The organism is Kitasatospora sp. NPDC001603, from assembly GCF_040298365.1.
Lineage (GTDB): Bacteria > Actinomycetota > Actinomycetes > Streptomycetales > Streptomycetaceae > Kitasatospora.
The window spans coordinates 1-56814 of sequence record NZ_JBEPAA010000034.1 but is presented as its reverse complement, the minus strand read 5'-3'; the positions used below and the strand labels follow the sequence as shown (position 1 = coordinate 56814).

Annotated in this window: 48 protein-coding genes (1 of these 48 only partly in view); 23 read left to right on the top strand and 25 right to left on the bottom strand. The window is 76.1% G+C overall.

Features of this window, described 5'->3' with window-relative positions; genetic code table 11:
• The 5 genes from ABT263_RS21740 to ABT263_RS21720 all read left to right on the top strand — a co-directional run.
• On the top strand, nt 1-1512 hold the 3' portion of the coding sequence (locus ABT263_RS21740) for an acetyl/propionyl/methylcrotonyl-CoA carboxylase subunit alpha (RefSeq protein WP_352292346.1). It extends 426 nt beyond the left edge of the window; only the last 1512 of its 1938 coding nucleotides appear in the window; its start codon lies off the left edge, out of view; the stop codon is at nt 1510-1512.
• A 110-nt stretch (nt 1513-1622) separates the two neighbouring features.
• Entirely contained in the window at nt 1623-2810 is a 1188-nt protein-coding gene (locus ABT263_RS21735; protein ID WP_352292344.1) for an acyl-CoA dehydrogenase family protein, read from the top strand.
• Nucleotides 2811-3165: 355 nt separating this feature from the next.
• Complete coding sequence (locus ABT263_RS21730; protein WP_352292342.1) at nt 3166-4752, top strand: 4-coumarate--CoA ligase family protein; 1587 nt, start codon at nt 3166-3168, stop codon at nt 4750-4752.
• 65 nt (nt 4753-4817) lie between these two features.
• Nucleotides 4818-5441: a TetR/AcrR family transcriptional regulator gene (locus ABT263_RS21725; protein WP_352292340.1), complete on the top strand. Its 624-nt coding sequence runs from the start codon at nt 4818-4820 to the stop codon at nt 5439-5441.
• Nucleotides 5442-5591: 150 nt separating this feature from the next.
• Entirely contained in the window at nt 5592-8057 is a 2466-nt protein-coding gene (locus ABT263_RS21720) for a SpoIIE family protein phosphatase (RefSeq protein ID WP_352292338.1), read from the top strand.
• Between the two features lie 75 nt (nt 8058-8132).
• Here ABT263_RS21720 and ABT263_RS21715 read toward each other — a convergent pair whose 3' ends face one another.
• The 10 genes from ABT263_RS21715 to ABT263_RS21670 form a co-directional block, all read right to left on the bottom strand.
• Complete coding sequence (locus ABT263_RS21715) at nt 8133-9704, bottom strand: MFS transporter (RefSeq protein ID WP_352292336.1); 1572 nt, start codon at nt 9702-9704, stop codon at nt 8133-8135.
• Nucleotides 9705-9769: 65 nt separating this feature from the next.
• Entirely contained in the window at nt 9770-10324 is a 555-nt protein-coding gene (locus tag ABT263_RS21710; RefSeq protein ID WP_352292334.1) for a TetR/AcrR family transcriptional regulator, read from the bottom strand.
• A gap of 254 nt (nt 10325-10578) precedes the next feature.
• Nucleotides 10579-10971, bottom strand: a complete 393-nt coding sequence (locus tag ABT263_RS21705) for a cell division protein SepF (protein ID WP_329486140.1) — start codon at nt 10969-10971, stop codon at nt 10579-10581.
• Between the two features lie 268 nt (nt 10972-11239).
• Nucleotides 11240-11770 carry a DinB family protein gene (locus tag ABT263_RS21700; protein WP_352292332.1) on the bottom strand — a complete coding sequence of 177 codons (531 nt, stop codon included), beginning with the start codon at nt 11768-11770 and terminating at the stop codon, nt 11240-11242.
• Between the two features lie 101 nt (nt 11771-11871).
• Entirely contained in the window at nt 11872-12612 is a 741-nt protein-coding gene (locus ABT263_RS21695; RefSeq protein ID WP_352292330.1) for a TVP38/TMEM64 family protein, read from the bottom strand.
• Between the two features lie 141 nt (nt 12613-12753).
• The gene (locus tag ABT263_RS21690; RefSeq protein ID WP_352292328.1) at nt 12754-13338 is read right to left on the bottom strand and encodes an RICIN domain-containing protein; all 585 of its coding nucleotides are present in this window, start codon (nt 13336-13338) and stop codon (nt 12754-12756) included.
• A 44-nt stretch (nt 13339-13382) separates the two neighbouring features.
• Nucleotides 13383-13925: an RICIN domain-containing protein gene (locus ABT263_RS21685; protein WP_352292326.1), complete on the bottom strand. Its 543-nt coding sequence runs from the start codon at nt 13923-13925 to the stop codon at nt 13383-13385.
• Nucleotides 13926-14010: 85 nt separating this feature from the next.
• Nucleotides 14011-14559 (bottom strand): RICIN domain-containing protein, encoded by a 549-nt coding sequence (locus ABT263_RS21680; protein ID WP_352292324.1) that lies wholly within the window; start codon nt 14557-14559, stop codon nt 14011-14013.
• A 40-nt stretch (nt 14560-14599) separates the two neighbouring features.
• Nucleotides 14600-15382 (bottom strand): dienelactone hydrolase family protein, encoded by a 783-nt coding sequence (locus ABT263_RS21675; RefSeq protein ID WP_352292322.1) that lies wholly within the window; start codon nt 15380-15382, stop codon nt 14600-14602.
• A gap of 124 nt (nt 15383-15506) precedes the next feature.
• On the bottom strand, nt 15507-16781 hold the full coding sequence (locus ABT263_RS21670; protein WP_352292320.1) for an MFS transporter: 1275 nt from the start codon (nt 16779-16781) through the stop codon (nt 15507-15509).
• A gap of 157 nt (nt 16782-16938) precedes the next feature.
• Here ABT263_RS21670 and ABT263_RS21665 point away from each other — a divergent pair, with 157 nt between their 5' ends.
• From ABT263_RS21665 to ABT263_RS21640, 6 genes are all read left to right on the top strand, one after another.
• The gene (locus ABT263_RS21665; protein ID WP_352292318.1) at nt 16939-18132 is read left to right on the top strand and encodes an ROK family transcriptional regulator; all 1194 of its coding nucleotides are present in this window, start codon (nt 16939-16941) and stop codon (nt 18130-18132) included.
• A 196-nt stretch (nt 18133-18328) separates the two neighbouring features.
• Complete coding sequence (locus tag ABT263_RS21660) at nt 18329-18745, top strand: TOBE domain-containing protein (RefSeq protein WP_352292316.1); 417 nt, start codon at nt 18329-18331, stop codon at nt 18743-18745.
• Between the two features lie 66 nt (nt 18746-18811).
• Nucleotides 18812-19258 (top strand): hypothetical protein, encoded by a 447-nt coding sequence (locus tag ABT263_RS21655; protein ID WP_352292314.1) that lies wholly within the window; start codon nt 18812-18814, stop codon nt 19256-19258.
• An 8-nt stretch (nt 19259-19266) separates the two neighbouring features.
• Nucleotides 19267-19992, top strand: a complete 726-nt coding sequence (locus ABT263_RS21650; RefSeq protein ID WP_352292313.1) for a glycerophosphodiester phosphodiesterase — start codon at nt 19267-19269, stop codon at nt 19990-19992.
• Nucleotides 19989-21095, top strand: coding sequence for a winged helix DNA-binding domain-containing protein (locus tag ABT263_RS21645; protein WP_352292311.1), 1107 nt, complete (start codon nt 19989-19991; stop codon nt 21093-21095). The genes ABT263_RS21650 and ABT263_RS21645 overlap by 4 nt, the downstream gene beginning before the upstream one ends.
• Before the next feature lie 326 nt (nt 21096-21421).
• Nucleotides 21422-22534: an AI-2E family transporter gene (locus tag ABT263_RS21640; RefSeq protein WP_502885842.1), complete on the top strand. Its 1113-nt coding sequence runs from the start codon at nt 21422-21424 to the stop codon at nt 22532-22534.
• Here the strand turns inward: ABT263_RS21640 and ABT263_RS21635 are convergent.
• Nucleotides 22525-23097 (bottom strand): hypothetical protein, encoded by a 573-nt coding sequence (locus tag ABT263_RS21635; RefSeq protein ID WP_352292307.1) that lies wholly within the window; start codon nt 23095-23097, stop codon nt 22525-22527. The genes ABT263_RS21640 and ABT263_RS21635 overlap by 10 nt on opposite strands.
• Before the next feature lie 90 nt (nt 23098-23187).
• Between ABT263_RS21635 and ABT263_RS21630 the strand changes: the two genes are divergently transcribed.
• Entirely contained in the window at nt 23188-24072 is an 885-nt protein-coding gene (locus ABT263_RS21630; RefSeq protein WP_352292305.1) for a Vgb family protein, read from the top strand.
• 94 nt (nt 24073-24166) lie between these two features.
• Here ABT263_RS21630 and ABT263_RS21625 read toward each other — a convergent pair whose 3' ends face one another.
• The 3 genes from ABT263_RS21625 to ABT263_RS21615 form a co-directional block, all read right to left on the bottom strand.
• The gene (locus ABT263_RS21625; RefSeq protein WP_352292303.1) at nt 24167-27193 is read right to left on the bottom strand and encodes a helix-turn-helix transcriptional regulator; all 3027 of its coding nucleotides are present in this window, start codon (nt 27191-27193) and stop codon (nt 24167-24169) included.
• 311 nt (nt 27194-27504) lie between these two features.
• The gene (locus tag ABT263_RS21620) at nt 27505-27696 is read right to left on the bottom strand and encodes a hypothetical protein (protein ID WP_352292301.1); all 192 of its coding nucleotides are present in this window, start codon (nt 27694-27696) and stop codon (nt 27505-27507) included.
• A 113-nt stretch (nt 27697-27809) separates the two neighbouring features.
• On the bottom strand, nt 27810-30923 hold the full coding sequence (locus ABT263_RS21615; RefSeq protein ID WP_352292299.1) for a type 2 lanthipeptide synthetase LanM family protein: 3114 nt from the start codon (nt 30921-30923) through the stop codon (nt 27810-27812).
• Nucleotides 30924-31279: 356 nt separating this feature from the next.
• Here ABT263_RS21615 and ABT263_RS21610 point away from each other — a divergent pair, with 356 nt between their 5' ends.
• The 6 genes from ABT263_RS21610 (at nt 31280) to ABT263_RS21585 (ending at nt 36943) form a co-directional block, all read left to right on the top strand.
• Nucleotides 31280-32131: a sigma 54 modulation/S30EA ribosomal C-terminal domain-containing protein gene (locus tag ABT263_RS21610; RefSeq protein WP_352292297.1), complete on the top strand. Its 852-nt coding sequence runs from the start codon at nt 31280-31282 to the stop codon at nt 32129-32131.
• A 32-nt stretch (nt 32132-32163) separates the two neighbouring features.
• Nucleotides 32164-32649, top strand: a complete 486-nt coding sequence (locus tag ABT263_RS21605) for a pyridoxamine 5'-phosphate oxidase family protein (protein WP_502885841.1) — start codon at nt 32164-32166, stop codon at nt 32647-32649.
• 270 nt (nt 32650-32919) lie between these two features.
• Nucleotides 32920-34773 carry an aa3-type cytochrome oxidase subunit I gene (gene ctaD, locus ABT263_RS21600; RefSeq protein WP_502885836.1) on the top strand — a complete coding sequence of 618 codons (1854 nt, stop codon included), beginning with the start codon at nt 32920-32922 and terminating at the stop codon, nt 34771-34773.
• A 187-nt stretch (nt 34774-34960) separates the two neighbouring features.
• Complete coding sequence (locus ABT263_RS21595) at nt 34961-35494, top strand: hypothetical protein (protein ID WP_352292293.1); 534 nt, start codon at nt 34961-34963, stop codon at nt 35492-35494.
• A gap of 184 nt (nt 35495-35678) precedes the next feature.
• Nucleotides 35679-36401 (top strand): response regulator, encoded by a 723-nt coding sequence (locus ABT263_RS21590; protein ID WP_352292291.1) that lies wholly within the window; start codon nt 35679-35681, stop codon nt 36399-36401.
• A gap of 80 nt (nt 36402-36481) precedes the next feature.
• Nucleotides 36482-36943 (top strand): pyridoxamine 5'-phosphate oxidase family protein, encoded by a 462-nt coding sequence (locus tag ABT263_RS21585; protein WP_352292289.1) that lies wholly within the window; start codon nt 36482-36484, stop codon nt 36941-36943.
• A gap of 34 nt (nt 36944-36977) precedes the next feature.
• Here ABT263_RS21585 and ABT263_RS21580 read toward each other — a convergent pair whose 3' ends face one another.
• The gene (locus ABT263_RS21580) at nt 36978-38675 is read right to left on the bottom strand and encodes a sensor histidine kinase (RefSeq protein WP_352292287.1); all 1698 of its coding nucleotides are present in this window, start codon (nt 38673-38675) and stop codon (nt 36978-36980) included.
• Nucleotides 38676-39020: 345 nt separating this feature from the next.
• Here ABT263_RS21580 and ABT263_RS21575 point away from each other — a divergent pair, with 345 nt between their 5' ends.
• Complete coding sequence (locus ABT263_RS21575; protein WP_352292285.1) at nt 39021-39884, top strand: universal stress protein; 864 nt, start codon at nt 39021-39023, stop codon at nt 39882-39884.
• 103 nt (nt 39885-39987) lie between these two features.
• Here ABT263_RS21575 and ABT263_RS21570 read toward each other — a convergent pair whose 3' ends face one another.
• The 3 genes from ABT263_RS21570 to ABT263_RS21560 are packed head-to-tail and all read right to left on the bottom strand — an operon-like array spanning nt 39988 to nt 42970.
• Nucleotides 39988-40494, bottom strand: coding sequence for a copper chaperone PCu(A)C (locus tag ABT263_RS21570; RefSeq protein ID WP_352292283.1), 507 nt, complete (start codon nt 40492-40494; stop codon nt 39988-39990).
• Nucleotides 40491-42779 (bottom strand): heavy metal translocating P-type ATPase, encoded by a 2289-nt coding sequence (locus ABT263_RS21565; RefSeq protein ID WP_352292281.1) that lies wholly within the window; start codon nt 42777-42779, stop codon nt 40491-40493. The genes ABT263_RS21570 and ABT263_RS21565 overlap by 4 nt, the downstream gene beginning before the upstream one ends.
• Entirely contained in the window at nt 42776-42970 is a 195-nt protein-coding gene (locus ABT263_RS21560) for a hypothetical protein (RefSeq protein WP_329486113.1), read from the bottom strand. The genes ABT263_RS21565 and ABT263_RS21560 overlap by 4 nt, the downstream gene beginning before the upstream one ends.
• 267 nt (nt 42971-43237) lie before the next feature.
• Between ABT263_RS21560 and ABT263_RS21555 the strand changes: the two genes are divergently transcribed.
• Both ABT263_RS21555 and ABT263_RS21550 read left to right on the top strand, forming a co-directional pair.
• Nucleotides 43238-43885: a hypothetical protein gene (locus tag ABT263_RS21555; RefSeq protein WP_352292279.1), complete on the top strand. Its 648-nt coding sequence runs from the start codon at nt 43238-43240 to the stop codon at nt 43883-43885.
• Nucleotides 43886-43966: 81 nt separating this feature from the next.
• Nucleotides 43967-44845, top strand: coding sequence for an alpha/beta fold hydrolase (locus ABT263_RS21550; RefSeq protein WP_352292277.1), 879 nt, complete (start codon nt 43967-43969; stop codon nt 44843-44845).
• On the opposite strand, the gene ABT263_RS21545 is transcribed toward ABT263_RS21550, so the two are convergent.
• The 5 genes from ABT263_RS21545 to ABT263_RS21525 form a co-directional block, all read right to left on the bottom strand.
• Complete coding sequence (locus tag ABT263_RS21545) at nt 44829-45248, bottom strand: PPOX class F420-dependent oxidoreductase (protein ID WP_352292275.1); 420 nt, start codon at nt 45246-45248, stop codon at nt 44829-44831. The genes ABT263_RS21550 and ABT263_RS21545 overlap by 17 nt on opposite strands.
• A gap of 44 nt (nt 45249-45292) precedes the next feature.
• Nucleotides 45293-47116: an alkyl/aryl-sulfatase gene (locus ABT263_RS21540; protein WP_352292273.1), complete on the bottom strand. Its 1824-nt coding sequence runs from the start codon at nt 47114-47116 to the stop codon at nt 45293-45295.
• A 125-nt stretch (nt 47117-47241) separates the two neighbouring features.
• Nucleotides 47242-48555: a D-alanyl-D-alanine carboxypeptidase family protein gene (locus ABT263_RS21535; protein WP_502885835.1), complete on the bottom strand. Its 1314-nt coding sequence runs from the start codon at nt 48553-48555 to the stop codon at nt 47242-47244.
• 143 nt (nt 48556-48698) lie between these two features.
• Nucleotides 48699-50819 (bottom strand): choice-of-anchor A family protein, encoded by a 2121-nt coding sequence (locus ABT263_RS21530; protein ID WP_352292271.1) that lies wholly within the window; start codon nt 50817-50819, stop codon nt 48699-48701.
• A gap of 134 nt (nt 50820-50953) precedes the next feature.
• Entirely contained in the window at nt 50954-51742 is a 789-nt protein-coding gene (locus tag ABT263_RS21525; protein WP_352292269.1) for a TetR/AcrR family transcriptional regulator, read from the bottom strand.
• Nucleotides 51743-51835: 93 nt separating this feature from the next.
• Between ABT263_RS21525 and ABT263_RS21520 the strand changes: the two genes are divergently transcribed.
• A complete protein-coding gene (locus ABT263_RS21520; RefSeq protein WP_352292267.1) occupies nt 51836-52690 on the top strand; it encodes a siderophore-interacting protein in 855 nt (284 codons plus the stop codon).
• Between the two features lie 274 nt (nt 52691-52964).
• Complete coding sequence (locus ABT263_RS21515) at nt 52965-53936, top strand: alpha/beta fold hydrolase (RefSeq protein ID WP_352292397.1); 972 nt, start codon at nt 52965-52967, stop codon at nt 53934-53936.
• 87 nt (nt 53937-54023) lie between these two features.
• Here the strand turns inward: ABT263_RS21515 and ABT263_RS21510 are convergent, their stop codons facing one another.
• The gene (locus tag ABT263_RS21510; RefSeq protein WP_352292265.1) at nt 54024-55499 is read right to left on the bottom strand and encodes a VWA domain-containing protein; all 1476 of its coding nucleotides are present in this window, start codon (nt 55497-55499) and stop codon (nt 54024-54026) included.
• Entirely contained in the window at nt 55496-56368 is an 873-nt protein-coding gene (locus tag ABT263_RS21505) for an AAA family ATPase (protein ID WP_329486104.1), read from the bottom strand. Before ABT263_RS21505 ends, ABT263_RS21510 begins: the two co-directional genes overlap by 4 nt.
• Between the last annotated feature and the right edge of the window lie 446 nt (nt 56369-56814).

The window sequence follows — 56814 nt, the reverse complement described above, 5'->3', positions numbered from 1 at the left end:
CCGCTGCTGGTGAAGGCGGCCGCGGGCGGCGGCGGGCGCGGCATGCGGGTGGTCCACCGGCTGGACGAACTCGCGCCCCGGCTGGCCGAGGCCCGCGCCGAGGCGGCCAGGAGCTTCGGCTCGGACGAGGTGTTCTGCGAGCGCTACCTGCCCACCGGGCGGCACGTCGAGGTCCAGCTGCTCGCCGACACGCACGGCACGGTGTGGGCGGTCGGCGAACGCGACTGCTCGCTGCAGCGCCGCCACCAGAAGGTCATCGAGGAGGCCCCGGCCCCTGGCCTCGACGAGGAGGTGCGCACCGCGCTGCACGCGGCCGCCGTCGCCGCCGCCCGGGCGATCGGCTACTCCGGCGCCGGAACGGCGGAGTTCCTGCTCGCCCCCGACGGCCGGTTCCACTTCCTGGAGATGAACACCCGCCTCCAGGTCGAGCACCCCGTCACCGAGTGCGTCACCGGGCTCGACCTGGTCGCGCTCCAACTGCGGGTCGCCGAGGGCGAACCGCTGCCCGCCCCGGCACCGCCCGCCCCGCGCGGCCACGCCATCGAGGCCCGCCTCTACGCCGAGGACCCGGCGCGCGACTGGCAGCCGCAGACCGGTACCCTGCACCGTCTCGAACTCCCCGGCACTACCGTCGAGTTCGCTACTGCCGACGGTGACACCGGGCTGCGCCTGGACTCCGGGGTGGCGGCCGGCAGCGTGATCGGCGCGCACTACGACCCGATGCTCGCCAAGGTCGTCGCCTGGGCGCCGACCAGGGCCGCCGCCGCCCGCCGGCTCGCCGACGCGCTCACCCGGGCCCGGATCCACGGGCCGGTCACCAACCGGGACCTGCTCGTCGCGGCGCTGCGCCACCCCGCCTTCCTGGCCGGCCGGGTGCACACCGCCTTCCTGGCCGAGCACGCCGCCGGTCTCGCCCCCGCCCCCGGCGGGGACGCGGCGGCGGCCCTCGCCGCCGCGCTGGCCGACGCCGCCGAACGCCGCGTCGGCTCGGCGCTGCCCTCCGGCTGGCGCAACCTGCCCTCGCAGCCGCAGAGCAAGCGGTACGCCGCCGCCGACGCCACCGTGTACGAGGTCCGCTACCGGTTCGGCCGGGCCGGGCTGGTCGCCGAGGGCCACCCGGGCACCACACTCGTCTCGGCGACGCCCACCCGGGTGGTCCTGGAGACCGACGGCGTCCGCAGCGGCTACGACATCGCGCGCCACGGCGACCGGGTCCACCTGGACACCCCGGCCGGCGCCACCGTGCTGACCGCGCTGGAGCGCTTCCCCGACCCGGCCGCGCAGGTCGATCCGGGGGCCCTGCTCGCCCCGATGCCCGGCACCGTGGCGCGCACCGCCGTCGCGGTCGGCGACACCGTCACCGCGGGCCAGCCGCTGCTCTGGCTGGAGGCGATGAAGATGGAGCACCGGGTCACCGCCCCCGCCGACGGCGTGCTCACCGAACTCCGGGCCGTCCCCGGCCAGCAGGTCGAACTCGGCACCCTGCTCGCCGTCGTGCAGCCGGCGCCCTGAGGGAGCCTCCCGAGCCCGACTCCCCGAGAAGGCACCCGAGACCCCCTGGGAGAGCACCGACTCCCACCCGATTCCCGTGCCAGCCCCGATCCGCCCGGAAGGACGACCGCATGTCCGCACCGCGCACCACCACCCCCGGCAGCCCGCTGATCGAGAGCCCCGAACGCCAGGCCCTGCGCCGCGCCGTGGCCGACCTCGGCAGCCGCTACGGCTCCGCGTACTACCTGGGCAAGGCCCGGGCCGGCCTGCCCGCCGACGAGCTCTGGGCCGAGGCCGGCAAGGCCGGCTACCTCGGGGTCAACCTGCCCGCCGAGTACGGCGGCGGAGGCGGCGGCATCGCCGACCTCTCCATCGTCCTGGAGGAACTCGGCACCGCCGGCTGCCCGTTGCTGATGCTGATCGTCTCCCCGGCGATCTGCGGCACGGTGATCGCCCGCTACGGCACCGAGCAGCAGAAGCGGCAGTGGCTGCCCGGCCTCGCCGACGGCACCCGGCGGATGGCCTTCGGCATCACCGAGCCGGACGCCGGCTCCAACTCCCACCGGATCTCCACCGTCGCCCGCCGCGACGGTGCGGACTGGCTGCTCACCGGCCGCAAGGTGTTCGTCTCCGGCATCGACCACAGCGACGCCGTGCTGTTCGTCGCCCGCACCGAGGACGCCCGGACCGGCAAGCTCAGGCCCGCGCTCTTCGTCGTCCCGCGCGAGACGGCCGGGTTCGAGTACCGCCCGATACCGATGGAACTCGTCTCCCCGGAGAAGCAGTTCCAGGTCTTCCTGGACGACGTCCGGCTGCCCGCCGACGCCCTGGTCGGCGACGAGAGCGCCGGGCTGCTGCAACTCTTCGCCGGCCTCAACCCCGAGCGGATCATGACCGCCGCCTTCTCGCTCGGCCTGGCCCGCCAGGCCCTCGGCCGGGCCGTCGAGTACGCCAGGACCCGGACGGTCTGGTCGACCCCGATCGGCGCCCACCAGGGCCTGGCCCACCCGCTCGCCCAGTGCGCGGTGGAGATCGAACTCGCCCGGCTGATGACGCAGAAGGCCGCGCTGCTCTACGACGGGGGCGACGACCTCGCGGCGGGCGAGGCCGCCAACATGGCCAAGTACGCGGCCGGCGAGGCCGCCGCCCGCACCGTCGACCAGGCCGTCCAGACCCTGGGCGGCAACGGCTTGACCCAGGAGTACGGGCTCGGCGCGCTGCTCGCCGCCACCCGGGTCGGCCGGGTCGCCCCGGTCAGCCGGGAGATGGTGCTCAACTTCGTGGCCCAGCACACCCTCGGGCTGCCCAAGTCGTACTGACCCGGGGCCCGGGCGGGCGCCCGGCTGGAGCGCTCCGCCGCCGAACTCCCGCGCGACGCCGGCGGCGCGGGCCACCGTCTGTGCGAGGCGGTGGCCCGCCGCCGCCCGGCGCCCGGCGGGCCGGCCCGGCGGGCCGCCCGGCGACGTGTGCCCTGGTCGGGAGCGGGCGAGCGGAGCGGACCGGGTGCGCCGGGCACGGCGACCGGCCGGCACGGGACCCCGCCGCCCTTCGTCACAATGGAGCAACGCTCCGCCACTGTCCGTATGCTCCTGTGCGCGCGCTCGGCCGACCGGCGGGCCGGACCACTCGCCGATCCCCCCGACCGGGCGTCAACTACCCCTTTGGAGGCACGCCTTGGTGTTCCACAGCGAGTTCCCGGACGTCGGCATCGTCGATCTGCCGATCCACGAGGCGGTGCTCGGCTCCGCCGCCCGCTACGGCGACCGGCCGGCCCTGATCGACGGGATCACGGGGGAGTCGGTCAGCCACGCGCGGCTCACCACGGCCGTCCGCCGGGCGGCCGCCGGGCTGGCCGAGGCCGGCGTGCGCCGGGGCGACGTGGTGGCACTGTTCAGTCCCAACACGATCGCGTACCCGATGGCCTTCTACGGCGCCACCCGGGCCGGGGCCACCGTCACCACGGTGTCCTCCCTCGCCACCCCGGGCGAGCTGGCCGGCCAGCTGGCCGACAGCGGCGCGCGCTGGCTGATCACCGTCTCGCCGTTCCTGGACACCGCCCGGCAGGCCGCCGGGAAGCTCGCCGCCGAGGGCCGGGCGCTCGCCGAGATCATCGTGCTGGACGGCGCCGAGGGCCACCGCTCGCTGGCCGACCTGCTCGCCTCCGGCGGCCCCGACCCCGAGCCGGCGATCGACCCCGGCAGCGACCTCGCCGTCCTCCCCTATTCCAGCGGCACCACCGGCCTGCCCAAGGGCGTGATGCTCACCCACCGCTCGATCGCCACCAACCTCGCCCAGACGGACGCCCTGTACCGGCCGCGGGAGGGGGAGCGGATCCTCGCCGTCCTCCCCTTCTTCCACATCTACGGCCTGGCCGCCCTGCTCAACCAGCCGCTGCGGTGCGGCGCCACCGTCGTCGTCCTGCCGCGCTTCGAGCTGGAGCAGTTCTGCCGCACCATCGAGGAGCAGCGCGTCCAGGCCCTGATCGTGGCACCGCCGATCGCGCTCGCCCTGGCCAGGCACCCGGTGGTCGACCGCTTCGACCTCTCCTCGGTGGAGTACCTGCTCTGCGCGGCCGCCCCGCTGGACCCGGACCTGGCCGCCGCCTGCGCCCGGCGGCTCGGCCTGCCGCACATCCTCCAGGGCTACGGCATGACCGAGCTGTCCCCGGTCTCGCACGTCGTCTCCCCGACCGAGACCGACCCCCCGCCGGGCTCGGTTGGCCGGATGGTGCCCTCGACCGAGCTGCGGGTGGTCGCCCTGGACGGCAGCGGAGCCGACCGCGGCCCCGGCGAGCCGGGCGAGCTGCTGCTCCGCGGCCCGCAGGTGATGAAGGGGTACTTCGGCCGGCCCTCCGACACCGCCGCCACCATCGACGCCGACGGCTGGCTGCACACCGGCGACGTCGGCCACGTCGACGGGCGCGGCTACCTGTACGTCGTCGACCGGGTCAAGGAACTGATCAAGTACAAGGGGTACCAGGTCGCCCCCGCCGAGCTGGAGGCCCTGCTGCTCAGCCACCCGCAGATCGCCGACGCCGCGGTGATCGGCGTCGTGGACGCGGACGGCACCGAGTACCCCAAGGCCTTCGTGGTCCGCGCCCCGGGCAGCGCGCTCACCGAGCAGGACGTCACCTCCTTCGTGGCGGCCGAGGTCGCCCCCTACAAGAAGGTGCGGGCGGTGGAGTTCCTGGACGCCGTCCCCAAGTCGGCCGCCGGCAAGATCCTGCGCCGGGAGCTGCGGGCCCGCGAGGCCGCCCGCTGAGGCGGGCGGCGGATCTGCGAGGATCGACCCCGCCCGGACCCCCAGGACAGGACCAGTCGCCGCCGATGACCGCCCACCCCGCTGCCGCCCGTACCCCCCAGCAGGACCGCAGCCGCGCCACCCGGCAGCGGCTGCTGGCGGCGGCCGTCGACTGTCTGGCCGAGGTCGGCTGGAACGGCGCCACCGTCTCCGTGGTCGCCGAACGGGCCGGAGTCTCCCGCGGCGCCGCCCAGCACCACTTCCCGACCCGCGAGGACCTCTTCACCGCGGCCGTCGAGCACGTCACCGCCGAGCGGCTGGCAGCCGTCCGCGCCCACGCGGACGGGCTGCCGGCCGCCGGACCGGACCGCACCGTGGCCGTGGTCGACATGATCGTGCGCCTCTACACCGGTCCGCTGTTCCGCGCGGCCCTGCACCTGTGGGTCGCCGCCGCCACCGACGAACCGCTGCGTGCGCGGATCGTCGCACTTGAGGGCAGGGTCGGCCGCGAGGCCCACCGGGCCGCCGTCGAGTTCCTGGACGCCGACGAAAGCCGCCCCGGAGTGCGCGAGACGGTGCAGGCGACCCTCGACATGGCACGCGGTCTCGGACTGGCCGACCTGCTCTCCGACGACAGCGCCAGACGATCCGGAGTGATCCGGCAGTGGGCGGGCCTTCTGGAGGGTACGCTGCGGCCGGTACGCCCATGACGCCCGTACGACAGGTCCGTCCGAGGAACCTCTGACCAAGGGGTCGCCGGGCGGCCGATGTCCGTGCAGTCTGGAGAAGAACCCCGGCCGGCACGGACCACGAGGCCCCGCCCGGCCGGACACGAGCCGAACGCGGGGTGCTGGCTGATCATGCACGGACACGAATGGGACGAGACCGACGCCGCCGGCCCCGCACCGGGCGGAGCCTCCGTACGCCTGGACGGCCATCGCCTCGTCCCGCTCGCCACCGCGCTGCTCCAGGAGGACGGCCTCATCCTCCACTGGAGCGAGGACGCCGAGGCGCTGCTCGGCTTCTCCTCGGAGGAGGCCGTCGGCAGCTACGCCGCCCAGCTGCTCACCGCCCGCACCGACCGCCCCGAGGTGCTCGCCCTGTTCGAGCGCATCATGAGCGGCAAGGGCTGGTCCGGCGTCTTCCCGGTCCGCCACCGCGACGGCCACGTGGTCGAGCTGGAGTTCCGCACCTACCCGATAGCCGGCCCCGGCGGCACCCTGCTGCTGCTCGCCACCGCCTCGGACACCCAGGCCCTGCACCGGGTCGAGGCCGACCTCGCCGTCCTCGACGGGATCTTCGGCCAGTCCCCGATAGGCATGGCCGTCTACGACACCGACCTGCGCTACGTCCGGCTCAACCTGGCGCTGGCCCGGATGAACGGCGTCCCCGTCGAGGACCACCTCGGACGCCGGATCAGCGGCGTCCTGCCCGGCATCAACAGCGCCGAGATCGAACAGACCATGAGACAGGTGCTCACCACCGGCCGTCCCGTGGTCGACGCCCGCTCGCACGGCCGCGTCCCCGGCGACCCGCGCCGCGACCGGGCCTGGTCCGCCTCCTACTTCCGGCTGGAGGACTCCACCGGCCGGGTCTTCGGCGTCTGTTCGTCCATCATCGACGTCACCGAGCGGTTCCAGGCCGAGGCCCGCGCCGCCCGCGCGCAGGAACGCCTCACCACCATCGCCGAGGCCACCGCCCGGATCGGCACCACGCTCGACCTCCAGCGCACCGCGGAGGAGCTGATCGAGGCCGTCGTCCCCCGGTTCGCCGACTTCGCCACCGTCGACCTGCTGGAGCCGGTGCTGCGCGGCGCCGAGCCCGCCGCGATCCCCGAGGACCGCTCCGTCCAGCTGCGCGCCGTGGCCGTCGGCGAGTCCTACGAGTCCGGCCTGGCCCACGCCGTCGACACCGTCGGCGACGTCTCCGAGTACGCTCCCGACCGCAGCTACACCCAGTGCCTGCGCAGCGGCCGCCCGCTGCTGCGGGCCCAGGTGGACGAGGACGTGCTGCGCGGCCTGGTCGCCACCGAGGAGCGGGTCGCACCGGGCATCGGCGCCGGCATCCACTCGTACCTGATGGTGCCGCTGACCGCCCGGGGCATGGTGCTCGGCGGCTCCGAGTTCATCCGGATGCGCAACCCCGAGCCGTTCACCGACGCCGATGTCGCGCTCGCCGAGGAACTGGTCGCCCGCACCGCGATCGCGATCGACAACGCCCGGCTCTACCGGCGCGAGCGCGAGACCGCGCTGACCCTCCAGCGCAGCCTGCTGCCGCAGGAGATCCACCGCACGCTCGGCCTGGAGATCGCCTACCGGTACCTGCCCAGCAGCATGACCAGCGAGGTCGGCGGCGACTGGTTCGACGTCGTCCCGCTCTCCTGCGGCCGGGTCGCGCTGGTGGTCGGCGACGTGATGGGCCACGGCATCCGGGCCGCCGCCACGATGGGCCAGCTGCGCACCGTCGCCCGGACCCTGGCCACCCTGGACATGCCGCCCGAGCAGGTGCTGACCCGGCTGGACGAGACCGCCTCGGGGATCGGCGAGGGCCAGTTCGCCACCTGCATCTGCGCCGTCTACGACCCGCTGGAGCGGACGGTGCAGGTGGCCTCGGCGGGCCATCTGCCCCCGGTCTCGGTCGCGCCGGACGGTACCGCCCGCCGGATCGACGTGCCGCCCGGCGCCCCGCTCGGGGTCGGCGGCGTGGCCTTCGAGTCGATCGGCTTCACCCTCCCCGAGGGCGGCCTGCTGGCCCTCTACACCGACGGCCTGGTCGAGCGGCGCGGCCAGGACCTCGACGACGGCATCGACCTGCTCGCCCGCACGCTCTCCGGCCCCGGCCGCACCCTGGAGGAGAACTGCGACGCCGTCCTCGGCGCGTTGGTCACCGACGGCACCGACGACGACATCGCGATGATCATGGCCCGGGTGCTGCCGCTGCCCTCGGACCGGATCGCCACCCTCTCGCTCACCGGCGGCGGCCGGCTGCCTGGCACGGCCCGCCGCTTCACCCGCGCGACGCTGGACGGCTGGGGCCTGTCCGCGCTCTCCGACTACGCCGAGCTGCTGGTCAGCGAGCTGGTCACGAACGCTCTGCTGTACTCCGACACGCCGCGCCGGCTCCGGCTCTTCCGCGACCGGGTGCTCACCCTGGAGGTCGCCGACTCCGGCGGCCAGACGCCGCAGCTGCGCCCGTTCGCCGAGCAGGACGAGGGCGGCCGAGGGATGTTCCTGGTCAACGAGCTGGCCCAGCGCTGGGGCAGCCGCCTGACCAGGGACGGCAAGGTGGTCTGGGCGGAGCTGGAGCTGCCGTTCGGCACCGGTTGAGCGCACCGACGCGCGGGACCTCGCACCCCGGGGAGGGGCGCGAGGTCCCGCGCGCGGCCCGGGGCGGGCCCGGGGTCAGAGCGCCGCCTTCTCGCGGTCGGGCTGCCGCGCCGCCGCCTCTGCCCGGTCCCGGTCGGCGGCCTTCGGCAGGCCCCGCAGCAGGCGCCAGGCGAGCGCCGAGGCGGCCAGCAGCAGCCCGCCGGCCAGCATCGCGGCGATGTTCATGCCGTGCACGAAGGAGTCGCGGGCGCTGTCCAGCAGCGGACCGGCCAGCGTCTGCGGCAGACCGTGCGCCACCTCGACCGCGCCGCCGAGCGACTCGCCGGCCTGGGTGGCGGCGGCCTGGCCAGCCCCGGCCGGCACGGTCAGCCCGCTCGCGTAGAGCGAGCCGACCACCGAGCCCACCAGGGCGATGCCGAGCGCCGTCCCCAGCTCGTAGGCCGTCTCGGAGACCGCCGAGGCGGCGCCGGACTTGTCGGCCGGCGCGGCGCCCAGCACCAGGTCGGCGCCGAGCGTGTAGACCACGCCCTCGGCGGTGCCGACGATCAGGAAGGCCGCGGCGAGCACCAGGTAGGTGGAGTCCTGCTGCACCCAGCCGAGCAGGCCGATGCCGGTGCCCATGGCCAGCAGGCCCAGCGTCAGGGTGGCCCGGGCTCCCGCCCGCCGCGCCAGCCGAGCGGTCAGCAGACCGCCGACCACGGCTCCGGCGAAGGCCGGCAGCTCGGCCAGACCGGCCTTGAGCGGCTCGTAGCCGCGCACCAGCTGCAGGTACTGCGAGGTCACGAAGACCACGCCGGAGAGCCCGACCAGCGCGGTGAGCGAGGCCAGCACCGCCGCGGTGAAGCGCCGGTCCGAGAAGAGCCGGACGTCCAGCAGCGGGGTGGTCAGGCGCAGCTGGCGGCGGACGAAGACGGTCAGTGCGGCGGCGCCCAGCACGGCCGCGACCGGGACGTCCCAGCGCGCCACGCCGTGGGCGGCGGCCTCCTTGATCGCGTAGACCGCGGCGATCACCCCGGTCAGCGAGAGCACCACGGACAGCACGTCCCAGCGGCCCGGCTTCGGGTCCTTGGACTCCGGCAGCAGCCAGGCCCCGAAGACCAGCAGCAGCACCAGGACGGGGATGTTCAGCAGGAACACCGAGCCCCACCAGAAGTGCTCCAGCAGCACCCCGCCGACCACCGGTCCGAGCGCGGCGCCGGCGGTGGCGGCAGCGCCCCAGATGCCGATCGCGGTGGCCCGCTCGCGGTCGTCCGGGAAGAGGCTGCGGATCAGCGACAGGGTGGACGGCATGATGGTCGCCCCGGCCACGCCGAGCAGCGCGCGGGCCAGGATCAGCCAGCCGGCGCTGGGCGCGTAGGCGGCCAGCAGCGAGGCGGCGCCGAACGCGGTGGAGCCGGCCAGCAGGAGCTTCTTGCGGCCGATCCGGTCGCTCAGCGAACCCATGCTGACCAGCAGGCCGGCCAGCACGAAGGAGTAGGCGTCGCCGATCCAGAGCAGCTGCGTGCCGCTGGGGCGCAGCGTCTCGCTGATCGACGGTATCGCGAGGGACAGGACGGTCGCGTCGACGGCGACCAGGGTCACGGCCAGGACGAGGACGGCGAGGCCGATCCAGCGCTGGCGGGGGCGGGTGAGGACGGTGCTGCTCATGGGTATCGGTTTCCGGCCGCTGGTGCGGGCCTGTGGTCCGAGGTGCTGTGGGTGGGGTGGAGGGCTCAGTGCGGCCTCGGCGGCCGCAGCGCGCCGCCGAGGAAGAGCTCGGCGAGCGAGAAGGCGCCGTCCCGGGGGGCGAGCCGGCCGTCCTGGACGGCCCAGCCGACGCCGGCCACCAGGTCGAAGAAGGCCTCGCTGAGCCAGCCGGCGGAGAGCTCGACGCGGAACACGCCCTGCTGCTGGCCGCGCAGGAAGAGCGCCTGCAGCCGGCTGATCTGGGCGTCCCAGAGCTCGTTGATGTCCTCGTCGTCGTACAACTGGTTCTCGCCGGCCAGGAAGGCGCAGAGCGCGGCGTCCGGCACGATCCGGTCGACCAGGCGGCGCAGCGCGGCGTGCGCGTCGCCGTCCTCGACGGCGGCCGCGTCCAGGGCGGCGCCGAAGGTGCGCAGGCCGAGCAGGCCGACCTCGCGGATCAGCGCCTCGCGGCCGGGGAAGAGCCGGTGCAGCGTGGCGCGGCTGATGCCCGCGGCCCGGGCGATCTCGTCCAGGTGGGCGGTCGGGCGGCGGGAGAGCACGCCCACAGCGGCTTCGAGGACGGAGTCGCGGTCGGTGGCCATGGGGCGAGTCTACGCCAAATGAGACGTCCGTGTCTCAATCTTTTCTTGGATGCCTCAGTCGAGGCCCCAGTGTCGTGGCGGGGTCCGGTGGGCCGGTGGGCCGGTGGGCCGGTGGGCCGCAGGGCTGGTGGACCGGTGGGGCTGGTGGGGCACGGAACCAGTGGGGCCGGGCCCGGTGGGCGTCCGGGCATGCAAAACCGGGGACGGCGGTGGCCGTCCCCGGTCGCGGGTCTGGTGCCGGCGATCGCTGCCGGTCAGCTCTGGTTGTAGAAGCCGGTCTCGTCCAGCGGTCGGTCGATGACCATCACCTCGACGTCCGCCGGCGTGAGCAGGAAGACCCGGCGGGCGATCCGCTCGATCCCGCCGCAGGTGCCGAAGATCAGCCCGGAGGCGAAGTCGACCATGCGCTTGGCCTCGGCCTCGTCCATCTCGGTGAGGTCCATGACCACCGGGATGCTCGCCCGGATGTGCTCGCCGACCGTTCGCGCGGCCTCGAAGCCCGTCGGCCGCAGGGAGACGATCTTCGTGGGAGCCGGGGAGGACGGTACCGTCTCCTGCTCGATCCACTCGTCGTCGTACACCGCGGCCGGGTAGTTCCCGGAGGGCATCAGCCACCCGTTGTGGTGCTCGTCGCGAAGTGCTCCCATGCCGCGCCTCCCTGCCTCGTTCCGTACAGGTCCCCCGGTGCGCGTGTCCTTTTGACACGTCATCCACTCGTCGGAACTGTCCGAGTATCGCACTGATCACCGGTCCCGTGCCCGCTCGCGACCCCCGTACGAGTCGTGCCGCGCCGGAAACCCGGGCGAACCCGGGCAACAGTTGCGACGCAGCGGAACGGCGGACGGTTGCGCGCGTAGACCATATCGGTCGTGGTCACCGCCGAATTGACCTTCTGTCAACGATGTGGGAACGATTTCACTCGCCGGTGACGCCGTCGACCAATTCGCGCAGCAGATCCGCGTGACCGTTGTGCCGGGCGTACTCCTCGATCATGTGGACCAGGATCCAGCGGAGCGTCACCTCCCGTCCCCGGCGCGGTCGCTTGCCGACCGTCTCCGGCGGCAGGCCCTCGCAGGCGGCCCGGGCGGCCGTGATCTGCCCCTGCCAGGTGGCGAAGTCCTCCGCGGCGTCGGCGGAGTCGACGAAGTCGAAGTCGCCGTCCGGGTGCTGCTCGGTCCAGTAGAGACCCGCGGTGCCGGGCTCCTCGCCGAGCAGGATGATCCGGAACCAGTAGCGCTCGACCTCCGCCATGTGCCGGACCAGGCCGAGCAGCGAGAGCGAGGACGGCGGGACGGCGCGCAGCCGCAGTTGGTCGGCGCCCAGCCCCTCGCACTTGCGGGCGAGGGTGGCGCGGTGGAACTCCAGCCACGCGGTGAGCATCGCCGTCTCGTCCGCCGCGAACGGGGGCTCGGGCCGGTCGACGGCGGGGATCGGGTCGTTGGTCATGGCGGCCATCCTGGCGTACCCGGTGGGGCCGGGGCGACCGAATAGTCGGCGGGCGCGCCGGGCGCGCCGGGCGGTCCGGACCGTCGGCCGGGCGGTCCGGCTCAGGCCTGCGGGACGCGGCGGCGGGCGGCGGCCCGCCACACCGACACCAGGCCGCCGACGGCCAGGACGGCGATCGCGCCGGCCGACAGGAGGAAGGCGGCCGAACCCGGCTCCCCGGCGCTGGCCGCGGCCGTGACGTACACCGCCGTGGTCGGTACCACGCCGATCGCGGTGGCGGTCAGGAACGGCAGGAACCGCACGCCGGAGAACGCGGCGCCGTAGTTGCCGGCCTGGAACGGGAGCCCGGGCAGCAGACGCAGCAGCAGCACGCTGCGGAACCCCTGCTCAGTGAACCGCCGGTCCAGCGCGGTCAGCAGGCGCCCGCGCAGATAGGGGCGGAGGGCGTCGCGGCCGAGCAGCCGGCCCAGGGCGAAGGCCGCCGCCGCGCCCAGGGTGGTGCCGAGCACGGCCAGCAGGATGCCCTGCTGGATGCCGAGCAGCAGTCCCGCCGCCGCGTTGAGCGCCGGGCGGGGTACGAAGGCCAGCGTGCCGACCGCGTAGACCGCGGTGAACGCGGGTGCCAGCCAGTACCCCGGCACCCCGGCCGGGAGCCCGTCGGAGAGCAGCGCCGACGGGCTCCAGAGCAGCAGCGAGCCGGCCGCCGCGGCGAGGATCACCACCAGCAGGGCGAACCGCGGCCAGGGCGAGCGCAGCCACGACGCGGACCGGGGCGGCGTCGGGTCGGGCGTCGGCGGGGCCGCGGGCGATGCGGGTGCGGGTGCGGGAGCGGGTGCGGGCACCGCCCGAGCCTAACCGGGCGGCCCGGTGCTCCGGTCGGTGGGTTCACCCCGTGACCGCCCCGGTGACCGCCTGGTGACCCCCCCGGCGACCGGCCGGTCACCGGGCGGCCCGGGGGCGGCGGCTTCTGACGCGGCCGCCGGTCAGCTGTGCGTGCCGTGCTGGGCGGGGGAGTAGATCCAGGCCTGGTTGAAGCCGTAGTTGCGCTCCCACTGGATGATCGGGGTGCCGTCGGCGGGGTTGGTCCCGGGGAGGTCCAGCACGAGGCCGCTGCTGCGGTTGGTCAGCGAGCGGATGCCGCTGTGGTGGACGACGGTCTCCGACCAGATCTGGTTGAGCCCGCCGTTGCAGTCCCACTGGTCGGCCTGGACGCCCCAGGCGGTGCTGAAGCCGGGGATCTCCAGGCACTTGCCGCTGTGGACGTTGACGAGCTGGTTCGCGTCGGTCCAGGCCCACTTCTGGTTGTCGCCGCCGGTGCAGGTCCACTGGCGGACCGGGGCGCCGTCGTCGGTGCGCCAGTCGGCGACTTCCAGGCACTTGTTGGTGATGGCGTTGCGGACCTCGGTCGGGCTGGTCACGACGACCGGGACGGAGGCCTGTGCCGTGGTCGGGACGGTGGCGGTGAGCACGCCGGCCGCGGCGAGCGCCGCGGTGGCCGCTCCGAGGCGCCGGAGCGGAGAGGTGCGGAGCTGAGCGGTGCGGAGCTGGGCGGTGCGGAGCACGGTCATCGGATCCCCCTGGTGTCGGGTGGTCGGGCGGGGCTTCGGCATGGTCAGTGGTGCGGTCCGGGCGGGAACGGCGAGTAGTACCAGACCTGGTTGTCCGCCCCGTCGAGGCCCCACTGGATCACCGGCGCGCCGTCGGCGGCGCTGCCACCGGCCACGTCGAGGTAATGGCCGCTGTGGGCGTTGACGAGGTGGCGGAGCCCGCTGTGCAGCCGGCTCGCGTCGCTCCAGCCCTGGTTCGCGCCGCCGTTGCAGGTCCACTGGCCGACCGCGGTGCCGGGGTCGCCGCTGTACCCCGGGATCTCCAGGCACTTGCCGCTGTGGACGTTGACGAGCTGGTCGGCGTCGGTCCAGACCCACTTCTGGTTGTCGCCGCCGGTGCAGGTCCACTGGCGGACCGGGGCGCCGTCGTCGGTGCGCCAGTCGGCCGCCTCCAGGCACTTGTAGGTGGCGAGGTTCCCGATCTGGAAGGGGGCGGAGGTCGCCGCCCGGGCCGGGCCGGCCGGTGCGGCGACGGCCAGGCCGGTGGCGAGGGCGAGGGCGGTGACGGTCGGGACGAGGCGTCGCCCCGTGGTGGAGCGGTCGGTCATCTGGTCCCCCTGGGTCGGTGCGGTGCTCGGGTCCGGCGGGGTGCCCGGCGGGGTGGCGGTGCTCCCCGCCGGGGCGGGGCCGGCTCTACAGCACCACGGACGGGTTGAAGTACCAGCGCTGGTTGGACACGCCGGTCGGGTACCACTGGATCACCGGGGCACCGTCGGCGGCGGTCCCGCTGTTGACGTCGAGCACGAGGTCGCTGTGGAAGTTGACGACGGCCAGCGAGCCCTGGCTGTCGTTGACGACCCCCCAGCGCTGGTTGGCGCCCTTGTCGCAGGTCCACTGGTCGGCCCGGGCGGCCGGTGCGGTGGAGTAGCCGGGGATCTCCAGGCACTTGCCGCTGTGGACGTTGACGGCGTAGCCGTCGGTGAACCGCCACTTCTGGTTGTCGCCGCCGGTGCAGGTCCACTGGCGGACCGGGGCGCCGTCGTCGGTGCGCCAGTCGGCGACCTCCAGGCACTTGCCGCTCGACTGCACCCGGACCTCGACGTCGGTGGCGGTGCTGATCGGCTTGTAGTTCATGCCCGCCGCCGAGGCGGGCTCGGCGGCCGCCAGGGCGCCGCCGAGGGCGAGGGTGACGAGGGCGGCGGCGGAGCCGACGCGTCGCTTGCTGCTGGTTCGGCCGGTCATGAGTCCCCCTGTGCTGTGGACGTGACGGTCGCCGGCCGGGTCAGGCCGCTCCGGACGGGCCCGGGGCGGCGGCGAAGGCCAGCAGGCGCAGCCAGGACTCCCTGGCCGCGTCGATGTGTTCGACGGCGCCCAGTTCGAAAAAGTTGTGCGGCGCCTGAGGAAAAGTCATGAACTCGTGTGAACAGCCGGCTGCCGTGAGGGCCGCGTCGAAGGCGGCGACCGTCCCGGCGGGGATGTGCTCGTCGGCGCCGCCCCAGAAGGCGAGCACGGGGGCGGTCAGGCCGGGGGCGAGCTGGGTGGGGCCGGGGGCGCCGTTGATGGCGTCGGGGTAGCCGTAGTAGCCGACCACACCGGCGAGGCCGAACCGGGGGGCGGCGGCCCGGAACGCCTGGCGGCCGCCGAAGCAGAAGCCCAGGGCGACGACCTCGGTGACGCCGGTCGCGCGCAGCCGGCCGATGCCCGCGGTGAGGTCGGCGTCGAGGCCGTCCGGGGTGAGGGCGAGCAGGTGCGGCAGCAGGTGCGGGAGCTCGCCGAATTCCGGCCCGCGCTCCCGCGGCGCGGCGCCGGCGGTGCGCCCGTAGTAATCGACGGCGAGTGCCGGGTGGCCCTGTTCGGCGAGCCGGACGGCGGTCGCCCGGTAGAAATCGGAAAGGCCCCGGTTGTCCGGCAGGACGAGTACGCCGCGGCCGGTCGGCCGGACCGGCCGGGCCAGGAAGGCGGCGAATTCCGTGCCGTCGCCCGAGACGAGGGTGAGATCGGCGGATTCGGCCAGGGCGCTGCCGGCGGGGGTGAAGGCGGGGGCGCGGAGTCGGCGTCGTAGCACACGGGAGAATTCCTCCACTGGTCGCGGAACTGCCGGATGCTCCACGCATCCGGCAGTCGGCGATATTAGCGAAGAATTCAATTGTGCGGGGCCAGCATATCGCCCGGGAATTACCTTGGCAAGGCTATTTCGAGGACGGTGCGATCACGTTTTCGGTGGCCCGCTTCCCGGCGGTCGGCGGGTGGTCGGTGGCCGCCGCCCCGGCGCCCGGTTCGGCCCGGCGCAGGGCGCCGGCGCTCAGCAGCAGGGCGAAGGCGAGCGCCGCGACCACGCCGAAGGAGACGGTGAGCGAGGTGGCCTGGGCGAGCGCCCCGATGATGGCCGGCGCCACCAGGCCCGAGGTGTAGGTGACCGTCGCGACGCCGGCGATGGCCTGGCTGGGGTTGGTGCCGATCCGTCCGGCGGCCGCGAAGGCGAGCGGGACGACGACCGCGATGCCGATGCCGATCAGCGCGAATCCCGCGATGGCCGGGGCCGGGCTGTCGGCGAGGACCACCAGGACGCCGCCCGTGGTGGCGACCGCGCCGCTGATCCTGGTCGCCCGCACGGCGCCCAGGCGGCGGATCGCCGCGTCGCCCGCCAGCCGGCTGACGGCCATGGTGAGCGCGAACGCGGTGTACGAGGCGGCCGCGACGGTGGCCGAGGCGCCGGTGACGTCCTTGAGGTAGACGCCGCTCCAGTCCATCGAGGCGCCCTCGGCGAACACCGCGCAGAAGCCCACCAGGCCGATCACGAGCGAGCTGCGCGGCGGCAGGGCGAAGCGCGGCGGGGCCTCGTCCTCCTCGGCCGCCCGCAGGTCGGGCAGGCCCCGGCAGACCGGCTGGGCCAGGCAGAGGAGCACCACGGCGGTGACGGCCAGCTGGAGCCGGGCGTCGAGGTCCTGGTGGGCGGCGAGGATGCCGAAGGCCGAGGCCACCAGCCCGCCCGCGCTCCACATCCCGTGCAGTCCGGACATGATCGAGCGGCCCAGCCGCTGTTCGACCTCCACGCCCTGGGCGTTCATCGCCACGTCCGCCATGCCCGCCGTCGCACCGTAGGCGAGCAGGAACAGGCAGAGCAGCGGCAGCGAGGGGGCGAGGGTGGGGAGGGTGAGCGCCAGGCACCAGATCGACAGCAGTCCGCGCACCGCGGCCCGGCCCCCGTAGCGGTGGACGAACCGGCCGGCCAGCGGCATCGCGAGGGAGGAGCCGATGGCCGGCATCACCAGGGCGAGCCCGAGCTGGCCGGGGGAGAGGTCCAGCCGGTCCTGGAGCCAGGGGATGCGGGTGACGAAGGTGCCGCCGACCGCGCCGTGCACGGCGAAGACCAGCGCGATGCTCGCCCTGGCGCGGCGCGGGTGCGCCAGGGGCCCGGCGGCCGGCCGGCCGTGGGGTGGTCCTGTGGTCAGGCTGTCGGTCATCCGGTGTTCCCTCCCGGCCGCGCCGTGGCGCGACGGTGCCCTGTGGGTGGTTCCTGTGGAGTGATGCCCGCCATCGCGCGGTTCGTGCGCGGGCGTCGTCGTCCGATAAATTATCAGGAAGGGACCCTGATAGAAACACTCTGGAAGGATGACGCCCATGACCACCGTGCGTACGGCCACGCCGAGCACCGCCCGGGCGATCAACGACCGGCTGGCGCTCAACCTGCTGCTCGACCAGGGGCCACTGACCGCCACCGAGCTCCGCGACCTCACCGGGCTCTCCCGGCCCACCGTCGCCGACCTGCTGGAACGACTGCAGCGGACCGGCCTGGTCGCCGTGGTCGGCGAGCGCGGCGAGCAGCGGCGCGGCCCCAACGCCCGGCTGTACGCGCTGGTCGCCTCGCGCGCCCACCTCGCCGCGATCGACGTCCGGGCGGGCGGGGTCAGCCTGGTCGTCGCCGACCTGACCGGGCACACCCTGGCCTCCGCCGAGCTGGCGGTCGAGGGCCGGGGCGACGCCGGTACGGCGGAACGGATCGTCCGCACCCTGCGCGAGACCGCGGGCCGGGCCGGCGTGGACCGGCTGCACACCGTCGCCGTCGGTGCCCCCGGACTGGTCGCCCCCGCCACCGGCCGGCTCTACAGCACCGGTGCGCTGCCGAGCTGGCACGCCGAACTGCTCACCGCCCTGGAGGCACTGCCCGGCACCGAGGTGATCCTGGAGAACGAGGTCAACCTGGCCGGCCGCGCCGAGTACCGGATCGGCGTCGCCCGGGGGCAGCAGACCTTCGTCCTGATCTGGCTCGGCCACAGCGTCGGCGCCGCGGTGATCCTCGACGGGAGGCTGCGCCGCGGCGCCTCCGGCGGCACCGGCGAGATCTGCTTCCTGCCCGTCCCCGGCACCGCGGGCCTGCCCAGCGCCGCCGGGTGCGAGGGCGGGTTCCACGGCCTGGTCGGCAGCGCGGCGGTCTGCGGCCTCGCCCGCGCCCACGGTCTGCCCGCCGGCCCGGCCGACGACGCCGCGGCCGCCGAGGCCGTCGTCCGGACGGCGCTCGGCGCGTGCGGCGAGGGCGAGCCGGGCGGGCCGTTCCTGGACGAGCTGGCCGAGCGGATCGCGGTCGGCGCCTCGGCGGTCTGCGTCGTCCTCGACCCGGGCTGCGTCGTCCTCGGCGGCGAGGTCGGCCGGGCCGGCGGCGCCGAACTCGCCGGCCGGGTCGAACGCCGCCTGGCCGGGCTCTCCCCGCTGCGCACCGAGGTCCGGGCCGGTACGGCGGGCGGCGGCGCGGTGCTCGCCGGCGCCGTCCTCACCGCCGGCGACGCCGTCCGGCGCGACCTCTTCGGCGAGCCCTAGGCGCACCGGACCGGGCGCGGGGGGCGGCCCCGGCGGGCGTACGGTGCTCCGCTTGGCCGGGCGGGCGGCCGGTACGGCAGGATGGCGGGGGCGGCCGGACGCGCGCCGCCGCCCCGCCGGGAGACCGGACGGGGTGTCACACGTGACACCGCACGTGCCACCGGACGTGCTACCGAACCACCGTCAGGAGTCGCACATGGGGCAGTCCGACGCGCCGGTCCACCCGTACCGGATCGGCGAGGCCGCGGCGATGCTCGGCGTGAGCTCGGACACCATGCGGCGCTGGGTGGACGCCGGCCGGGTCGCCGCCGAGCGGGACGAGCACGGCCACCGGATCATCCCCGGCGCCCAGTTGGCCGCCTTCGCCCGGGAGCTCGCCCGGCCCGAGAACGCCGAGGCCGAGGGGCGGCCGTCCTCGGCCCGCAACCGGTTCCCCGGCATCGTCACCGATGTGGTGCTCGGTGACGTGGCCGCGCAGGTCGAGATCCAGGCCGGGCCGTTCCGGGTGGTCTCGCTGATCAGCCGGGAGTCGGCGGAGGAGCTCCGGCTGGTGCCCGGAGCGCCCGCGACGGCGGTCATCAAGTCGACCAATGTGATGGTCGAACTGCGCTGACCACCCGCCCGGGGAGAGCCGGGCGAGCGCACAGCCGAACCCCGCCGACGAGAGGACCGCCACTCGATGCCCCACCCGCCGCTGCCGTCCACCCAGAGCGCCGTGTTCGCGGTCGAGGCGATGGCCGCCCGGCACGGCCGCGAGGTGCGCGCCTCCCACGACATCGGGCGCGACCAGACCTTCGCCGGACTGGTCGGCGGCCACGACCGCGCCGAAGGACTCGACGCGATCCCGCACGAGGCCCTGCTGGAGATCACCGGCCGCCCCGGGCTCACCGTCCGGCTCTTCGTCCACGACGAGGCGGTCGTCACCGTCGAGGACATCGCCTTCGACGTGCCGCGCGACAGCGTGCCCGCCTTCCTCGACGCGGTCTGGAGCGGGCTGGTCCACGTGAAGCAGCGGACCTTCCCGCCGTCCTGCACGCTGATCGTCACCGTGCCGGGCGAGCCGAGCTACCGCGAGTCCGTCACCCACCAGTACCTGTCCCCGTGGCTCGCGGGGCTGATCCGATGAGGGCCCCGATGAAACCCACCGCCGGCTCGAACGCCACCCGTCGCCCGGTGCTCGCCGTCGCCCACCGGGGCGACCCGTACCGGTACCGCGAGAACACCCTGCCCTCCGTCGAGTCCGCGCTGGCCGCCGGCGCCGACGCGGTGGAGGTCGACGTCCGGCTCACCCGCGACGGCGTGCCCGTCCTGCTGCACGACGCGACCCTCGAACGGCTCTGGGGCGATCCCCGCGCCCTCCGCCGGGTCACCCTCGACCAGCTCGACGAGCTGCGCGACGGCGACCTCGCCGTGCCCACGCTCGCCGAGGCGCTCAAGGCCGCGGCCGCCTGCCCGGCCGCCCGGCTGCTGATCGACCTGGACGACCCGCACCCCGTCGCCGCCGCCTGGGAGGCCGTCACCGGACTCGGCGCCGAGCACCGGGTCGGCTTCTGCGGGCCCGCCACCGCGATGCTCGCCGTCCGCGCGCTCGCCCCCGACGCCGAGATCGCGCTGACCTGGAAGCAGCCGCGACTGCCCGCCCGCGCCCTGCTGGACGACCTGCGCCCGCGCTACCTCAACCCGCCGTTCGGCCTGGCCACCGCCGAGTTCACCGCCGCCGCCCACGGCGCCGGCTTCGCCGTCTCCACCTGGACCGCGGACCTGCGCCGCACCATGCGCCGGCTGCGCGCCGCCGGGGTGGACTCGATCACCAGCAACCGGATCGGCGTGCTTTGCGACGTGCTGGACGGCCGCCGGTGACCGGACCGCCCGTCCTCGGGACCCGCGCGCTCGGCCGCGCCCTGCTGGCCCGTCAGCACCTGCTCGCCCGCAGCGCCATGACGCCGGCCGCGATGGTCGGCCACCTGGGCGGGCTGCAGGCCCAGGCCGTGCCGCAGCCGCCCTACCTGGGGCTGCTCAGCCGGCTGGAGGGCTTCACGCCCGACCTGCTCGACGACCTGTTCCAGCGGCGCGAGGTGGTCCGGATCGCGCTCCACCGCGGCACCATCCACCTGGTGACGGCGGACGACTGCCGGACGCTGCGCCCGCTCGTCCAGCCGGTGCTCGACCAGGGCCTGCGCTCCGCCTACGGCAAGCGGCTCGCCGGGCTGGACCTCACCGCGCTCGCCGACGAGGCGCGGGTGCTGCTGGAGGAGCGGCCGCTGACCTTCCAGCAGCTCGGCGGGGTGCTCGCCGCCGGCCGGCCCGACCGCGACCCCGCCGCCCTGGCCCAGGCCGCGCGCTGCCTGCTACCGCTCGTCCAGGTGCCGCCGCGCGGCCTCTGGGGCCGGAGCGGGGCGGCGGCGCACACCACCGCCGAGTCCTGGCTGGGCCGGCCCTTGGACCGGGCGCCCTCGCTGGACGCGCTGGCCCTGCGCTACCTGGCCGCCTTCGGGCCGGCGACCGTCGCCGACCTGCAGAAGTGGTGCGGGCTCAGCCGGCTGGGCGCGGTGCTGAAGCGGCTCGCGCCGGAGCTGGTCACCTTCCGCGACGAGCACGGCCGGCTGCTGTACGACCTGCCGGGGGCGCCCCGGCCCGACCCGGCCGTCCCGGCACCCGTGCGGTTGCTGGCGCCTTTCGACAACCTGCTGCTCTCGCACGCCGACCGCACCCGGGTGCTGCCCGAGGAGTACCGGCCGCGGGTGATGACGCAGAACGGCATCGTGCTCGGGACGGTGCTGGTCGACGGCCTGGTCGCCGGGAGCTGGCAGCTGACCGAGGGCCCGGCCGGTGAGCGGGCGGTGGCGGTCCGTCCGTTCGCGGCGCTCGGCCGGGGTGACCGACGGGAGGCGGAGGCGGAGGCCGAGCGGGTGCTGGCCTTCGCCGGCGGGGGCGGGGCGGTCCGCTTCGAGGAGGCCGGTTAGGTCCGGCGTTCGACCGGGCCACGGGGGTGCGAGGCGCCGTTCCCGATGGGGTGAGGCTCCGCGATTCCTCCGGGCCCGGCCGGGGCGGGGCCGGTTGAATCGGCTCTGCCGGTGGTCGGCGACGGGCGTGGACGTCCGGAAGCCGATCCCGCCGCGCGGTCGCGCCGGGCACGCCAGGGGTCGGACATAACGGGCGATCGGTCAGATCATCTGCTGAGATGGGGAAATTGGACCGGTCGAGCCAGGCGGAGGTGGACATGGCGGGGGAGCTTCCGCCCGACAGGGCTCCCGGCGAGCGGTGGGCGGACCACCGCAGGCCCTATCTGATGCTGCCGCCCCCGGTCCGGGCGGCGGCCGCCTGGTCGGTCGCGGTTATCCTCCTGATCACCGTCGCCTCGCTGGTCGTCTTCGCCCTGGTCGAACTGCGCGCGGCGACCGTGCCGGTCATCCTGGCGCTGCTCGGCACCTCGCTGCTCTACCCCGTGATGCCGTGGCTGGTCCGCCGCGGGCTCGGCCGCGGCGCCGCCGCCGGGCTGACCTGCGCCCTCCTGGTCGCCGCCGTCGGCGGGGTGATCGCCCTGCTGGTCAACTCGCTGGTGCACAGCGCTCCGCAGATCGCCGAGTCGCTCCAGGAGGCCGGCGACCGGCTCGCCGACTGGCTCGGACCGGTCGGCGAGAAGCTCCGCCACGCGCTGGACAACGCCTCGGGCGAGACCAGCTCGCTGATCTCCACGGTGACCAACGGCGTGCTCTCCGGCCTCGGCCTGGCCACCCAGATCCTCACCGGCGCCGTGCTGGCGCTCGCCCTGGTCTTCTTCTTCCTCCGCGACGGCCACCGCACCCCGGAGGCGCTCCGCGCGCACCTCCCGGGCGGCGGCGCCGAGACGGTCGTCGCCTGCGCGGACCGGGCGTTCGAGGCGATGGCCGGCTTCATGCGGGGCACCACCCTGATCGCCCTGATCGACGCCTTCTTCATCACCGTCGGCCTGCTCGTGCTCGACATCCCCGGGGCGCCCGGGCTCGGCGCGCTGGTGTTCATGGGCGCGTACATCCCGTTCGTCGGGGCCTTCCTCTCCGGGACGGTCGCCGTCCTGGTCGCGCTGGCCGACGGAGGGCTGGGGACGGCGCTCTGGGCGCTCGGCATCGTCCTCGCCGTCCAGGTCGTCGAGGGGAACATCCTCCAGCCCGTGATCCAGAGCCGCACCGTCGAGCTGCACCCGGCCACCATCATGGTCGCCGTGGTGGCGGGTGCCGGAATCGCGGGCATCCTGGGGGCGCTGCTGGCCGTCCCGATCTGCGCCGCCGGGGTGGGCGTGGTCTCCGTCCTGCGCGGCACCGCGGACCCCGTCGGCCGCGGCCCACGCGGGGCGGCTCCGGCCGGCGCGGGCGGGGGCGAGCGCGAGGACGGGGACGCCGGCGGGGAGCCGGGTCAGGAGTAGGCCACCGGGCAGCCGCGCCGGAGCGCGTGCTCGGCCGCCCGCAGGTAGACCGCGGCGTAGTAGGCGGCGTCCAGGTCCTCGCTCCAGGGGCCGGGGGCGGTGGCGGCCGCGACGGCCGCCGGGCCGTCGAACCAGCGGCCCAGGTCGAGGCCGTCGCAGTGCTCGGGTATCCCGGCGGGCAGCGCGAGCCGGTCGGCGAGGCGCCGGGCGGCGGCGAGCGCGCGCCGGGCGCCGCCGACCGTCGTCGGGTCGTCGTCCTCCGACCGCGCCGGCAGGACCACGGAGTCGGCGAGGTCGACCGGCAGCAGCACCTCCCAGCCGAGCAGCGCCTCGTGGGTGTCGTCGGACCGCGCCCGGCAGAGCCGGTCGAAGCTGCCGATCGGACGGTGGAGCTTCTCCTCGAACCGGGTGCCGGGGCGCCGCCCGGCCCGGACGGGCTCCGGACAGACGAACGGCGCCAGGCCGCGCCGGCCCAGCTCGGCGTCGACCGCCCCGGCCACCGGCCCGAGCACCTCCTCGTCGCGCCAGTCGTCGGCGGCCACGCTCACCAGGTAGATCCCCATGGCCCAGGACGGTAGACGACGCCACCGACAACGGCTGGTGACGGCGTGACAGCATGGGGACGATCACGTCGCGACAGTCGAGGAGCGGGGATGCGCGGGGAGTTCGATCGGTTCCGGGTGGCGGACGCGAAGGCCGGTCCGTACGGCATCACGGTGGGGCCGGACGGCGGTGTCTGGTTCACGCTGGTGCACGCCGGGGAGATCGGGCGGCTGGCGGCGGACGGGTCGGTGCGGCGGTTCGGGACGGGCTCCGCGGGGTCCGGACCGTCGGTGATCACGACCGGGCCGGACGGCGCGCTCTGGTACGCGCGGATGCGGGACCACCGGATCGGACGGCTCGGCACCGACGGCCGGGAGCGGTCGTTCGGGCTGCCGACCGAGGCCGCCGGGCCCTACGGGATCGCGGCCGGCCCGGACGGCGCGCTCTGGTTCACCGAGCTGAACGCGGACCGGATCGGGCGGATCACCGTGGACGGCCGGGTGACGGAGTACCCGCTGCCGGTGACCGGCGCCTTCCCGTCGATGATCACGGCCGGGGCGGACGGCGCGCTCTGGTTCACCCTCAACCAGGCCGCGGCCGTCGGCCGGATCACCGTGGACGGCGAGATCACCGTCCACCCGCTGCCGACCGAGGGGGCCGCGCCCGTCGGCATCGCCGCCGGTGGCGACGGTGCGCTCTGGTTCGCCGAGATCGGCGCCGGCCAGGTCGGCCGGATCACGGTGGACGGCCGGGTGACGGAGCATCCGCTGCCCGACCGGGCCGCCCGGCCGCACGCCGTCGCGGCCGCCCCCGACGGCCGGCTCTGGTTCACCGAGTGGGCCGGCAACCGGCTCGGCTCGCTCACCGCCGACGGCCACTACGCCGGGTACGAGCTGCCGGTGCCGGCCGCCGAACCGCACGGCATCGCGGTGGCTCCGGACGGCGCGGTGTACGCGGCCCTGGAACTCGGCGAGATCGTCCGGCTCACCCCCTGAGCCGGGGGCCGGTCCCGGAGCCGTCACGGTCCGGCGGCGAGGCCGTGGAGCGCCGCGCGGTCCGCGGGGCGGGACCGGCGGGGCGGCCGGACCGTCACGGTCCGGCGCAGAGCTCCGCGGCGAGGTCGCAGAGGGCCGCGCGGTCCGGGCGGCCGGTCTTGGCGAGCAGGTTGGCCACGTGCTTCTCCACCGTGCGGGGGGAGATGGAGAGCGTCCGGGCCAGCTGCTGGTTGCCGGGGCGGTCGGTGAGCAGGGCGAGGACCTCGTACTCGCGCAGCGTCACCCCGCAGCTGCGCAGCCCGGCGGGGACGGCGTCGCGGCCGCCGCGGTGCTGGGCGACGCTGGCGCCCGCCCGGCGCAGCAGGGCCCGGCAGGCGGCCGCCACCGGCTGGATGGCGGCCTCGTGGAAGTACTCCTCGGCGGTGCGCAGCCAGCCCACCGGGTCGCCCCAGCCGTCGGCGAGGGCGGCTTCGGCGGTCAGCCGCAGCGCCAGGTGGTGGGCGAGCGGGAAGGGCGCCGCCGCCGCGCGGGCCTCGTCGACCGCGCGGGCGGCGTCCCGCGGCCGGCCCTCGCGGCCGAGCAGCACGGCCTCGGCGAAGCCCAGGAACTGGCGGTTCCAGGCGAGTTCGGTGGCGGGCGCGGCCATGGCCCGGGTCAGGTCGGGGCGCTGCCAGTGGCCCTCGACGACCTCCAGCAGCGGGTGCAGCCCCTGCCGGCCGGCCAGGTAGAAGACGTTGGGGTGCTCCTGCTCCCAGGCGAGGCCGGCCGCCAGTTCGGCCCGGGCCGCGGCGCGGTCCTCGGCGAGCAGCGCGCCGATGGCGCGGCAGAGGCCGTGCCGCAGGGGCATCAGGAAGGACTCCTCGCCGCCGGCCTGGCGGAACCGGACCAGTTCGCGCTCCATCTCCCGGCCCCGGCCGCGATGGGCGGCCAGGGTCGCCGAGCCGAGCAGCAGGTAGCGGTGCGCGGGGACGTTGTTCAGCCGGGCGGTGGCGTCCAGGCAGCGGTCGACGATCTCGCGGGCGGTCCGCCATTCGCCGCGCAGGACGGCGTTCATGGCGAGCAGGCCGTCCAGGGTCTGGGTGAGCACGATCGCGCCGAGGCCGGCGGCGGCCTCCCGGGCGCGTTCGAGGCGGGCGCCGTCGCCGGTGCGCATGAAGGCGTTGGCGCCCAGCCGCAGCAGCGCCTCCACCCGCCAGACGGGCAGGGCGTGGGCCTCGGCCACCGCGAGCATCCGCTCCAGGCAGGCGTCGGCGTCGTCGAAGCCGCGCTCGCGGGCCAGCAGGGCGAGCAACTGCCAGGCCTGGCAGGCGACCACCGGCAGTCCGGAGCGCTCGGCCACCTCGGCGGCCCGGCGGGCCAGGGCCTCGGTCCGGGCCAGCCGGGCCCGTCCGGGGTGCTCGTCGCCCGGGGCCCCGGCGGCGGTCGCGCCGCCCTCGGGCACGGTGGGCACGGCGGGCGCGTGGTCGGGCAGCAGCGCCAGGTGGCCCTCGACCACGACGAGTGCGGCGTCCTGCTCGGGGCGCGGGTGCGCACCCGAGAGGGCGCGGGCGGCGGCGACCTGGGCGGCGGCCTCGGCGGCCCGTTCGGCCATCACGGCCGCCCAGGCGAGCCGGGTGTGCAGGTCGACCCGGCGGTCGGTGGCCGGGCCGCGGACCGCCGCGGCGCGGGCCGCCGCCGGCTCCGGCCGGACCGGGGGCAGCGTGCGGACCAGCTCGAAGGCCCGGTCCAGCTGGCCCGCCTCGGCCAGGGCCGGCAGCAACTGCTCGGTCACGGAGGCCCGTTCGGCGTCCCCGGCGAGTTCGTGCGCCCGCTCCAGCAGCACCACCGCCGAGCCGGCGGCGCCGGCCTCCAGTACGCGTCGGCCGGCCTCGGCGAAGTGCACGGCGGCGCCCGTCCGGTCCCCGCCGGCCAGCAGCAGGGAGGCGACCAACTGGCGTCGTTCGTCGGCGAGTTCCGGATCGGCGCGAAGGATCGCCCGGGCCGCCCGGCGGGCCACGGCGGCCCGCTCGGCCGGGGCCAGGGCGGCGGTGACGGCGGCGGCGGTGAGGGTGTGGCGGAAGGCGTAGCGGTCCGGGGCGGCGCCGTCGGGCGCGATGACGTTGGCCTCGGAGGCCGACCGCAGGTGGCTGAAGAGCGTCCGGTCGTCGTACCCGGTGATCAGCTGGACGGTGGCCACCGAGAACCGGCTGCCCAGGGTGGCGGCGGTGAGCAGCAGGTCGCGCACGGGCGGGTCCAGCTGGTCGATCCGCCGGCCCCAGCTGCGGACGATGGTGCTCGGCACGCCGGTGCGCAGGCCCCCGGCCACCTCCCAGCGGCCGCCGGCCCGGTGCAGCGCGCCGCCGGCCAGCATGTCCGCGAGCAGTTCCTCGATCAGGTAGGGCGAGCCGTCGGCGCGGTCGGCCAGCGTCTCCAGGACGGCCGCCGGGACGTCGGCGGCGTCGCTCTCCAGGACGGCGGCGGCCATCGCCCGGACGTCGGCGGGCGGCAGCGGGCGCAGTTCGGTGACGGCGGCGGCACGGCGGCGTTCGGCGGCCCGGACCAGGTCCAGCGCCGGGCCCGGCTCGGCCCGCAGGGTGCCGACCAGCAGGACGGGCAGGCCGGCCAGGTTGTCGACCAGGTACTCCAGGACGGCGACCGTCTCCGCGTCGGTGTCGTGCAGGTCCTCCAGGAGCAGCACGCAGCCCGCGTCCCGGCCGAGCACGGCGAGCAGGCGCAGCAGTGCCTCGGCGAGCTCGACCACCGTCTCGGGGTACGCGCCGGCCCCGGCCGCCGAGGCCGCCGCCCCGCGCCATTCGGGCACCAGCCGGGCCAGGGCGGGCCGGTACGGGTCGAGTTCGGCGTCGGTGGGCGGTCCGGCGGCCCGGAAGCGGGAGGAGAGCGCCTCGATCAGCGGCCGGAACGGGGTGACCGTCCCGGTGGAGCTGCCGCGCCCGCGCAGGACCGGCAGGCCCAGCCCGTAGGCCTGGTAGGCGCACTCGCCGGCCAGCCGCGACTTGCCGATCCCGGCTTCGCCGAGCAGGAAGACCGCCCGTCCGGACCGCTGCCGGGCGGCGGCGAGCGCGCTGCCGAGCCGGCCGAGCTCGGCTGCCCGGCCGACGGTGATCGACGAAGTGGTCCGCATGGCCCGCAGGCTACTTGACGGCCTCTCCGATCTGTAGAGTGGTGAATCGGCCACGAAGCGAACACCTGTCCGGCACGGGCCGGCCACCGTACGGCCACATCGGCGAGACGCCGCTCCGGTCCGCCACCGGGGCGCTGCCCGGTCCCCGGTGGCGGCCGGCCGCGCCCTCAGGGGCGCACGGTCCGGCGTCGGTGGCGTGCGGCCCGTTCGCCGGGCCGTTCACGGCCGGGACGTGGCGATCGCTGTCGGGGTGTCACGGGCGTTGCCCGGTGCCCCCGGTCGCTCGGATCGGTCCGGTCAGATCGGTCCGGTCAGATCGGGACGGTCATGGTGGGGAACTCGAAGGCCGGGGAGACGGAGCCGCCGGCGGCGGACAGGAGCTGCGAGCGCAGGCCCAGCCCGCCGCCGGCCCGCAGCCGGATGTCCCCGGCGGGATGGTCCACCGCCTCCTCGGGCCGGGCGTTCGGCTGGTTCCAGGTCTGTGCCGGGTCGGTGTCGTTCATGCGGTGCGGTACTCCCGTTCGTCGGTGGAACGCGTGGGGCCGGGTTCGGCCCGGGCGAGCGGTGCTCGCCCGCCGCGCCGCTTCGGTCGTCGTGGACGGTACGCGGCGTGCGGTCAGGGGGCCGGCCTTTCGGCCGGCGTGCGGGGGCGCAGCAGCAGGGCGGGCGGCACCCGCTCGGGGAAGCCCAGCCGGAGCAGCCCGTGGCCGATCCCGGCCAGGCCGGTGAGCAGGCCCGGGTGCGGTACGGACCCGGGGGTGCCGCAGCGCGGGCCGTCCTGGTCGACGCCGGCCAGCAGCGAGGCCGCCCGGCGCACCCACGGCGTCCGGCCGGTGGCCGGGCCGCCTCGGCCGAGCAGTTCCAGTACGCCCGACTCGCCGTGGCACAGGCTCTGATCGGCCGTCGGGGCGGCCCGCGCGGTGTTGCGGACGGCGCGCTGGGCCCACTCGGCGAGCCGCCGGTCCGCGCGGGCGGACGGGATGTCGGCCACCGCGAGGGCGATCCCGGGGCGGCCCCGGCACCAGGAGGACTCGCGGGCGCGCGCGGCCGTGGCGGCGTGCAGGGCCGCCAGGCCCGCCCGGTGGTGCGGTCCGTCGGCGGGTTCGCCGACGGTGTCCGCGTACCGCAGCAGCGCCCAGCCGGTGCCCGCCGAGCCGTGGGCGAAGCCGGCGGCGGCGGGCACCGGCAGGGCGGCGAGCCGGTCGGCGCAGTCCGTCGCGGCGGCCAGCGCCTCGGGCCGGCCGGTGGCGGTGTGCACGGCGAGCAGCGCGGCCAGGCCGCCGGCGGTGCCGCTGTGCACACCGGGGTCCGTCTCGCGGGCGGCGGCGGCCGCGGTGAGCGCGACCGCCGGGCCGGTCCACTGCCGGATCAGCGGGTCGTCCAGGGTGCGGCCGATCTCGGTGAGCGCGTAGGCGATGCCGCCGAGCCCGGCGAAGCCGCCCGAGCCGACGGCGGCCGGCCGGTCGGGGTGCGCGCCGAGGGTGTCGAGCAGGCCGGGAACGGGTGCGAGGGTCCGGCGGGCCACCTCGGCGTAGCGGTCGGAGCCGGTGAGGGCGGCCAGTTGGGCGAGGAACAGCGCGGTGCCGGTGTACCCGCCGGCCAGGTCGGCGCCGAGCGGGCGGACCCGCCAGTAGCGGTCGGCGAGCAGCTCCAGGCCGAGCCAGTTGGTGCGGGACCGCCCCTGGTAGGCGGCCGCGACCAGCTGGTCGCCCACGCCCCGGGCGGCGGCGAGGAGCTGCTCGGGCTCGGGCGCGGTGGCCCAGACGTTCTCCGGCGCCGGCCGGCCGGGCCGGTGCGCGGGGGTCGGGGCGGCGCCGGCCATCGCGGCCCGGACGATCCACTCCTGGTCCTTGCGGTCGACCTCGCCGAGGGCCGCCAGCTTGGCCTCGACGCGGGCCAGCCCGGTCTCCGCGAGTTCGCCGGGGAGCCGGCGGCCGGTGGAGGTCCACAGGTCGCGGCTGCCGGGGCGGGTGGTGAACAGCGGGACGTCGCCGGCGCGGAGGTCGGCGAGCTCGTGGTCGGCGAGTTCCGGGCGTCCGGGGTCGGCGACGGCGTCGGTGCGCAGCAGTTCCAGGACGGCGCCCCGGGCGGCGGCGTCGCGCAGCACGTCCGGGTGGGTCGACTCGTCCAGCAGCCGTGCGTACACCCGGGTGGCGCGGGGCACCACCCGGACTTCGTCCTCGGCGAAGGAGCGCAGCAGGCCGTGGGCGCCGACGAGTTGGTGGCGACCGCCGGTGATGGCGGTGTAGCCGGCCCGGAAGCCGGTCACCAGGGCGTCGGTGTACTCGGCCGGGTCGGCGGGCGCGCCGTCCAGCCGGGGCCGGTTGCGGGCCTCGGCGAGCGGGCGGGCGCGCCGGACCAGCCGCATCTCGTCGGTGCCGGCGCCCGTCCAGTCCACGCCCTCCACCGGGGAGGTGGACCGTCGGCCGCCGCCGATGCCGGAGACGTCCACGGCGCCCTCGTCGCCGAGCAGCAACTGCGGCAGCAGGCCGACCCGGTGGACCGACTCCTCCAGGGCCCGGGCCGCCGGGTCCGGTGCCGGGCAGGCCCGGGCCGGCGGGTGGAACAGTGTCTCGACGTCCACCAGGACGGGCTGGTCCCCGGCCGCGACGAGGTTCTCGTAGTGCAGGTCGGTGCCGTCCAGGGCGTGCAGGAGCGCCAGCAGCGCGCCCTGGCGCCGGTAGAACCGCTCGACCTCGTAGCCGGTGCGGCAGGGGTGGGCCTCGGCGTACTCCGTCCAGCCGTAGTCGCCCCGGTCCAGCAGCCCGAGCGCGCGCAGCCGGGGCACGCCGGGCTGCGCGTTGAACCAGCCGAGCAGGGCGTTGAAGTGCCGGTGGGCGGCGGGCGGGCGGGGGCGGTGGACGACGGCGGCGCCGTTGGCGAAGTGCAGCACGCTGACGGCGCGGCCGCGCCGGTGGCGGTCGCCGGCCTCGGAGTCGACGGCCACCAGCGCCCCGGGGTCGGTGCCGTGCAGCAGGCCGGCGACCAGCAGCGGCCGGTCGGCGGCGAAGCGGGTGAGCAGTTCGGCGTGCGCGTCGGCGGCGTCCAGGCAGGTCTGCGCGAGCAGCCGGGCCAGGACGGGGTACCCGCGGAGCAGCCCGGCGAGGCCGTCGCGGCGCGCGGTCAGGGCGAGGAAGGAGCGGAACCGTTCCTGCGGGGTGGTGCCCGCGAGTCGCCCGCCGGTCCGCGCGGTGTGCAGTTCGAGGACCAGGGTGCGGGCGGCGATCCGGGCGAGGCGCCGGGCGAGGCGGGCGGTGAAGCCGGCCCGCAGGGCGGGGACGTCCAGCCGCCCGGGCCGGCCGGGGCGGTGGGCGGCGGGGTCGAGCACGGCCGGCAGCCGGACGAGGGCGCGTTCGGCGAACGGCGCCAGGACCAGGGCGAAGCCGGTCAGCCCCGGGTAGGCGGCGCGCGGCACGATCGGCCGCACGGGGGCGGCGGCGACGGCGGCCTCGGTGAACGCGGCCCAGTCGGGGCGGGCCTGCGGCCGGGGCAGACCGGGGGTCAGCGCCCGCTCCCACCAGACGGCCCGGTCCGCCCGGGCGCGCCGGACCCGGGGCGCCGGGGCGTGCTGCGGGGCCGGGGCGGGTGCGTGGAGCCGGGCCGGCGGGTCGCCGGGCATCGGAGGGTGCGGCGTCGTGGCGGCCTTGGCGGACGCCGGTGCGACCGGGCCCTGAACCGGTACGCCGCCCCCGTCGGGGTGCGCTCTGCGCACGGCGTCCACCTCTGCCACCACCGCACCTCCGATGCCGCGAGAGGGCCGCGTCGCCGTCGAAGCCGCCGCCCTCGTGCTGATCCTTGCCCTGCCCCGGCCGCCGGGGCATGGGGGACGGCCCCCCATCTTTGTGGCGCTCCGCCCGCATGATCCGGGCCGGGCGGCCCGCCCGCCGGGTGGGGTGCGCACGACCCGGGCCCCCGGGGGCCCGCGCGGGCGCGGCCCGGGCCGGCCGGCGCGCGCGCACGGGCCCTTCGGCCCTTTCCGGCGCCGACCGCTGGCGGGATCGTGAGCGCCTGACGGGTGTGCGGGGCGTACCGGTGGGCAGACGTGACGGGACGGCGGACTTCGTGACGGGACAGGAGAGGCCTGAGGTGGGCGAGTTGGTCGCGATACAGGTGGACGAGGGGCTCGCGCGAGGGGTCGCGATCGACGCCAGGGCCCGGATCGCCGCGGTGGTGGGCGGGGCGGACGCGCTGGTCGAGGCGGTCCGGGTACGGATCCGGCCGGTCGACGCGCGGGCCGTGCTGGCGCAGGTCAACGCCGAGGTGGACGGGCGGCGGATCCGCGTCCAGGAGGCCGCCGCCGACCGGGCCACCGCCCTGGACCGGCTGGCCGACGGGCTGCGCGCCCGGATCACGGCCGTCACCACCGGCTGGACGCCGCTGCCGTGGCCGCGCCGGGCGCCCGGGGCCGGTCTGCTCTCCGCCGTTCCCGCGCAGGGCGGGCCGTCGCGCGCCGGCCGTGCGCCGGTGGCCGCTGGGGCGGCGCCGTTCGCCGCGCACCCGTGCACCGGGTTGCCGCGCGCCGGCGTCCGGCCCGCCGTGGCGGCGTCCTCGGCCGGCCCGCGTCACATCGCGCGGCGCAAGGAGGCCCACCTGGTGTGGTGCTCGCCCGACGCTGCGGCCCGGACCATGGACGCGATGGACTTCGACATCCACCTGTTCACCGACCCGGCCACCGAGACCGACGCCGTCGTCTACCGGACCGGCCCCACCGGCTACCGGCTCGCGCGCACCGGCGCCGCCGGGCCGCCCACCCGCCCGGCCGTCCCGTTCACCCTCAGCCCGGTCGGCGCACCCGAACTGACGGAGGCCGGAGCCGTCGACCGGCTCTGCGCCGCCGACCTGCCGTTCCTGTTCTTCGCCCAGCCCGGGACGCGGCGCGGCCGGGTGCTCTACCGGCGCTTCGACGGCCTGCTCGGCCTGATCGCGGCCACCTCGTGAGAGACGGGGCCGTCCGCCACCGGCTGCGGACGCTGCGCCGCCTCGCGGGGCGGCCGCCCGGCCGCGGTCGGCCGCCGCACACCGGGGCCCCGCCGCGCCGGCTGGTGCCGATCGACCGGGCCGAGGCGCTGCGGCTGCTCGGCAGCGCGCCGTTCGGGCGGATCGTCTTCACGCTGCGGGCGCTGCCCGCCGTCCGCCCGGTCAACCACCTGCTGGTCGACGGCACCGTGGTGATCCGGACGGACGACGCGGCGGCGCTGGGCGCGGCCACGCTCGGGGCCGACGCGGCGGGCGTGGTGGTCGCCTACGAGGCCGACGCCATCGACCCGCGGACCAGGCTCGGCTGGAGCGTGGTCGTCACCGGCTACGCCCGCCCGGTCACCGACCCCGTCCTGCTGGCCCGGTACCGGGCGCTGCTGACGCCCTGGGTGGACGCCGGTACGGACCACGTCGTGGCCATCCGGCCGGAGCTGGTGACGGGCTACCGGCTGACCCCGGCCGGGGCCGCCGGCCGGTAGCGCCGGTCCGCCGCCGGTGCGGTGTCGCGGCGGCCCCGGGCCCCGCGACGGCGCACCGGCGCTTCGGCGTGTCCGGCTTCCGGCCCGCACCGGTGCTTCGGTGCGTCCTGGTCCGGGCCCCGGCGGGATGCCCGGGCCCGGGCCCCGGCGGGATCCGGCGAGCGCCGGAGGCCCGTCGGAGGTCCCTGGCCCCGGCCCGGGACGGAGGCCCACCGGCCCGGGACCGCCGGGCCCAACGGCCCTGGGGCGCCGGGCCGTCGAGTTCTGATCATGGATCACCATCCATTCGCAGAACTTCGAAGGAGTGCGTCCTTGAGCGCCATCGAGGCACCGGGCGACAGCGCGCCGCCGTCGCCGCCGTCGACCGCCCGGCCGGCCGGAGTACGGGCCCGCCGGCCCGGCTCGTCCCTGGTCAGGCTGCTGACGACCACCGACCACAAGACGATCGGCTCGATGTACCTGGTGTCGGCGTTCGGGTTCTTCCTGATCGGCGGCGTCCTGGCGCTGGTGATGCGGGCCGAACTCGCCCGGCCGGGGACGCAGATCCTCTCCAACGAACAGTTCAACCAGGCCTTCACCATGCACGGTTCGGTGATGCTGCTGCTGTTCGCGATGCCGCTGTTCACCGGCTTCGCCAACTGGATCATGCCGCTGCAGATCGGCGCGCCGGACGTCGCGTTCCCCCGGTTGAACATGCTGGCCTACTGGCTGTTCATGTTCGGCTCGCTGATCGCCGCCGCCGGCTTCGCGACCCCGCAGGGCGCGGCCGACTTCGGCTGGTTCCTCTACGCGCCGCTCTCGGACGCGATCCACTCGCCGGGCGTCGGCGCCGACATGTGGATCATGGGCGTCACGCTGTCCGGCTTCGGCAGCATCCTGGGCGCGGTCAACTTCATCACCACCATCATCTGCATGCGCGCCCCGGGCCTGACCATGTTCCGGATGTCCATCTTCTGCTGGAACGTGCTGCTCACCTCCGTCCTGGTGCTGATGGTCTTCCCGGTGCTGGCCGCCGCGCTGCTGGCGCTGGAGTGCGACCGCAAGTTCGGCTCGCACGTCTTCGACCCCGCCAACGGCGGAGCGATGCTCTGGCAGCACCTGTTCTGGTTCTTCGGCCACCCCGAGGTCTACATCCTGGCGCTGCCGTTCTTCGGGATCGTCTCCGAGGTCATCCCGGTCTTCTCCCGCAAGCCGATGTTCGGCTACGCGGGTCTGATCGCCGCCACCGTGGCGATCGCGGGCCTCTCGGTGACGGTCTGGGCGCACCACATGTACGTCACCGGCCAGGTGCTGCTGCCGTTCTTCTCCTTCATGACCTTCTTGATCGCGGTGCCGACCGGGGTGAAGTTCTTCAACTGGGTCGGCACCATGTGGAAGGGCTCGCTGAGCTTCGAGACGCCGATGCTCTGGACGGTCGGGTTCCTGGTCACCTTCCTGTTCGGCGGGCTGACCGGGGTGCTGCTGGCGGCGCCGCCGATCGACTTCCACGTCTCGGACTCGTACTTCGTCGTCGCCCACTTCCACTACACGCTGTTCGGCACGGTCGTCTACGCCATGATGGCCGGCTTCCACTTCTGGTGGCCGAAGATGACGGGGAAGATGCTGGACGAGCGGCTCGGGCGGATCAGCTTCTGGACCCTCACCATCGGCTTCCACAGCACCTTCCTGGTGCAGCACTGGCTGGGCGCCGAGGGCATGCCGCGCCGCTACGCCGACTACCTGGCCTCGGACGGCTTCACCCTCCTCAACACCGTGTCCACCCTCGGCTCGTTCCTGCTCGGCCTGTCGATCCTGCCGTTCCTCTACAACGTCTGGAAGACCGCCAAGTACGGCGAGCGCGTCACCACCGACGACCCGTGGGGCTACGGACGCTCGCTGGAGTGGGCCACCTCCTGCCCGCCGCCGCGGCACAACTTCGCCACCCTGCCCCGGATCCGATCGGAGTCCCCGGCGTTCGACCTGCACCACCCCGGGATCGCGGCGCTGGACTTCGTGGAGAACAACGGCGAACCGGCCAAGCACCTGGCCGGCGTCACCCCGGCCCGGTACGACGTCCCCGCCCCGCGGGCCCGCCGGGCGGTGCGGCGCGGCGACGGGTCGCCGGACCGGTCGCCGGACCGGTGACGGCCTGCTGACGGCCCGCGCCTGCTGACGGCCCGCGCCCGCCGCGGCCCGCGCCGCCCCGAACGCCGGTCCCGCCCGTTCCGCTGCCCCCGGGCGGGCGGGGCCGGTCCCACCCCTTCCCTTCCACCCGCTTCGGAGCGGCCCCCGGCGACCCGGGGGAGGCCCGCCCGGTCGAGGAGCACCCGGTATGTCCCACCCCGTCCTGGCCCTCGGTACCGCCGCGCTCACCGCGGCCGGCTGCGTCTGGTACCTGCCCGCCGTCGCCGACCTCCGGGCGGGCGAGGACCGCCCCCGGTCCGCCCGCACCGCCGCCGCGGCCTGCGTGGTCTGCTGGGCGGGGCTCGCGCTCGCCGGGGGAGTGCTGCCGGCCGTCGCCGACTGGCGGCCCGCCGCCGGGTTCGCCCTGACGGGCCTGGTCGGCGGGGCGGTCCTGCGGGTTCGCGCGTACCGCCAACGGCGGTGCGAGCAGCGTGAGTCCGGGCGGCGCTGGGCGATGCTCGACGCCGGCCCCGTGCCACGCGGCCCGCGCCCGGCGGCCCGGATCCTGGCGGGCTGGCTGCTCGTCGGGCTCGCCGTCGCCGCGCTCGGTGCGCTGTCCCTGCTGCTCACCGCCGGCGGGTCGTTCGCCTCCCGGCTGGGCGGAGCGGCAGCCGGCGCGGGGGCGGTCTCGACGGCGTTCCTGCTGATCGGGCTCGGCAACGCCCGCCGCCACCGGCCCTGACCGGGCGCCGCGCCGGGCCGCACCGGCGTCGGCCGGGAGGCGCCGGGGGGTTAGCCGTCGGTGAGCCGCTTCGGAGCAGCCGGCCCGAATGGGGTCGTTGGGCCCTGGGCCGGCACCCTCCGGTCGGCGATGATGCGGTGGGCCCGCGGCAGTGTGCCGGGCGCGAGGAAGGTGGAGCCGCGAGATGGCGAGCGAGACGGCCGGTACCGACACCCCGGCACCGGTCAGGGTGTTCCTGCTGGACGACCACGAGGTGGTGCGCCGCGGCGTCCACGACCTGCTGGACGGCGAACCCGACCTGGAGGTGGTCGGCGAGGCCGCCACCGCCGCGCAGGCCCTCGTCCGCGTCCCCGCCCTGCGCCCCGACGTCGCCGTCCTGGACGTCCGCCTCGGCGACGGTGACGGGGTGTCCGTCTGCCGCGAACTGCGCTCCCGGATGCCCGACCTGGCCTGCCTGATGCTCACCTCCTTCGACGACGAGGAGGCGCTCCTCGACGCCGTGATGGCGGGCGCGGCCGGCTACGTGCTGAAGCAGATCAGCGGCACCGACCTGGTCACCGCCGTCCGTACGGTCGCCTCCGGCCGGTCGATGCTCGACCCGGGCGCCGCCACCCGGCTGCTCAACCGGCTGCGCAACGACGCGGCCCCGCCGCCGCCCGCCGCCACCGGGCCGGAGCTGACCGGGCGCGAGCAGGAGGTGCTGGCGCTGATCGGCGAGGGCCTGACCAACCGGCAGATCGGCGAGCGCCTCTACCTCGCCGAGAAGACGGTGAAGAACCACGTCTCCCGGCTGCTGGCCAAGCTCGGCGTGGAGCGGCGCGTCCAGGCCGCGCTGATCGCCACCGAGCTGCGCCAGTCCGCCGCCCAGCCGGCCTACCCGCGCACCCTCGGCGGCGGGCGGGGATAGCCCCGCGCTTCGGGACGGGGACCCGCGGCGGGACCATCGGCCCTCGCCCGGGCCCGGTCCGGCGGGTGACCATCGCTGGCATGAACCCCGATCCTCAAGCGCCGTCCGCGCCGTCCGTGCAGGTGGAACCGGAGGGGCGGCGGCCGCCCGGCCCGCCGGAGCTCGACAGGACCGGGGCGCTGGAGCTGCTCGCCGGGGCGGCGGTCGGCCGGGTGGTCTACACCGTCGGCGCGCTGCCCGCCGTGCTCCCGGTGCCCTTCCGGCTGGACGCGGCCGGCGGCGTGCTGCTGTCCGCGCGGGCCGGCTCCGAGCTGGCCCGGGCGGTGGACGGCGCGGTGGTCGCCTTCGAGGCCGACGAGTGGGACGGCACCGACGGCACCGGCTGGTGCGTCACCGTCCTCGGCCGTGCGGAGGTGCGCCCGGCCCCGGCGACGGCCCCGGCCCCGGGCGACGCACCGGACCGGCACACGGACCGGGAGCGGGTGCTGATCCGGGTCGGTCCGGAGCTGGTGGTGGGCCGGCGGCTGACCACCGAGGGCTGAGGCCCCGCCGCCCGGCGGTATGCGGACCGGCCCGTCAGACCCCCAGCGGGGCCTCCCAGACCACCCGGGTGCCGCCGCCCTCCGCCTCCCGCAGGGCGAAGCTCCCACCGGCCCGTTCCGCCCGCTCGGCCAGGTTGCGCAGGCCGCTGCGCCGCCCGCCCGCCGGTACGCCCACCCCGTCGTCCGTGACGGTGAGCGTCACCCGCCCGCCGAGCGCCCGCAGCGCGACCTCCACCCGGCTCGCCCGGGCGTGCCGGGCCGCGTTGCTGAGCGACTCGCCGAGGACGGCCAGCACGTGCTCGGCCAGCTCCTGCGGGACGTCGGTGTCCAGCAGGCCCTCCATGCTGAGCCGCGGGGCGAAGCCCAGGGTGGTCTGCGCGTCGCCGACGGCCCGGGTCGCGCGGGCCCGCAGGCTCCGGTCGGGTTCCCCGTGGGCGCGCAGTCCGAAGATCGTCGAGCGGATGATCTTGATCGTCTCGTCCAGGTCCGCGACCGCGCGGCCGACCCGGTCGGCCGCGCCCGGGCTCTCGATCAGCCGGCCCGCGCTCTGCAGCGTCATCCCGGTGGCGAAGAGCCGCTGGATGGCCAGGTCGTGCAGGTCCCGGGCGATCCGGTCACGGTCCTCCAGCAGCGTCAACTGCTCGGCGTCCCGGCGGCGTTCGGCCAGCTCCAGGGCGAGCGCCGCCTGGTCGGCGAAGCCCAGCAGCGGGCCGGTCTCCTCGGCGGTGAACGGCGGCCGCCCGCACTCCCGGGCCAGCAGCAGCACGCCCCGGCCGTACCCGGGCCCGGTGCCCAGCGGCACCGCCACCGCCGGGCCGAGGCCGTCGAAGCGGCCGGGCGGCCCCGCCGCGAACCGGCCGTCGACCGCCAGCACCTCGCTGGTCACCGGCGAGCCGGAGGCGTACGCGGCGCCGGAGAGCGTGCCGTCGACGGGGACCGTCACCCCGAGCCGGGCGCCCGGCTCGCGGCCCAGCGCCACCTCGACGGTGAGTTCGTCGGCCCGCTCGCCGGGCTCGGCCGGCGCGACCGAGACGTCCGCCAGCTCCGCGCCGGCGATCTCCCGGGCCCGGCGCGCGATCAGCTCCACCACGGCGAGCCGGGGCGCGCCCGACAGCAGGCTCCGGGTGATCTCGGCACTCGCCCGCAGCCAGCGCTGCTGGCGCTGCGCCTCCTCGTACAGCCGGGCGTTGTCGATGGCCACTCCGGCGGCCACCGCCAGGGTGGAGATGACCGCCTCGTCGTCGGCGTCGAAGTCCACGCCGCCGCGCTTGTCGGTGAGGTACAGGTTGCCGAACACCTCGCCGCGCACCCGCACCGGCACCCCGAGGAAGGTGTGCATCGGCGGGTGGTGGGCGGGGAAGCCGACCGAGGCCGGGTGTTCGGAGAGCACGGGGCAGCGCAGCGGCTCCGGGTGGCGGATCAGCTCGCCGAGGATCCCGTGGCCGGCCGGCAGCGGGCCGATCGCCGCGATCTCCTGCTCCGTCAGGCCGACCGTGAGGAACTGCGAGAGGGTGTGGCCGTCGGCGCCGATCACGCCGAGCGCCGCGTACCGGGCGTCGACCAGGTCGGCGGCGGCCGCCACGATCCGGTGCAGTGCCTGGGAGAGGTCGAGTTCGCGGCCGACCGCCAGCACCGCCTCCAGCAGGCTGTGCACCCGGTCCCGGGTGCCGCGCGCCGCGTCGATCCGCCACTGGAGCTCCTCCAGCAGCTCGTCCAGGCGCAGTTGCGGCATTCGCGCGCCGCCGCCGGGCGACCTGTCCGCCGAAGGGCCGGTGCCTGTCCGCGTACCGTCCGCGCCGCCCACCGGCGTCCTCCTCAGGGTCCCGTTCCAGCTGTTCCGTCCCCGGTCGAGCGACCGGGAGGATGGTCGGATTTCACGGTAGTGCCCGTGCACACCCGCCCGGGACGCCGGGGTCCGTCGTGTACACACCCGGCGGGACTTCCGGCCCCCGTGCCGGGGCCCGCCGGTCCCTGGCACCGGGGCCGCTCCCGGGACGAGGGTGGGGGAGTCGACGGCGGGTCAGGACGCACCGCCCCCGGCCGCAGTGGTCCGTGATCCGCAACGGAAGGAAGACCGATGACGCCACCCGTTCTGGCCGGAGTCGACGGCTCGCCCGCGAGCACCGCCGCCGCCCACTGGGCCGCCGAGGAGGCGCTGCGCCGGGGCGTCCCGCTGCGCCTGGTGCACGCCTGGCCCTGGCTGACCGACGGCCGGGCCGGGTTCGCCACCGCCGAGGCGCCGCCCGCCGCCGCCCAGCAGGTGGTGCAGGGCGCCGCCGAGGCGATCCGCCGCCGCCACCGCGGCCTGGCCGTGCAGGCCGACGTGGTGCTCGACGGCGCGGTGGACGGTCTGGTCGCCGAGAGCGCCGACGCGGGCCTGCTGGTCCTCGGCTCGCGGGGACTCGGCGGCTTCGCCGGGCTGCTGCTCGGCTCGGTGAGCACGGCGACCGCCGCCCGCAGCGCGTCACCGGTGGTCGTGGTCCGGCCGCCGGCCGCGAACGGCGGGCCGCCCGAGGTGCCCGAGGTCGTCGTCGGCGTCGACACCCGGGCGGTGGACGAAGCCCTGCTGGCCTTCGCGTTCGACGCGGCGGAGCTGCGCGGCGCCCGGGTGCGGGCCGTCCACGGCTGGGAGCTGCCGACCGCGTTCGCGACCGTGGGCGTCGTCCCGTCCCAGCCCGAACTCGCGGAGCTCGAAGCACTGGCGGCGAAGGAGCTCTCGCTCGCCCTCGCCGAGTGGCGTGAGCGCCGCCCGGGCACGGAACTCGTCGAGCAGGTCGGGCTCGGCGCCGCCCGCACCCTGGTGGCGGTCTCCGGGGCGGCCGACCTCGTGGTGGTCGGCCGGCGCCACCGCCCGTACGACCTCGGCCGGCGGCTCGGCCCGGTCACCAGCGCCGTCCTCCCGTACGCGGACGCCCCCGTCGCGGTGGTGCCGCACCCGTGAGGGCCCGGCCGGGCGGCCCGCCCGCCGCCTGGGCTCAGTCCGCCCGGCCCCGGTCCGTCGCCTGCTCTCAGCCTGCCGCCCGGCCCCAGTCCGCCGCCCGGGCTCAGCCCGCGCGCCGCCCGCCGGGCGGTACGACCTCGGCCCGCACCCGCAGGTCCGGACTGTGGCGGAAGCTGAGGGTGAACTCCACCCACTGCCCGGCCCGCAGCTCCGGCGGGTCGACGATCATCAGGTCGGCGTCCTCCGGCGCCATCGCCAGCTCGCCGCGCTCCGGCACGGGCAGCACGGCGGCCGGCTCCCAGCGGCCCGCCGCGCCCTCGTGCCGATGCCGCTTCAGCGTGATCCGGCCACCGAACTCCCACCTCGCACCGGTGAGTTCGTCGGGTATGTCGCCCGGGTTGCGGACGGTGAAGAACGCCGCCGTGGCGCTCGCCCCGCTGGTCGCCGGCAGCAGCACCCAGCCCGGGCCCGCCTCCACCGGCCGCTGGCGCCCGGCCCCGCCGACCGCCGTCCAGCCGGCGAGCAGGGCCAGCGCCACCGCGGCCGCGGCCACCGGCGGCCCGACCACCCGCAGCCGTGCGGCCCTCCGGCCGCCGGACCGGGCGCTCACCCGGCCACCCCCGCGGCGCCCCGGCGCGGCCCGCCGCCCGGACGGCCCGCGCCGCGCCCCGGCTGCCACGTCCGCAGCCGCAGGCTGTTGCCCACCACGAGCAGCGAACTCAGCGACATCGCCACCGCCGCCAGCATCGGGTTCAGCAGCCCGACCGCCGCCAGCGGGATCAGCACCAGGTTGTAGCCGAACGCCCAGAGCAGATTGACCCGGATGGTGGCCAGCGTCCGCCGGGCCAGCCGGACGGCGTCCACCACCGCCTCGATGTCGCCCCGCACCAGGGTGAGCCCGGCCGCCCCGATCGCGGCGTCACTGCCCGAGGCGAGCGCCACCCCGAGGTCCGCCGAGGCCAGCGCGACGGCGTCGTTGACCCCGTCGCCGACCACCGCCGTGGTCCGCCCGGCGGCCCGCAACTCGGCGACCACCTCGGCCTTGCGCGCCGGAGAGGCCGAGCAGTACACCCGCTCGATGCCCAGCTCGGCGGCCACCGCCCGGGCCGCCCCGGGGCCGTCGCCGGTCAGCAGGACGGTCTCCAGCCCCAGCGCGCGCAGCCGGTGCAGCGCCCGCCAGCTGCCGGAGCGCAGGGTGTCCCCGACCGCGAGCAGGGCCACCGCACGGCCGTCCAGTTCCACCAGGACCGGTGTCCCGCCGGCCGCCCCGGCCCGGTCCCGCGCCCCGGCCAGGACGGCGGGCAGCTCCGCCGAGGAGTCCTCCGGCCGGACGACCCGGACGGCCCGCCCCTCGACGCTGCCCGTGACACCGACCCCGGCGGTGGCCGCGAAGCCCGCCACCGCCGGCAGCGACCCGCAGCGCGCCCGGGCCGCCGACAGGACGGCCCGGCCCACGGGGTGCTCGGAGCGTTGCTCGACCGCGCCCGCGAGCCACAGCACCTCGTCCGCCTCCACCCCGGGCACGACGGTGAGCTCACCGAGCTCGGTGCGCCCGGTCGTGAGCGTCCCGGTCTTGTCCAGGACCACGGTGTCGATCCGGCGCAGGCTCTCCAGCACCTCCGGCCCGCGCACCAGGACGCCCAGCTCCGCGCCCCGGCCGGTCGCCGCCAGCAGTGCGGTCGGGGTGGCCAGGCCCAGCGCGCACGGACAGGCCACCACCAGCACCGCGACCGCGGCCGTCACCGCCGCCTGCGGATCGGCGCCCGCTCCCAGCCAGAAGCCGAGCACCGCGACCGCCACCGCCAGGACGCACGGCACGAACACCCCGGCCACCGCGTCCGCGAGCCGCTGCGCCCGCGCCTTGCCGGCCTGCGCGTCCGCCACCAGGGCGGTGATCCGGGCCAGTTGGGTGTCCGCGCCGACGGCCGTGGCCCGGACCACCAGCGCGCCGCCGACGTTCACCGTGGCACCCGCCACGGCATCGCCGGGGCCGACCTCCACCGGCGCGCTCTCGCCCGTGAGCAGACTGAGGTCCAGCGCCGAGCCGCCCTCCACCACCACCCCGTCGGTGGCCACCCGCTCGCCCGGCCGGACCACGAACTCCGCGCCGGGCAGCAGCTGTTCGATCGGGATCAGCCGCTCCTGCCCGGACCGCGGATCCCGGACGCACACCTCCTTGGCCCCCAGCTCGGCCAGCGCCCGCAGCGCCGAACCGGTGCGCCGCCGCACCCTGCCCTCCAGCAGCCGGCCCGCCAGCACGAACAGCGGCACCCCGACGGCCGCCTCCAGATAGACGTGCGCGCCGCCCCCGCCGTCGGCGGTCAGCGAGAACGGCATCCGCATGCCGAGCCCGCCCGCCCCGCCGAACACCAGCGCGTACGCGGACCAGCCGAAGGACGCCACCACGCCGAGGCTGACGAGCGTGTCCATGGTCGCCGTGCCGTGCCGCAGCCCCTGCCGGGCCCGCCGGTGGAAGCCGGCCGACCCCCACGTCACCACCGGGACGGCCAGCGCGAAGCACACCCACTGCCAGGCCGGGAACTGCAGCGCCGGCACCATCGACAGCACCACCACCGGCACCGCCGCCAGCGCGGTCACCAGCAGTCGCCACCGCTCCGCGGGCTCCTCGACGCGGTCCACCGGCGGCTGCCCGGCCCCGGCCGGTGCGGCCGTGAACCCGGCCCGCTCGACCGCGGCGACCAAGTCCCCGACGGCCACCCCGGCCGGGTGCAGCACCCGCGCCCGGCCGGTGGCGAGATTGACGCCGGCCGTGACCCCGTCGATCCGCGCCAGCGTCCGCTCCACCCGGCCGACGCAGGCCGCGCAGGTCATCCCGCCGACCGTCAGGTCGGTGCTGACCGGCGCCCCGGCCGGCGCGTCCGCGACGGCGCTCACCGGCCCGCCCCCATGTCGTGCCCGCTCATCCCCGGCGCGCCCCCGCCCCCGCCGCTCCCGGGCGTCAGCCCCGGCGACACCGGCCCGGCCCCGCGCCCCAGCGCGAACGCCGCCACGAACACCACCACCAACAGCAGGGCGAACCCCGCCACCACACTCCACGGCCGGCCACCCGGCGTCATCTCACTCACCCCCCACCAGTCGGCCCGCCACCCCCACCGGTTCCCACCACCCGCACATCACCCCGGAACACCACGCCCGGGAACGCGCCGGGGCCGCCGTCCGTCAGCGGGGTGTCGAGCCGGAAACAGGAGCGCCGCCCGCCGCCGGCGAAGGTGTCGGTGGAGGCCGGGGGTACCCGAACGGGGGAGCAGGTTTCGCGGCGGGGGCGGTCGTTGCGAAGCATGGGGACGTAGCGGTCGTCGGCCGCTGGACGCCGATCAGAAGAGGGAACTCCGGTGCGTGAACTCCATAGCTTCCCGAACCGTCCTGCCGAGGGTGCTCGCCGGGGGTGGTCCGGGCCGCGGGCCGTGGCGCTGGTGGCCGCGCTGACCGGGGCCGCCGTGCTGGCCGCGTGCAGCAGTTCGTCGACCAATCCGTCGGTCACCCGCTCCGAGGCCTCGACGCTGAGTACGGCGCCCAACCCGTCGTCGTTCTCCGGGGAGCCGCCGTCCGCGCTGGCCTCGACCGCGGAGTCGGCGCTCGCGTCGGCGTCGGCGGCCGCCGAGTCCGGCTCGGCCGCCGCCGCCTCGTTCGCGGCCTCCGCCTCGGCACAGGGCGAGCAGGCGCGGCAGAACGCGGCGGCCGCGCTGGGCACGCTGGAGAACGGCGGCAACGCGCTGGGCGACATCACCATCACCGGGGTGCCGCGGGCGCAGACCGGTGGGCTGCACGCCGTCGTGGTCACCATCACCAACGACGGGGTGAACACCGCCTCGTACGCGGTGCAGGTCGACTTCACCGACACCAGCGGGAAGACCGTGGACAGTTCGATCGTCGGCGCGGAGCACCTCGCCGTCGGGGCGCAGGCCTCCCCGGTCGCGTTCAGCCGCCGGCCGGCGGAGGAGACGCTGCTGCCGGTCGTGGTCAGGGCCGTCCGGTACTGAGCGGCCGGCAGGGCGCACCTCTTGCCGGGCGGGCTACTCGTCGGTAATCCTTGCTGACATCGCGTCCAGCAGAGGAGCCGCATGCCCGCCGACGTCACCTTCGCGCTGCCCGCCCCGCACGGACCGGGGGAGGTGACCGTCCGCTACCAGCGGCTCGGGTCCGGCAGCCCGCTCCTGCTGCTGCACGGCGTGGGCCACCACTGGCAGGCCTGGGAGCCCGTGCTGCCCGCGCTGGCCGAGCGGCACGAGGTGATCGCCGTCGACCTGCCGGGCTTCGGCGCCTCGCCCGCCCTGCCGCCGGGCGTGCCGTACGGGCTGGAGGCGGTGGTGCCGGTACTCGGCAGGCTCTGCGCCGAACTCGGGATCGAACGCCCGCACGTCGCCGGGAACTCCCTCGGCGGACTGCTGGCCCTCGGTCTCGGCCGGGCCGGCCTGGCCCGCTCGGTGACGGCGCTCGCCCCGGCCGGCTTCTGGACCGAGGCCGAACGCCGCTACGCCTACGCGGTGCTGGGCGGGATGCGGCTCGGCGCGCGGCTGCTGCCGCCGCCCGCCGTCGGCCGGATCGCCCGCTCCGCGGCCGGCCGCGCGCTCCTGGTCAGCTCCATCTACGCCCGCCCCGGCCGCCGGAAGCCCGCCGCCGCCGTCGCCGAGACCAGGGCGCTGCGCGAGGCGACCGGCTTCGGCCCCACCCTCGCGGCCGGCCGCGGGCTGCGGTTCACCGGGGCCGCCGGCGACGTGCCGGTCACCGTCGCCTGGGGCAGCCGGGACCGCATCCTGCTGCGCCGTCAGGGCGTGCGCGCGCTGCGGGAACTCCCGGCGGCCCGGCTGGTCAGGCTGCCGGGCTGCGGGCACGTGCCGATGAACGACGACCCCGAGCTGGTCGCCCGGGTGGTCCTGGACACCTGCGCCCGGGCGCAGGACCGGCCGGCCCTGCCGGAGCCGCTCAGTCCGTCAGCGTGATCCGGATGCCGACCGTGCCGCGCTCGCCGCGCCGCACCCGGCTGCCGAGCAGGGTGAGCACACCCAGCAGGCCGTACTTCTGCCGCAGCAGCGTCCGGTAGGCGGCGGTCCGCTCGGGGCCGAGGATCTCGGCGGTCGCCGGGAACTGCTCGCCGGTCGGCCGGCCCTTGACGTCGCACGGGCCGACCAGGACGTCGGCGCGGTTGCGGATCCGCTTGACCTTCCAGGAGTCGGTGACGGTCCAGACGCCCAGCGCGTCGCCGTCGCGGACCACCCAGACCGGGGTCGGTACCGTGCTGCCGTCCTTCTTGTAGGTGGTGACCAGCAGGTAGTTCCCGGCGGAGAGCCGGACCAGGCGTGCGAGCCGGTCCTGCGAGGCGGGGTCGGGGGTGGCGGCGCTCATGGCCGCATTCTAGGCCGCGCCGTGGGCCGGGGGAGTGACCGTCGTCAGGGGGTGACCACGGGGAACGCCCGTTCCGGGGTGGTGACGAGGGCGAACAGCCGCGGCAGCAGCCCCGGGTCGCCCTCGTGCCGGACGGTGTCGAGGGCCTGGCCGGCCAGCAGGCCGAGCAACTGCGGCCTGGTCAGGGTGAGCGTCAGCCCGGCCGGCGACCGGGGCGCGTCCCCGGCCGGGAACGACCGGTGGGTGAGGGCGCCGTGCCGCAGTGTCACCCGGTACCGCAGCCGCTCGTCGGTCAGCACCAGGTCGATGGTCAGCGCCTCGTCCCAGGCACGCGGCCCGTCGATCCGGATCGCGATCGAGTCGAGCAGCATGGCGGTGGTCAGGGCCGCCGTCATCCCGGGGGTGGCGGCGTCGAGCAGGACCGTCCCGGGGCCGTCCAGCAGTTCGCCCGCGGCCGCCAGGTAGAAGTTGCGCCAGGGGCCGTTCTCCGCGCCGTGGCCGAGCTGCCGGTAGACGCCGGCCAGCGCCTCCCTGGCCGCCCGGTTCGACGGGTCGGCGAACACCACGTGGTTGAGCAGGGTGGCCGCGAAGCGGAGGTCCCCCGAGTCCGCGTAGCCCCGCGCCTTGGCCAGCGCGGCCTCGCCGCCGCCGGCCACCTCGACGTACCGCTGCGCCTGGGCCACCGGCGGGTGCTCCCACAGGTGCGCCACGTTGCCGTCGAACCAGCCGAGGTAGCGCTGGTAGACGGCCTTGACGTTGTGGTTCAGCGAGCCGCAGTAGCCGCGCGCGTGCCAGCGCCGCTCCAGCGCGGGCGGCAGCCGCAGCTCCTCGGCGATCTCCGTCCCGGTGAGCCCGTCGTTGAGCCGGCGCAGGGTCTGGTCGTGCAGGTACGCGTAGAGGTCGCGCTGCTCGGAGAGGAAGGCGACCACGTTGTCGTGGCCCCAGGTCGGCCAGTGGTGCGAGGCGAACGCGACGTCGTACCGGCCGTGGAAGTACTCGATCGCCTCGTCCAGGTAGCGGGCCCAGATCCGGGCGTCGCGGACCACCGCGCCGCGCAGCGTCAGGATGTTGTGCATGGTGTGGGTGGCGTTCTCGGCCAGGCAGAGTGCGCGCAGGCCGGGGAAGAGGAAGTTCATCTCGGCCGGTGCCTCGGTGCCCGGGGTGAGCTGGAAGACGATCCGCACGCCGTCGACGGTCTCCTCCTGGCCGGTGCGGGTGACGTCCACCGTCGGCGGGACGAGCGTGATGGTGCCGGTGGAGGTGGTCATGCCGAGGCCGGCGCCGATCTGCCCGTCGGGGGCCTTCGGCAGCCGGTCGCCGTACATGAACATGGCCCGCCGGGTCATCGCGTTGCCCGCGTAGACGTTCTCGCTGACGGCGTGTTCCAGGAAGCCGGCGGGCGCGATGACCGGGACGCCCTCCTCACTGCCCGGCGGCAGGACGCCGCGGGCGCCGCCGAAGTGGTCGCCGTGCGAGTGGGTGTAGACGAGGCCGGTGACGGGCCGGTCGCCGCGGTGCTCCCGGTAGAGCGCGAGGGCGGCGGCGGCCGTCTCGGCGGAGATCAAGGGGTCGATCACGATCACCCCGCGCTCGCCCTCGACCAGCGTCATGTTGGACAGGTCGAGGCCGCGCACCTGGTAGACCCGCTCGGCCACCTCGTAGAGCCCCTGCCGGGCACAGAGCCGGGCCTGGCGCCAGAGGCTCGGACGGGCGGTGTCCGGGCAGTCGGCGGCGAGGAAGCCGTACGCGTCGTTGTCCCAGACCACCCGCCCGTCGGCGGCCCGGACCACGGCGGGCACCAGCGCGCCGAGGAAACCCCGGTCGGCGTCCTCGAAGTCCGTGGTGTCATCGAAGGGCAGGTCGGTCATCGCAGGCTCCGTTCCATCGGTGGTGTGCGGGCGGCGCCCGGCCGCACGCCGGGCCGGCGGAGCGCCGCCCGACGGACGACGCGGTCCGGACGGCCGCGGCCGGCGGCGCGGTGGCCGCCGGGGAGTCAGGCCCGGTGGTTGTGCAGCCGCCGACGGGCCGACCGCACCGTCGACCGCAGGGCGCGGGCCGCCCGCCGGCGGCCGCGACCGCCCACCGCCGTCGAGCCGCCCAGCGCGGTGGCACCCGTCCGGGCGAACGCGAGCGGGGCGGCGGCGGCCTCGACGGCAGCCGGGCGCAGCCGCAGCCGCCGGGCCCGGGCCCGGCCCGCGGACCACAGCGCCAGCGCCCCGCCGAGCACGAGCGTCGTCCACCCGGCCGGGCCGAGCGCGTGGTGGGCCTGCTCGATCGCGTGCGGCACGACGCCCGTCGCGGGGGCCTCGGCGGGGGCGGACGCGGCGGCGGCCGGCTCGTCCACCAGGTGGCCGACCGGTTCCACCCGGCCCGCCGCGGCGAAGCCCCAGTCGAGCAGGCTCGCCGCCTCGTCGTACACCTTGGTCTGCGACTCCGGGTGCATCACCGTCACCAGCAGGGTGCGGCCGCCGCGTTCGGCGGCGCCGGTGAAGGTGGCACCGGCGCCGGTGGTGTAGCCGTTCTTCACCCCGATCAGGCCCGGGTACTTGCCGAGCAGCCGGTCGGTGTTGGCGATGTCGAAGGCGGTGCGCTGACCGGTCGTCTTGTCCACCCCGCCGGGGAAGCGCGCGGTGCGGGTGGAGCAGTAGGAGCGGAAGTCCTGGTTGCGAAGCCCGGCCCGGGCGAACAGCGTCAGGTCGTAGGCCGAGGAGACCTGCCCCTCCTGGTCGTAGCCCTCGGGCGAGACCACGTGGGTGTCGCGGGCCTGGAGGGCCACCGCGCGGTCCTGCATCTGGGCCACGGTCCGGGCGAGGCCGCCGTTCATGTGGGCCAGGACGTGCACCGCGTCGTTGCCGGAGCTGAGGAAGACGCCCCGCCAGAGGTCCTCCACCCGGTAGGGCAGGTTCTCCTTGATGCCGACCAGGCTGCTGCCCACGCCCAGGTCGGCCAGCTCGGCCGGGGCGACCTTGTGCTCCAGGGAGCGGTCCAGCTTGGGCAGCACGGTGTCCGCGAAGAGCATCTTCAGGGTGCTCGCGGGCGGCAGCGGCAGATGGGCGTTGCGGGCGGCCAGGACGTCACCGGTGGTCGCGTCGGCGACCAGCCAGGACCGGCCGGTGAGTTCGACCGGCAGCGCGGGCGCCCCGGCCAGCGGGGCCACCTGGACGGCGGGGCGGCCCAGCCGCTCGCCGCCGACCACGGTGGTCGCGTCCTGCGCGACGGCCGCGGACGCCGCGGTGGCGAGCACCAGCGCGGCGGCGACGGCACCGGCCGCGGCCGGTCCTCTGACATGGTGTGACCTCTGCTGCACACCGCGAACGTACCCGCGGCGCGGCCGGGGCGCCGTGTGCGCTGCTCCGTCCGGGCCCCGGCACCCGGACGGGGCGGGCCGGCCCGGACGCGCCGGACCCGCCGGAGCAGAGGGCGCTCCGGCGGGTCCGGCGTACCGGGCGCCTAGCAGTCGTCGTCGTGGTGGTGCCGCTTGTTGGTGAGGTCCACGGTGACGCAGTCATCGGCGTCCACCCGGTACGGGCCGGTCACCGGGTCGTGCGGGAGCTGGTAGCCGTCGGGCGCGGCGGTCTCCTGGAGGTAGTACTGGCCGGCCGGCAGGTGCGTGAAGGCGCAGCCGCCCTCGGCCGAGGTGGTGCAGCCCGGGCCCGTGCGGGTGTCCGGGTTCGCTCCGCCGGTCTGCAGGCCGGCGACTCCGTTGGTCTCCCGCCAGAGCTGGAACTGCGCGCCGCCCAGCGGTTCGCCGGTCTTGGCGTCCCGCTTGGTCAGGTCGATCGAGCCGTCCGGCGGCGGCGTCGGCGAGGGGCAGTCGCCGGCCGTCACCTGGACGCCGGTGGTGGCGTTCTGGGGGGTGAGGATGAGGGGGCCGAAGACGGGGTCGGTGGGGAGGTCGTAGCCGGTGGGTGCGGTGGTTTCGCGCCAGTAGTAGGTGCCGGTGTCGACGGTGCGTCGGCAGATGCCGTTGGCGGGGGTGGTGCAGGTGGCGCCGAGTCGGGTGTCGGGGTTGATGCCGGTGGTCTGGAGGCCGGGGGTGTTGTTGGTCTCGTGCCAGAGTTCGAAGACGGCGCCGGCGAGGGGGGCGCCGGTGCTGGCGTCGGTCTTGAGGACGCGGACTTCACCGGTGACGGGTGGTTGGGTGTGGGGTTGGTCGGCCGCGGTGACCTGGACGCCGGTGGTGGCGTTCTGGGGGGTGAGGATGAGGGGGCCGAAGACGGGGTCGGTGGGGAGGTCGTAGCCGGTGGGTGCGGTGGTTTCGCGCCAGTAGTAGGTGCCGGTGTCGACGGTGCGTCGGCAGATGCCGTTGGCGGGGGTGGTGCAGGTGGCGCCGAGTCGGGTGTCGGGGTTGATGCCGGTGGTCTGGAGGCCGGGGGTGTTGTTGGTCTCGTGCCAGAGTTCGAAGACGGCGCCGGCGAGGGGGGTGCCGGTGGTGGCGTCGGTCTTGAGGACGCGGACCTCACCGGTGACCGGCGGGGTGGTGCAGGAGGGGAGGTCGCCGTTGAACGGGTAGGAGTGGAACTCCTGGCCGCCGCCCCCGACGGGGAGGCTGGTGTGGGTGAGCGAGCCGGTGGTGAAGAAGCGGCCGTTGATCCCCGCGAGGGTGACGGTGGTCAGCGAGGCCTGCCGGCCGATCAGGAAGCTGCCCTGGAACTGGCCGGTGCCGGCCAGGGTGACGGCGGTGGCGTCGGGGAAGTTCCACAGCAGGTGGTCGCGGTAGGCGTTGAGCGGGTCGTCGGTGTCGTTGATGCCGCCGCTGTAGGTGTTCAGGGCCCGGGTGGCGCCGAGGACGTTGACGAGGATCGTGGCGCCGGAGGGGATGCCGGCGAAGACGATGCCCTGCTGGCCACCGGTCGGCCCGGTGAGGTCGAAGTCGACGTTGAACACCTGGAGGGCCGAGCTGCCGTCCCCGGTGAACAGGGTCTGCCCGCCCTGGTTCACGGCGGTGCCGGTCGGGGTGCGCGGCGTGCCGCCGACGCGGGCGTAGCAGTCGGACGCGGTGGTGAGCTGGTCGCGCAGTCCGCTGTAGGGCCGGACGGCGTCGGGGTCGGTGACCAGGGTGCCGGTCACCGTGCCGGTGACCGTGCCCGCGTGCCGGACCACGCCGCCCTCGGCGACCAGGGTCTGGCCGGGGGCGATGGTGATGCCGCCGCCGGTGGTGAGGAAGTCGGCGCCGTCCGGCGGGGGGACCCGGGAGCCGACGCCGGCGATGCCGATGTTGTAGATGGAGCTGACGCCGGCCTCCTTGGCCTGGGCGAAGCTGTCGAGGACGACCACGCGGCCCTCGGCCTCGGCGGCGCGCCCGGCGACCTGGAACTGGTTGCCGACGAAGATGTTGATGCCGTTGTCCCGGCCGGTGAACGGGAGGTTGTTGATCGACGTCGGGTAGCTGGGCGGGCAGCTGCCCGGTACGCACGGGCCGAGGCCGCCGGGCAGCGGCGCCGCGACGGCGGGGACGGCCCCGGCGCCGAGGGCGAGGACCGGCACCAGGGTCGAGAGCACCGTACAGGGGAGAGCCAGGGCGCCGGCCCGGCGGCGGACGCGGGTGAGCAGTCGGTTGAAGGAAGACATAGTTGAAGCGTCCGGCAGCTTGTGCGAACAGGGTGACCGGTGGAGCGCCCGCCTACGCTGATCGGTGACCGGGCGTACCCGCTCAGACCAACCGTCACCTGGGCAGCGGACAGCGCCGGTGGGCCTGCCGGGCGCTACGACCGGGCGGCGGCCGCCTGGACACCGTCGAGGAGGACGGCGAGCCCGGTGCGGAAGGCCTCCCGGGTCCGCTCCTCCAGGTCACCGGCGCCGTCCCCGGCCTCGGGGGCGGCGCCGCCGCTCTCCAGAGCGGTCAGCAGTGGGAAACGCTCCGCGAAGTCCGGTGCGAGGGAGGCGAGTTGGGTGGACCGCGCGTACCACCACTCCTCGTCGGCGACCCCGGTGTCCACGGCCGCGGCACGGGCCTCGGCGGCGGTCCGGGCCATGCCGCGGACCAGCTGCCAGAGGGCGGCGACCACGCCGCGCAGCTGTCGGGGTGCCAGGCCGGCGCCGTCCAGGATCCGCAGCACCGCCTCCATCGCGCCCAGCTCGGCCGGGCCGAGGACCGGCCGGGCCTGGGAGATCTGCAGGACCCACGGGTGCCGCAGGTAGCAGGTGAAGGCCTCCTCGGCCCAGGCGGTGGCGGCGGCCCGCCAGCCCGCGGCGGGGTCGTGGCCGGTGGGCAGCTCGGCGAGCACCCGATCGTGCATCAGGTCGAGCAGCTCGGCCTTGCCCGGTACGTACGTGTACAGGGCCATCGCGGTGCGGCCGAGCCGTTGGCCGACCGCGCGCATGGACAGCGCGGCCATCCCCTCGGCGTCGGCGACCGCGATCCCGGCCGTCACGATCGCGTCCACGCTGAGGGCGGGCTTGGGGCCGCTGCGCCCGGTGCGCGGCTCCTCCGGCCCGCGCCAGAGCAGGGACATCGAGCTGTGGGCGTCACCCTGGCCCGCGAAGACGGTCACGGTAGCGAACTCCTTATGTCGTAAAGTATCCTCGTCGAGATAATCGCTTATGGCGTAAGGTTATCAGTGGAGCCGAAACCGGAGGGTCCGACGGTGGCATTGCCCGTCACATACATCCAGGTCGTCGCGGTCGAGCGGGTCACCCCGCGGACGGCCCGCATCACCTTCGAGGCCGATGCGCTCGACGGCAGCGTCGGCCGCAGCCCCGACCAGCAGGTCAGACTCTGCTTCCCCAAGCCCGGTCGGACCGAGCCCGTGCTGCCCGGCGGCGGCGACGATCCGATGGGCTGGTACCAGGCCTACCTGGCCGTCCCGGAGGACGAGCGGCCGTGGATGCGCAGCTTCACCGTCCGCGGCCGGCGGCCCGGCACCCGGCGGCTGGAGGTCGACTTCGTGCTGCACGGCGACGGCGGCCCGGCGAGCGCCTGGGCGGACCGCGCCCGGCCGGGCGACCGGCTCGGCATGGTCGGCCCCTCCGAGTTGTACGCCCGGCCCGTCCCGCTCGCCGCCGTCGTCGCCGGGGCCGACTGGGTCCTGCTGGCCGGGGACGAGACGGCGCTGCCCGCGATCGCCACCCTGCTGGCGGCGCTGCCCGCCGGGATCCGGGCGGTGGTGTACGCCGAGGTGGCCGACGAGGCGGAGCGGCAGCTGCTGGCCACCCCGGCCGACCTGACGGTGCACTGGGTGTACCGCGACGGCGCCGCCCCCGGCGGTCCGCTGACCGACGCGGTCCGCGCCGCCGACCTGCCCGGCGGTACGCCGTTCGCCTGGCTGGCCGGGGAGGCCTCGGCGGTCCGGGTGATCCGGCGCCACCTGGTGGAGGAGCGCGGACTGGCCAAGGCGTCGGTGGAGTTCGCCGGGTACTGGCGCCACCGGCTCACCCAGGACGACGCGCCCACCGCCGAGGACTTCGCCGACGCGCAGGAGAAGCTCGCGCAGGCCGGGTGAGCCACCCCGGGGCGCGGCCGAGGGAGGGGGAGATCCGGGGGTTCCCGCGGCGTTCCGCTGGGCAGGGTGGATAGCGACCGGTCGGACGTCATCCGTCCGGCGGCGATTCGGACGGCGTGAGGAAGCAGGGGTGGGCGACGTGACCAGGGACACCGGCGAGGCCTTCGGCGAGCGGACCGGCGGCGGGCAGGTGGGCGGCGGGCGGACCGGCGGCGGGGCGGACGGCGCCGCACGCGAGGCCGGCTCCGCCTACGGGGACCTCGCGTACGGCGACATCACGCACCGCGACATCGAGGTGAACGGCGTCCGGCTCCACCTCGCCGAACAGGGGGAGGGCCCGCTCGTCCTGCTGCTGCACGGCTTCCCGGAGAGCTGGTACTCGTGGCGGCACCAGTTCGCCCCGCTGGCCGCCGCCGGCTACCGGGTGGTCGCCCCCGACCAGCGCGGCTACGCCCGCAGCGAGCGGCCCGCGGCCGTCGACGCCTACACCCTGCTCCACCTGGTCGGTGACGTCACGGCCCTGATCGCCGCGCTCGGCGAGGGGCCCGCGGTGCTGGTCGGCCACGACTGGGGCGCACCGGTCGCCTGGTCGACCGCCGCGCTCCGCCCCGACCTGGTGCGGGGGGTCGCCGGGCTGAGCGTGCCGCCGCTGCCGGTCTCCGGGCTGCCGCCGCTCGCACTGTCCAGGGAGCGGTTCGGCGAGGGCTTCTACCAGATCTACTTCCAGCGGCCCGGGGTGGCCGACGCCGAGTTCGCCCGGGACCCGGGCTCGACCTTCCGCCGCGTCCTGTTCAGCGGCTCCGGCGACCGCCCCGGCGCCGAGCGGCCGCAGGCCTGGGTCGTCCCCGACGGGCAGACGCTGCTGGACACCGTCCCGGAGCCGGAGAAGCTGCCGGACTGGCTCACCGAGGACGACATCGCGGCCTTCGTCGCCGACTACGCCGGGCACGGCGAGCACGCCTTCACCGGTCCGCTGAACTGGTACCGCAACATCGACCGCAACAACGAACTGCTCACCGCCTTCGCCGGGCGCGGCATCGACGTGCCGGCGCTCTACGTGGCGGGGGACCGGGACATGGTGTCGGCGCTGATCGGCCCGGACGCGCTGCACGGGATCCTGGAGCGCCTCACCCCCAGGCTGTACGGGCACGTCACGCTCCCCGGCGCGGGCCACTGGACGCAGCAGGAGCGGCCGGCCGAGGTCACTGCCGCCCTGCTGGACTTCCTGCGCGGGCTGGACGGCTGACGCTCCGGGCCGGGAGGCTGACGCTCCCGCGGGCTCGGAACCGCCGCCGGAGCCCGCGCCCGGCGGCGCCGGCCGCTCCCCGGCCGGTCAGACCGGGAGCAGCCGGGCGATCAGCTCGCCCAGCCGGCGGGCGTTGCGGCAGGAGTGCATCTCCACCACCTCCGCGTACGCGGTCGCCGCCGAGTCGCCGCCGCCCCACAGCGAGGGCTGCTCCGGGTTGAGCCAGTACACCCGCCGCGCCCGCCCGGCGATCCGGCGCAGGGCGGACAGGTTCGGGTCGCGGTGGTTGTTGCGGGCGTCGCCGAGGATCAGCACGCTGGTGCGCGGGCCGACCGCGTCCAGGTGCCGGTCGGCGAACTCGCCCAGGGCGGAGCCGTAGTCGCTGTTGCCGTGATGGCCCATCACCTTGGCCTCGGTGAGGATGCGCCGGGCCAGCCCGGCCGGATCGGCCCCGCTGCCCGCCAGCAGCTCGGTGACCTCCGCGGTGCGGTTGACGAAGGCGAACACCCGGACCTTGCTGAACTGCTCGCTCATCGCGCGGACCAGCAGCATGGTGAAGTCGGCGAAGCCGGCCACCGAGCCGGAGACGTCGCAGAGCAGCACGATCTCCGGGCGGGCCGGCCGGCGCAGCCGGTAGGCGGGGCGCAACGGCACTCCCCCGGTGGACAGCGAGCGGCGCAGGGTGCGGCGGAGGTCGATCTGCCCACGGGCCGCGCGCCGCCGCCGGGCGGCCAGCCGGGTGGCCAGCTTCCGGGCCAACGGGTGGACGGTGCGGCGCAGTTCGGTGAGCTGGTCGCGGCCGGCCGCGAGGAAGTCGATCCGGTCGGCGCTGGGTGCGACGGCCCGTTCGGCGATCCGCTCGGTGCCGCGTACCTCGGCCACCCGGCGGCGGGCCTCGGTGCCGACCATGGCGCGGAAGGCCTGGACGCGGCGGCGGATCTCGTCGGCGAGGAGGCCGTCGGAGAGGTCGGCCGGGGTGTCCGCCGCGGTGCCCGCGCGCAGCGCCGCCAGGACGCGGGCCAGCAGGGTCTCGGGGGCGAGCCGGCCGAGGGTCTGGTGGGCGGACCAGCCGTCCGAGCCGGGTGCCGAGCCGGCGCCGTAGCGGCCGAACGCGGCCACCGCCTCGCCGGCCAGCCGGGCCTGGGCGGCCCGGTCGTCGGCGGCGAGGGCGGCGGCGAGGCGCTCGCGCAGGTCCGCGCGCACGGGGTCGGCCAGATCGCGGGCGGCGGCCCGGGCGTCGTCGGCGTTCTCGGGGCCGTCCGGGGACGGGCCGCCGCGGGCCGACTCCGGGGCGCCCACCCCGAGCGGGAAGAAGAGGTCGAAGGTGGCGTCGTAGACGGCCCGCTGTGCCTCGGAGCGCAGCAGCGCGGCGGCCAGGCCGGCCCGCAGCTGCTCCCGGTCGGTGAGGCCCAGCACGTCGAGGACGGCCGCCGCGTCGACGGTCTCGGCCGGACCGGCCCGCAGCCCGTGCCCGCGCAGGGCCCGGACCAGCCCGGTCAGCCGGGCCGCGAGGTCGGCGGCCCCGGTGGTCGCGGCCGCCGCGGGGGCGGGGCGGTCCGTCATGCCGGGGTGAGCTTCCGGGTGGCCTTCAGGATGTCGTCCTGGTGCTTGAGGATCACCCCGAGGGTGTCCCGGACCACCGCCTCGTCCAGGGTGTCCGCGCCGAGCGCGAGCAGGGTGCGGGCCCAGTCGATGGTCTCGGCCACCGACGGCGCCTTGCGCAGGCCCATCGCCCGCAGCGCGCCGACCACCCGGACGAGCGACTCGGCCAGCGTCGCGTCCAGGCCGGGGACCTTGAGCCGGACGATCCGGCGCTCCAGTTCGGCGTCCGGGTAGTCGAGGTGGAGGAAGAGGCAGCGCCGGCGCAGCGCCTCGGAGAGCTCGCGGGTGGCGTTGGAGGTGAGCAGGACGAAGGGCCGCCGGGTCGCGGTGATGGTGCCCAGCTCCGGCACGGTGACCTGGAAGTCGCTCAGCACCTCCAGCAGCAGGGCCTCGACCTCGACGTCGGCCTTGTCCATCTCGTCGATCAGCAGCACGGTCGGCTCGTCGCCGCGGATGGCGGTCAGCAGTGGCCGGGTGAGGAGGAACTCCTCGCCGAAGATGTCGGTGCGGGCCTGGTCCCAGCCCTCGTCCCGGCCGGCGGTGATCCGCAGCAACTGCTTGGCGTGGTTCCACTCGTAGAGCGCGCGGGCCTCGTCGATGCCCTCGTAGCACTGCAGCCGGACCAGGCGTGCCCGGTTGATCTCGGCCACCGCCTTGGCGAGTTCGGTCTTGCCGACCCCGGCGGGGCCCTCGACCAGCAGGGGCTTGCCCAGGCGGTCGGCCAGGAAGACGGTGGTGGCCACCGCGGTGGAGGCCAGATAGCCGGTTTCGGCCAGTTGGGCGGCCGCGTGCTCCGCCGACTCGAAGAACCCCGTGCCGTCGCCGCCCATGTGCCCCACTCCCGTCGGTCCGTCCGTGCAGCAGCACCCTACCGGCCGGTCACTTCGCCGTCCCGGGGCTCCGGCGAGCACGGGTCCGAATCCGGATCATCGACGGGTCGTCATACGCCCCGTCGATGATCCGTGACCGAATCGAAGGCGGGAGTCCGGCCAGCCGGTAGGTAGTCAGGAGGTCGCCAACGGCTACCGGATCCGCAACTCCTTCCGCGACCGCTGCCCGGTGGCCTGGTCGGGCGACACCTCCCCGGGCCCCAAGCTGACCCAGTCCGACTGCGTCCCGGAGTACGCGGACCAGGGCTGGGCACTCTGACGCCCGGCTGACCGGGTCCGTCCGCGGGCGTGGCGGTCCCGAGCAGGGGGGAGCGGGGGGGGGGGGGGGGGGGGGGGGGGGCGGGGCGGCCCCCCCGACCGCCCGCCGGAGCGCCCCCGCAGGGAGG

Excerpts from the sequence above, each read along its gene's own strand:
- ABT263_RS21620 (WP_352292301.1), bottom strand. The coding sequence starts at position 27,696 with ATGAACGACACCGACCCGGCACAGACCTGGAACCAGCCGAACGCCCGG.
- ABT263_RS21650 (WP_352292313.1), top strand. The coding sequence starts at position 19,267 with ATGAAACCCACCGCCGGCTCGAACGCCACCCGTCGCCCGGTGCTCGCC.
- ABT263_RS21640 (WP_502885842.1), top strand. The coding sequence starts at position 21,422 with ATGCTGCCGCCCCCGGTCCGGGCGGCGGCCGCCTGGTCGGTCGCGGTT.
- ABT263_RS21720 (WP_352292338.1), top strand. The coding sequence starts at position 5,592 with ATGCACGGACACGAATGGGACGAGACCGACGCCGCCGGCCCCGCACCG.
- ABT263_RS21700 (WP_352292332.1), bottom strand. The coding sequence starts at position 11,770 with ATGACCAACGACCCGATCCCCGCCGTCGACCGGCCCGAGCCCCCGTTC.
- ABT263_RS21575 (WP_352292285.1), top strand. The coding sequence starts at position 39,021 with ATGACGCCACCCGTTCTGGCCGGAGTCGACGGCTCGCCCGCGAGCACC.
- ctaD (WP_502885836.1), top strand. The coding sequence starts at position 32,920 with ATGGATCACCATCCATTCGCAGAACTTCGAAGGAGTGCGTCCTTGAGC.
- ABT263_RS21630 (WP_352292305.1), top strand. The coding sequence starts at position 23,188 with ATGCGCGGGGAGTTCGATCGGTTCCGGGTGGCGGACGCGAAGGCCGGT.
- ABT263_RS21710 (WP_352292334.1), bottom strand. The coding sequence starts at position 10,324 with ATGGCCACCGACCGCGACTCCGTCCTCGAAGCCGCTGTGGGCGTGCTC.
- ABT263_RS21550 (WP_352292277.1), top strand. The coding sequence starts at position 43,967 with ATGCCCGCCGACGTCACCTTCGCGCTGCCCGCCCCGCACGGACCGGGG.
- ABT263_RS21595 (WP_352292293.1), top strand. The coding sequence starts at position 34,961 with ATGTCCCACCCCGTCCTGGCCCTCGGTACCGCCGCGCTCACCGCGGCC.
- ABT263_RS21715 (WP_352292336.1), bottom strand. The coding sequence starts at position 9,704 with ATGAGCAGCACCGTCCTCACCCGCCCCCGCCAGCGCTGGATCGGCCTC.
- ABT263_RS21585 (WP_352292289.1), top strand. The coding sequence starts at position 36,482 with ATGAACCCCGATCCTCAAGCGCCGTCCGCGCCGTCCGTGCAGGTGGAA.
- ABT263_RS21690 (WP_352292328.1), bottom strand. The coding sequence starts at position 13,338 with ATGACCGTGCTCCGCACCGCCCAGCTCCGCACCGCTCAGCTCCGCACC.
- ABT263_RS21660 (WP_352292316.1), top strand. The coding sequence starts at position 18,329 with ATGGGGCAGTCCGACGCGCCGGTCCACCCGTACCGGATCGGCGAGGCC.
- ABT263_RS21590 (WP_352292291.1), top strand. The coding sequence starts at position 35,679 with ATGGCGAGCGAGACGGCCGGTACCGACACCCCGGCACCGGTCAGGGTG.
- ABT263_RS21735 (WP_352292344.1), top strand. The coding sequence starts at position 1,623 with ATGTCCGCACCGCGCACCACCACCCCCGGCAGCCCGCTGATCGAGAGC.
- ABT263_RS21580 (WP_352292287.1), bottom strand. The coding sequence starts at position 38,675 with ATGCCGCAACTGCGCCTGGACGAGCTGCTGGAGGAGCTCCAGTGGCGG.
- ABT263_RS21625 (WP_352292303.1), bottom strand. The coding sequence starts at position 27,193 with ATGCGGACCACTTCGTCGATCACCGTCGGCCGGGCAGCCGAGCTCGGC.
- ABT263_RS21670 (WP_352292320.1), bottom strand. The coding sequence starts at position 16,781 with ATGACCGACAGCCTGACCACAGGACCACCCCACGGCCGGCCGGCCGCC.
- ABT263_RS21635 (WP_352292307.1), bottom strand. The coding sequence starts at position 23,097 with ATGGGGATCTACCTGGTGAGCGTGGCCGCCGACGACTGGCGCGACGAG.
- ABT263_RS21665 (WP_352292318.1), top strand. The coding sequence starts at position 16,939 with ATGACCACCGTGCGTACGGCCACGCCGAGCACCGCCCGGGCGATCAAC.
- ABT263_RS21510 (WP_352292265.1), bottom strand. The coding sequence starts at position 55,499 with ATGACGGACCGCCCCGCCCCCGCGGCGGCCGCGACCACCGGGGCCGCC.
- ABT263_RS21540 (WP_352292273.1), bottom strand. The coding sequence starts at position 47,116 with ATGACCGACCTGCCCTTCGATGACACCACGGACTTCGAGGACGCCGAC.
- ABT263_RS21680 (WP_352292324.1), bottom strand. The coding sequence starts at position 14,559 with ATGACCGGCCGAACCAGCAGCAAGCGACGCGTCGGCTCCGCCGCCGCC.
- ABT263_RS21505 (WP_329486104.1), bottom strand. The coding sequence starts at position 56,368 with ATGGGCGGCGACGGCACGGGGTTCTTCGAGTCGGCGGAGCACGCGGCC.
- ABT263_RS21725 (WP_352292340.1), top strand. The coding sequence starts at position 4,818 with ATGACCGCCCACCCCGCTGCCGCCCGTACCCCCCAGCAGGACCGCAGC.
- ABT263_RS21530 (WP_352292271.1), bottom strand. The coding sequence starts at position 50,819 with ATGTCTTCCTTCAACCGACTGCTCACCCGCGTCCGCCGCCGGGCCGGC.
- ABT263_RS21545 (WP_352292275.1), bottom strand. The coding sequence starts at position 45,248 with ATGAGCGCCGCCACCCCCGACCCCGCCTCGCAGGACCGGCTCGCACGC.
- ABT263_RS21655 (WP_352292314.1), top strand. The coding sequence starts at position 18,812 with ATGCCCCACCCGCCGCTGCCGTCCACCCAGAGCGCCGTGTTCGCGGTC.
- ABT263_RS21705 (WP_329486140.1), bottom strand. The coding sequence starts at position 10,971 with ATGGGAGCACTTCGCGACGAGCACCACAACGGGTGGCTGATGCCCTCC.
- ABT263_RS21685 (WP_352292326.1), bottom strand. The coding sequence starts at position 13,925 with ATGACCGACCGCTCCACCACGGGGCGACGCCTCGTCCCGACCGTCACC.